Source organism: Streptomyces sp. NPDC002867, assembly GCF_053591895.1.
Genome location: NZ_JBSFUR010000032.1, coordinates 1 through 55,316 on the forward strand (window position 1 = coordinate 1; position 55,316 = coordinate 55,316).

A 55,316-nucleotide genomic window follows, 5' to 3' on the forward strand; every position below is an offset into this window, starting at 1 on the left:
GTGCGGCCGGTGACGTCCGGCCGCACCCCGGTGCCGCTCAGCGGATCGGCCGGTGCACGTTCTCCCGCCGGGAGGGGCCGGGAGTGGCGTCCGCGATCCAGGGGCCGTCGCCGCTCACGTCGATGACGCCCTCCTCCAGCCAGGTGTACGTGCCGGCCAGAACGCCCTTGACCACCGTGCGGTCCAGGTCGTCGGTGTTGTTCCAGAGCCGGCCGAAGAGCTCCTCGACACGGATGCGGGACTGCCGGCAGAAGGCGTCGGCAAGCTGGTACGCCTCGCGGCCGTGGTCGTCGGTGGTCCGCAGCAGCTCCGCCCGTACGCAGGAGGCACTCATCGCGAACAGTTCGGCGCCGATGTCGACGATGCGGCCGAGGAAGCCCTGCTTGGTCTCCATCCGGCCCTGCCACCGGGACATGGCGTAGAACGTGGACCGGGCGAGCTTGCGCGCGGCCCGTTCGACGTAGCGCAGATGGGCCGACAGGTCCGCGTGGCCGCGCGGGTGGAACTCGGCGTACGAGCGCGGGAGCTGGCCCGGGCCCGCGACCAGCTTGGGCAGCCAGCGGGCGTAGAAGGCGGTGGCCTGCGCCCCGGCCCTGGCCTTGTCGCCGAGGGACTTGTCGGGGTCGATGATGTCGCCGGCGACCGCGAGGTGGGCGTCGACCGCCTCGCGGGCGATCAGCAGGTGCATGATCTCCGTCGATCCCTCGAAGATGCGGTTGATCCGCAGGTCGCGCAGCAACTGCTCGGCGGGGACCGCCCGTTCGCCGCGGGCGGCGAGGGAGTCGGCGGTCTCGTAGCCGCGGCCGCCGCGGATCTGGACCAGTTCGTCCGCCATCAGCCAGGCCATCTCGGAGCCGTACAGCTTGGCGAGGGCGGCCTCGATGCGGATGTCATTGCGGTTCTCGTCCGCCATCTGGCTGGACAGGTCGAGGACGGCTTCGAGGGCGAAGGTGGTCGCGGCGATGAAGGAGATCTTGGCGCCGACGGCCTCGTGGCGGGCGACCGGCTTGCCCCACTGCTCGCGGACGGAGGTCCACTCGCGGGCGATCTTCAGGCACCACTTGCCCGCGCCGGCGCACATCGCGGGCAGGGAGAGCCGGCCGGTGTTGAGGGTGGTCAGGGCGATCTTGAGGCCGGAGCCCTCGGGGCCGATGCGGTTCGCCGCCGGGACGCGGACCTGGTGGAAGCGGGTGACGCCGTTCTCGAGGCCGCGCAGGCCCATGAAGGCGTTGCGGTTCTCGACGGTGATGCCGGGCGAGCTCGACTCGACGACGAACGCGGTGATGCCGCCCTTGTGTCCCTCGCTCCTCGGCACCCGTGCCATGACGACGAGGAGGTCGGCGACGACGCCGTTGGTCGTCCAGAGCTTGACCCCGTCGAGGATGTAGTCGTCCCCGTCGGGGACGGCGGTGGTGGCCAGGCGCGCCGGGTCGGAGCCGACGTCCGGCTCGGTGAGCAGGAACGCGGAGATGTCGGTGCGGGCCAGCCGCGGCAGGAAGGTGTCCTTCTGCTCCTGCGTGCCGAAAAGTTTCAGCGGCTGGGGTACGCCGATCGACTGATGGGCGGAGAGCAGCGCTCCGATCGCCGGGCTCGCGGAGCCGGCCAGGGCCAGGGCCTTGTTGTAGTACACCTGGGTGAGTCCGAGGCCGCCGTACTTGGTGTCGATCTTCATCCCGAGGGCGCCGAGCTCCTTGAGGCCGTCGATCACCGCGTCGGGGATCCTGGCGTCGCGCTCGATCTGCGCGCCGTCGACCTTCGTCTCGCAGAAGTCGCGGAGCTTGGCGAGGAACTCCTCGCCGCGCTGCGCGTCCTCCGTGGACGGCAGGGGGTGGGGATGGATGAGGTCCAGCCGGAAGCGGCCGAGGAACAGTTCCTTGGCGAAGCTGGGCTTCCGCCAGTCCTGCTCGCGCGCCGCCTCGGCGACCTGGCGGGCTTCACGCTCGGAGACTTTGGGCTTGGTCGGTGCGGACATGAAGGAAGTCACCTCGCCGCGGTGTGGTGGAGTCCTGGAATCACTCGAATCCGTGGGGAACTACCGGTCGGTGCTACTTGTGAGTCTCTACCCGATCCGGCCGACTCTCACCAGACTTCGCGCGCCCTGTGCGCCGCGCTCGGCGCTTATACAGCACCGCGGCCCGCTCAGCCCGGGCGGGAAGTGACCAGGCCGGGCGCGTGGGCGGGGACCACGGCCTGGATGACGCCGCTCAGGGGGCGGTCCGCCGGGTCCGCGCTGCCCCGATCAGCTCATGGACCGCGTCAACAACTGACTCCAGCCCTCCGGTCCGTCGGCTGCGCCCACCACCCCAGCCCTCAGTGGGGTCGGTTGGCCCGGGGGTGAGACTCCCCCGGTCCACCCGCCCCTTTCCACACGCTGATGGACGCGCCAGGCGCTCGTCAGCCATGTCGACGGCGTCCCGGAGGCTGCCGCCGCTGTGGAGGGAGAGCTCGTCCTCGACGCGGGGTGGGACGGTCCTCGATCCTGACGGGCCTCCCGCTCGGGAGACCTTGGGTGCAGCCTGCTGGTGCGGTTGCGGTTCAACGGTCCTGTGCACGCAGAGAGACGAAAACGGCCGGAGCCCCCGCACAGCGTGCTCCCTACAGGGCATCTGACCTGCAATTTCTCTCCCACCTGCACGAACGGCGGGTGGTTTCAGCCCGCATCTTCACCCGTCTGCCCTAATCTCCCCGCATCCTTGGCCCCTCGTGTTCCCATCTCCCGCCCGCCCGCCCGGCTGGCGCCTTCCCCTTCGCCGCGGCCGCATCCCTCAGCGGGCTGAACAGGATGCCGATGCGCTGCCCAGCGGTTTGAAGTCCGACAGGCGGGCAGACGGATTTATGCATGATTTATGCGTAGAGAAGGGGCGCGCCATGGGCATCATCGGCTGGATCCTGCTGGGGCTGTTCGCCGGCATCATCGCGAAGTTCCTGATGCCGGGCCGCGACCCCGGTGGCTGTATCGTCACGCCACTCATCGGCATCGCTGGGGGGCTTCTGGGCGGATGGCTCGGCAAGGTTATTTTCGGAGTCGAATCCATTGACGGCTTCTTCGAGCTCTCTACGTGGATCGCCGCCATTGTCGGCTCCCTCATCCTCCTGGGCGTCTACAGGCTTGTAGTCCGCGCCAAGGATTGAGTAAACGGAGGTCGTGGGCGGCCGGACTGCGGGGTGCGGCGCGGCGGTGGTCTTTAGTCTCGGGGTGGGAGCAGTGGGCCGAGCGGGCCGAGGTCGAGGTTGAGGTCTTCGAGTGAGTAGCCGTGTTCGGCGCAGAGGTCGGCACGTTTGTCGTGGAGGGCGAGCAACGTTGCACCGAGTTCCCCCTCTTCTTCGTCGGTGAGGCCGCCGGCGTCCACGCGGCGCAGGGCTTGCCCGCCGCCGCGTCCGACAGCCTGCGTGACCGCCCCGACCGCCACGCACGAGCCCCGATGGCAACAACACAAGCTCGAGGGCCGACGGAAGACCTTTCCGACTTCCGCCAGCCCTCGCGTACCCCTCGCGCAGACCCCGCATCGAGGGGTCACGGGTGGTCAATGCTTCAGCGTGTCCTTCGCCTTGTGAGCGGTCTGCTCGGCATCGCCTGCTGCCTGCTCGACCCGCCCCTTCGTCTCCAGGCTCTCGTCGCCGACGGCCTTGCCGGTGGTCTCCTTCGGTTTGCCTTGGTGGTCTTCGGGACGCTCTTGATCTTCTTGCCTGCGCCCATTCTTCTCACCTCCACGTTCCCTGAGGGGCGTTGGGCTCAGGGGTACCAATCCGACGCCTACCTGATATGACGGAGAACACGCCAGTACCGAAAAATCGGTGGCTCCGAGGTTTGGAATCGTGTGGGCGGCGCAGACGGATTTATGCGTGGGTGCGCGTCGACAAGAGGCGCTCCATGGGTTTCATCGACTGGATTCTTATGGGCCTGCCTGCCCGGCGGAATCATCATGAAGGTCCTGATACCGGGCCCGGACCCGGAGTACATGATCCTGGGTGGCTCGGCAAGGTCACTTCTTTTTGCTGTCTGTCGTCTGATGGCCGACAGGAGGCACGCGTGATGTTCGCCTCGAGGCGGCGCGGACGTAAGAGGCGCAGGCGTCGGGCCCTCGCTCGCTGGAAGCCTCGATCCGTCCGCCGCCGCATGCTCGTGCGATTCGCGGCGTGGGGGGTGCGACTGACGATGTGGGGCATGGGACTGGCGCTACGGCGTTTGCAACGCGCCGCGTTTCGTGCCTAGTGGCGCCCGAGGCTCTTGATGGTCCGAGGGACTGATCGCCCATGGTCGTCAGAGGGCGAAGCGACCAATACGGGCGAGGCCAGGCCGGCGAGACCCGTCAGGCATGGTCGCGCCGGCCGCTGGGCAACCTCGGTCCTCAGGGCTGGTGATCTCACGGTGGGTCCTGTTCGTGTCAGCCGCGACAGCAGACAGCCGCCGCACGGTCATCAGAACGTGCCCTTGCCCTTCTCCTTGGCCCGCCGCACTTCACCCCGGGCCTCCAGGGCGGCGCCCTTGGCTGCCAGGGTCTCCTTACCTATCGAATGGGCTGCCTTTTTCACAGCCTTGCCGGCAACTCGTTCGATCTCAGCCTTGGCTTTCTCTCCAGCACTCATGTCGGGTCCTTTCACGGTCCAGCCGTCTCTGCGTATGTCCCCGTAGCGGGCTCGCAAACGATGCGGAATCCGGGGGCGAGCGGGTTCGCGTCGGCGGCGATGACCTTGTGGCCGAGGCGGGTGAGGCCGCGGGTCAGCCCGAAGCCGGGGTGGGCGCCGACACCGGTAACGAGGATGCGGCGCGCCCTTGTCGGGTGGGCCCGCCCAGGTGCAGGGGCTGCGCGAGTTCGCGGCCCGTACCGGAGCGCTGGCCGGCTGAGCGGAAGCGCCTCCCGCGCGGCTACGGCCGCCTGCTGATCAACCTCGCCACACTGGGGCCGACGTCACCAGCGTCTGTGAAAAGCAACGGCCGGAGCCCCCGCACAGTGGGCTCCGGCCGTTGGTTCGGTGACGTACTAGAGGGCCAGGCCCGTGAGGACCAGCACTCGCTCGTACGTGTAGTCGTCCATCGCGAAGGCCACGCCCTCGCGGCCGACGCCGGACTGCTTCGCGCCGCCGTAGGGCATCTGGTCGGCGCGGTAGGACGGGACGTCGCCGACGATCACGCCGCCGACCTCCAGGGCGCGGTGGGCGCGGAAGGCGGTCTGCAGGTCGTGTGTGAACACGCCTGCCTGCAGGCCGTACTTGGAGTCGTTGACGGCGGCGAACGCCTCGTCCTCGCCGTCGACCTTCGTCACCGTCAGGACGGGGCCGAAGACCTCCTCGCAGGCGAGGGTGACGTCGGCGGGGACGTCGGTGAGGACGGTGGGCGCGTAGCTCGCGCCGTCGCGCTTGCCGCCCGTCAGCAGCTTCGCACCGCCCTGGACGGCCTCGTCGACCCAGGACTCCACGCGCTTGGCGGCGTCCTCGCTGACGAGCGGGCCGACGTCGGTCGCCGAGTCGGACGGGTCACCGGTGACCTGGGCCTCGACCGCCGCGACGATCTTCGGCAGCAGCCGGTCGTAGACGGACGCGTCGGCGATCACGCGCTGCACGGAGATGCAGGACTGGCCGCCCTGGTAGTTGGAGAAGGTGGCGATGCGGGTCGCCGCCCAGTCCAGGTCCTGCTCGCTCGCGAAGTCGGCGAGGACGACCGCCGCGCCGTTGCCGCCGAGCTCCAGCGTGCAGTGCTTGCGCGGGACCGAGTCCATGATCGCGTAGCCGACCTTGTCGGAGCCCGTGAAGGAGATGACCGGCAGGCGCTCGTCCTTCACGAGGGCGGGCATCTGCTCGTTCGGGACGGTCAGCACGGACCAGGAGCCGGCGGGCAGGTCGGTCTCGGCGAGCAGCTCACCGAGGATCAGCCCGGACAGCGGGGTGGCCGGGGCGGGCTTGAGGATGATCGGCGCGCCGACCGCGATCGCCGGAGCGATCTTGTGGGCGCACAGGTTCAGCGGGAAGTTGAACGGCGCGATGCCGAGGACGACGCCCTTGGGGAAGCGGCGGGTCAGCGCGAGGCGGCCCTGGCCGCCGGCGTCGGTGTCGAGCCGCTGGGCCTCGCCGCCGTTGAACCGGCGGGCCTCCTCGGCGGCGAAGCGGAAGACGGAGACGGCACGGCCGACCTCACCGCGCGCCCACTTGACCGGCTTGCCGTTCTCGGCGGAGATCAGCCGGGCGATCTCCTCGGTGCGCTCGACGAGGCGCTTCGAGACGTGGTCCAGGGCGGCGGCGCGTACGTGGGCCGGGGTCGCGGCGAACTCGTCGATCACGGCGTGCGCCGCGGCGACGGCCTCCTCGACCTGCGCCTCGGTGGGCACGGAGACCCGGCCGACGACCCGGCCGTCCCAGGGGGAGGTGACGTCGAAGGCTGCCTCGCCGGTGGCCTGGCGGCCGGCGAGCCAGAAGGCGTGGGTGGAAGTCATGTCCGGGTCCCGGCCCTTCCGAAGTAGATGGGGTTGGTCTGTGCCCACCGTAGGACCGCGAACCGGCGGATGTGTTTGTCCGGGGTGTACTGGTCGCCGGGCGGTCTGCGACGCTTTGGCGAGAGAGCGGGACGCTGTCGCCGGGACGTGGGCCGAAGGCCGGGTCAGCGGCGCCGTTCGGTGCTGACGATGAGGCACACACCGGCCACGACGACCGCACCGCCGACGGCGATCGGCCAGGACAGCCGCTCGTCCAGGACGAGCGCGCCCAGCAGGACGGCGACGACCGGGTTGACGTAGGCGTACGTCGCCACGAGGGACAGCGGAGCGGAGTGCAGCAGCCAGGCGTACGCGGTGAACGCCATCAGCGAACCGAAGACGATCAGGTAGGCGAGGGCGGTCCAGGACCGGGCGGACACGTCCTCCGGACGGAAGCCGTGCTGCTCGCCGCGGGAGAGGGCGACGGCGGCGCAGCCGAGGCCGCCCGCGACCATCTCGTACGCGCTGGCCGCGAACGGGTTGGCCGGCATCGGGATGCGCGACGAGGAGAACGAGCCGACCGCCCACAGGACGGTCGCGACGACCACCGTGAGCACGCCGCCGATCCGCACGTCGCCGCTGAGCCCGGGCAGGGTGAGGACGGCGAGTCCGGCGAGACCCAGCAGCACGCCGAGGTAGGCGCCGGGGCCAGGGCGTTCGCCGAAGGACCTGCGCAGGACGACGACCCACGCGGGGACGACGGCGATGAGCAGCGCGGTCAGCCCGGAGGGCACCGAGGTCTCGGCGAGGACGACCAGCCCGTTGCCGCCGAGGAGCAGCAGCAGGCCGACGAGAGCGGCGGAGCCGAGCTGGGCCCGCGTGACCTTCAGCGCCGAGGGACCGTAGCGCCAGGCGACGAGCGCGCCGAGGACGATGCCCGCGACGACGAACCGGGCGGCGGCCGACAGGAAGGGCGGCATGGTCTCGACCGCGACGCGGATGCCGAGGTAGGTGGACCCCCAGACGACGTACACGATGACGAGGGCGGCCCAGACGGCACCGCTGATCCGCCGCCCCTGGGGGACAGCGGGTTCGACGCCCTCGACGGTCACGTCCTTGCCGGTAACGCGTGGGGGCATCGGTGCTCCTCGTCTCCTCCGTACGCGGGCCTGCCGTCGGCCGGCGCGCGCGATCACAAGCCAGGAAGATAGGAAGTCACCGAGCGAACTGCAATGATTCTGCCCGGGATCGGGCAGCCAGGCGGCACATTCTTCGCTGCGATGAGGGTTTTCCGTCACCGGTGCAGTTTTCGCCTCTCCGGGCACCCCGACGGCACGGGCGCGGGCGGGGCGGCCCGACAGCCCACGCACGCCGTGGGGGCACGGCGGAGCGTGGTCACCCGGCCCGGAGCGCCGGCTGCGCAGCCGGTGCCGTCGGGGTGCCGAAGTCACGGGCGCCACGGGGCACCTGTGCGGCGACGTCAGTCGGACGCGGGTGCCGACGTCGTCTTCAGGGACAGCCACAGCTCCATCCGGACGTCCGGGTCGTCCAGGGAGCGGCCGAGGATCTCCTCGACGCGGCGCATCCGGTAGCGCAGCGTGTGGCGGTGCACGCCGAGGTCCGCCGCCGCCGCGTCCCACTGGCCGTGGCGGGACAGCCAGGCGCGCAGCGACGCGACGAGGTCGCCGCGGCCGGTGGCGTCGTGCTCGTGGAGGGCGCGCAGCATGCCGTCGGCGAAAGCGCGCACGGCGTCGTCCGCGAGCAGCGGCAGGATCGAACCGGCCGCGAGCTCCTCGTGCTCGACCAGCGCGCGGCCCCGCCGCCGGGCCACCGACAGCGCCTGCTCGGCCTGCTTGTACGCCCCGGCGGCCGCTATCGGCCCCGTCGGCGCGGAGAGCCCGACGACGGTCTCCGCGTCCTCGGCCTCCATGGCCGCGTACGCCGCCGTGCAGGACGCGACCACCGCGCCGCCGTCCGCGGCCAGCACCACCAGTCGGCCGTCGCCTTCCGGCACGACGAGCACCGCCTCGCCGGCCCGGGCCGCCGACGACTCCAGTGATTCGGCGAACGCGGCGAGCGGGTCACCGCCGGCGTCGGTGTCCGGCTCTCCCGAGAGCTCGGCGATCAGCAGCCGGAAGGGTGCGTCGAGCAGCCCGCCGTACAGGTCGCCCGCGACCGCGCGGGCGTGGTCCGGCTGACCGGCCAGCAGCATCCGCAGCACCGCGGCGCCGAGGCGCTGTTCCGCGGCCTGGAGCGAGCGGGACCGTTCCGTGGCGAGCGTGAGCAGGGCGACGGCCGAGTGGACCGCGTAGCGCTCGGCCGTGCCGAGGGGCGCCCCGGTGCCGACGGCGAGCGCGCCGCGCACACGGCGGCCGGAGCCGAGGGACTGCAGCTCGACCCGGTCGTCGCCCTGTGCACCGCCGACGACCGCGCTCGCGGGCGCGGACCGCTCCCGCAGCCGTTCCACGTCGCCCGTGAAGCGGGTGGCCCGGCGGGCCGCCCACTCGGGGGCGGCGGCCACGACCGCGCCGGAGGCGTCGTACAGGGCGGCCCAGCCGTCGACGTGCGCGGCGAGCCGGGCCACGACCGCGGCCGGCCCCTCGGCGAGCGCCGCACGGGTCATCTCGCGCTGTGCCTCGAAACCGGCGGTCACGGCCCGGTACTGGTCGGCGGCGATCGCGGCCGAGACCGCCTTGGAGATGGCGATGAACGGTGTGCGGCGCGGCACCGCGAGCAGCGGCAGCCGCTCCTCCTTCGCCGCCTCGACCAGCGCGTCGGGCACGTCCTCGTAGTTGACGCCGACCGCGAAGCCGAGGCCGACCACGCCCGCCGCGACCAGCCTGCGCACATAGCGCCGCATCGCCTCGGGGTCCTCGGCGTCCAGGGTCATGGCGGTGACGAGCAGCAGCTCGCCGCCCTCCAGGTACGGAACGGGGTCGGCGAGCTCGCTGACATGGGCCCAGCGCACGGGCGTCTCGAGGCGGTCCTCACCGGCGCGCACGGTGAGCTTGAGCGCCGAGTGCTGGACGAGCGAGGCGAGGGTGGGCGGCATGGACCGGGGGCCCTTCGAGCAGAGGTGTGGTTTTCGCCGTCCCGTACGAACGGCCTACCTCGATTCTGCCAGGGCGTAGCAGTCCGGGAATCCGCTCAGGTCCGCAGGTCGACCAGGAGCGGCGGTGCGTGCTCGCCCCGGACGCTGGTCAGCGACAGTACCGCGTGGCCGGCGGGCAGCCCGTGCGCCAGGTCGGACGCCGACCAGCGGGGGCGTTCGACCTCGCGCACGGTCACCGCCTCGGCCGTCGCGGCCTTGCCGGTGGCCAGGCGGCGGATCATGTGCAACGCCTTGGTGAGCGGTTCGTCGGAGACGATCTGCCGGTTGGTGATGTCCCGGGTCTGCACCCACTCGGTGCCCCAGGTCTCGGCGAAGTGCCCGCCGTCCCAGGGGGCGAGCCCGGCGAACGCCATGCGGCAGCCGACCGCGCCGAGCAGTGGTCCGCGCAGCGGCTCCGGCACGTCCTCCAGCGTCCGCAGCGCGAACACGACGCCCGCGTTGGCGCTGCGCAGCCGCTGGACGGCGCGCACCGAGTCACCGGTGACCGTGTACGAGGCGTCGTCGAGGACCAGGCAGGCGAACAGCGAGCGGTCGGTGCGGGTCAGCGCGGCCTCGGTGAACTGGGCCAGCACCAGCCGCGCGATGATCCGGGACGCCTCGGCGTGGCCGCGCTCGGGAAGGTCGATACGGACGCGCAGCGGGTGCTCGATCGAGCGCAGCGAGAACTGCCGGCCGTCGCCGTCGGTACGGAAGAAGTCCGCGAAGGCGGGCCGGTCCAGGAACGCGATCCGCTCGGCGAGCAGGACGCCGATGTCTTCGCCGCGCGCCGACTGCCGTTCGCGGGCGTCGAGTTCGCGCAGCTGCGAGGCCTCTCCCGCGGCCTCCAGCGCCGAGCGCAGGCCGTCCAGGGCCGCGGGCGCGCCGCCGAGGAGTTCTCGCAGCTCCGGGACCGCCGGGAAGCGGCCGTGGACGCACTGGTAGGGACCGATGAGCTGGGCGAGGGCGGTGGCGGCGCGGCGGCTGTCCCCGCCGGTCAGGCCGGCCGCGAGGTCGCCGACGAGCGCCTCGGCGAGCATGCGGGCGGCCTCGTCGGGGTCGTCGGCGCCGCCGTACAGATCGAGGTCGTGGGTGGATCCGGGCCGGCCCACGGAGACGACCAGGTCGAAGTCGCCGTCCGGGGCGACGGCGGAGCCGTGGGCGGTGACGGCGACGACGACGGCGCGGTTGGCGAGGGCGAGCAGGCACAGCGATTCGACGACGGGCCGGACGAGCCGCACGCTCTTGCCGGACCCCGAGGGGCCGACGGCGAGCAGCGAGGTCCCGAGCAGTGCGGGCTCCAGGGCCACGCCGGTGGTGCGCCGGGCGTAGGGATTGCGGGCGTCGTCGACGACGGTGCCGATCTTGACCTGGCCGGTGACCAGATCGTGGGTGGCGGTGCGTACGGGCAGGTCCCGCAGGCCCGAGGGGTGGGCGCAGGCGGCGGGCCCGTGCCTGCGGACGGTGTCCGCGAAGGCGGCGAGCCGTTCGGGCCGGGCGTGGACGCCCTGCCAGGCGCGCCGGATGCGGGCGTAGTCGACGTCGCCGAGCGCCCCGGAACGGGCGGCCTCCCCGAGGCGCGCGGCGGCGTCGGAGAGCCCGGCGCCGCGCAGCTCGGGCCAGTCGGCGAGGTCGGCCTCGGGCGTGGGCGGGGCGGGTCGGGCGGGTTTGCGGCGGCGGACGACGTAGCGCTGCCAGATCTCGGGCACGTGGCCGACGCGGGCGAAGAACACCAGCATTCCGCCGCCGACCACGGCGTAGTAGACGTAGCTGGCGTTGGCCCAGGTGGTGGCGTCGGCGCGCCAGGAGTCGGGGGTGAGCACGAGGAGGGGCCACAGCCAGTAGCGACCGAGGTAGCCGTTCCAGAGCAGGGACCACAGCAGCCAGCCGCTGAGCAGCGAGACGAGCGCGCCGGAGAACAGCCGCCTGGCCGGGACGAGTTCGGGCTCCTCCTGAGGGCGCGGGCGGTGCCCGAGCCGCCACACCCCTGGCTCGGCCTGGGGCCGCGGGGTGCGCAGCCACTCCAGCACGGCGGGGCGGGTCGTGGGGGCGTGCCCCGGCACGGCGGGCGTGCCCGGCGGCATGGGCGGTGCGGGCGGTGCGGGCGCCTCGGGCGGTGGTCCGGCCGGACGGGGCACGGGATTGGCGCGTGTGCCGCGTGCGTCGAATGTGCCTTCGGATTCCATTGAACCGCTGCCCCCTGACCAGCCAGGCCCGCTCTGTGCACCGTCAATCTAGTGCCCCCGCGCGGGTAGTTCAGCGACTCGCGCGGGTGCGGTCGTGCCCGTGGGCACCGTACGGGGCCGTGTCGCCCCCGCCGAGTGACGTGCCGCTCCGGCGCCGGGCCGCACGGCCGGCTGGGCGCCGTGGCCCCGTTCGCCGAGCGCAAACAGGAGACCGACGACCGCCACGGGCGGCATCCGCCCCCGCGGCCGGCCGGGCGCACCTCAGCACGGCACGTCCGTACGCCGATCGGCCCAGCGGGCCGCACGCGCCCGGCTGAGGGCAGCAGGCCATCCGGGGCGGCCCGGCCCGGCGGACGACGGCGCGCGTGGACACCAAGGCCGCGGGCGGCCGCCCCCGTGCCCGGTATCGAGCGGCACGCCCGGGCCGGGGGCCGCACCCGCGCCCCGTGCGTCCACGCGGGCCGGGAGTCGATCCGGCCGCCGGGGGGAGCCGCCGGGCCGCCCCGGCCCTCGCGCGCCCCCGCCTATGGCCGTCGAGGACAACGACACACCCCCAACACTCCCGAACGGCGCATGCCCGCATCCCCTCCCCGCCCCTAGCCTGCGGAGAAAGACAAGAAGCGTCCGGATACACCCCAGGAGCCCCTCATGACCGCAATCCCGCAGGAGCGCCGCGTCGTCACCGCCATCCCCGGCCCGAAGTCGCAGGAGCTTCAGGCCCGCCGTACGGCCACGGTCGCCGGCGGTGTGGGGTCCGTGCTGCCCGTCTTCACGGCCCGTGCGGGCGGCGGGATCATCGAGGACATCGACGGCAACCGCCTGATCGACTTCGGCTCCGGCATCGCCGTGACCTCGGTCGGCGCGTCCGCCGAGGCCGTCGTGCGCCGCGCCTCCGCGCAGCTCGCCGACTTCACCCACACCTGTTTCATGGTCACCCCGTACGAGGGCTACGTGGAGGTCTGCGAGGCGCTCGCCGAGCTGACCCCGGGCGACCACGCCAAGAAGTCCGCGCTGTTCAACTCGGGCGCCGAGGCCGTCGAGAACGCCGTCAAGATCGCCCGCGCATACACCAAGCGCCAGGCCGTCGTCGTCTTCGACCACGGCTACCACGGCCGCACCAACCTCACGATGGCGCTGACCGCCAAGAACATGCCGTACAAGCACGGCTTCGGCCCGTTCGCCCCCGAGGTCTACCGCGTCCCGGTCGCCTACGGCTACCGCTGGCCCACCGGCCCGGAGAACTGCGGCCCCGAGGCCGCCGCCCAGGCCATCGACCAGATCACCAAGCAGGTCGGCGCCGAGAACGTCGCCGCGATCATCATCGAGCCGGTCCTCGGCGAGGGCGGCTTCATCGAGCCGGCCAAGGGCTTCCTGCCAGCGATCGTGAAGTTCGCCAACGACAACGGCATCGTCTTCGTCGCCGACGAGATCCAGTCGGGCTTCTGCCGCACCGGCCAGTGGTTCGCCTGCGAGGACGAGGGCATCGTCCCGGACCTGATCACCACCGCCAAGGGCATCGCGGGCGGCCTGCCGCTCGCCGCCGTCACCGGCCGCGCCGAGATCATGGACGCCCCGCACGCGGGCGGCCTCGGCGGCACCTACGGCGGCAACCCCGTGGCCTGCGCCGGTGCGCTCGGCTCCATCGAGACGATGAAGGAGCTCGACCTCAACGGCAAGGCCAAGCGCATCGAGGAGGTCATGAAGGGCCGCCTCGCCGCGATGCAGGAGAAGTACGAGATCATCGGCGACATCCGCGGCCGCGGCGCCATGATCGCGATCGAGCTCGTGAAGGACCCGGCGACCAAGGAGCCGAACGCGGAGGCCGCCGGCGCGCTCGCCAAGGCCTGCCACGCCGAGGGCCTGATCGTCCTCACCTGCGGCACCTACGGCAACGTGCTGCGCTTCCTGCCCCCGCTCGTCATCGGCGAGGACCTCCTGAACGAGGGCCTGGACATCATCGAGCAGGCGTTCGCAGGCATCTGACCGGGGACGACGCAGCCGCTCTGTGAAGAGAGTGTGGGGGGCCGATGGCGGGATGGGAATCCGTCTGTCGGTCCCCCGGCCTCTGCCGTACGGTTTCTGCAGATGAGAGAAACACCCAGCTCGCAGGGAACCGCGGGCGACCCCGGGCCGGAGCCCCCCCAGCCCCGACCCGGTCGTGCCACAGCGCACACCACTGGAGCCTCACGCTCCGGAACTCCTCACCGATCGGATGGCCGCCCGCCCCAAACCCCCCGGGGCGCGCGGCGAACCGGTCCGGCCGGCCGCATCGGAACCACCCCCCCTGTTCCGATGCGGCCGGCCTCTCGGCGTCTGCGGGCCGCCGCGCTCGCGGTGTGCTGCACGCTCTTCGCACTGATCACCTGGCAGGTCGCCGCGCACGGTCCGCTGCGGAGGGCGGACGAACGCCTCGGGCGCGCCGTCTTCCGCGACGTGCCCGACGCGCTGACCGAACCGCTCGCCGACCTCGGCAGCATGCCCGTCGCCCTGCCCGTGCTCACCGCCGCCCTCGTGTGGACGCTGTGGCGCGGAGGACGGTGGCGGCCCGTGTCGGCCACCGTGCTCGCCGTGGCGGCGGTGCCCGCGCTGGTGATCCCGCTCAAGGTGTGGATCGCCCGCCCGGGTCCACTGGAGCCGGGCACGGGCTGGTACCCCTCGGGGCACACCGCGACCGCGATGGTCGCCTACTGCGGCGCCGCACTGCTCCTCGCCCCGCACACGCGCCGCCGGTGGCCGATGCCCGTCGCCGCGGTGCTCACGGTGGCGACGGGCGTCGGGCTCGTGCTGCGCGGCTACCACTGGCCGCTGGACGTGGCGGGCAGCTGGTGCCTGTTCGGCGCGGTGCTGCTGGTGCTCGGCTCCAGCCGGTCGGACCGGCCTCGGAGCCGCCGTCGCGGGTGAGTTCGACGTCGGCGGCCGTCGCGCGCTCTCAGAGCGAGCGCGAAGGGGCCCCTCTCATACGCGACTTCGGGCACGTGTCACCCCGAGAGGCCGCGGCGGCTCAGCTGTCGAACCCGAGACCGAGCCGGTCCAGCGTCCGCAGCCACACATTGCGCCGCCCGCCGTTGGCGTCCGCCCTGGCCAGCGACCACTTGGTGAGCCCGATGCCGGCCCAGGCGACGGGCTCGGGCGGGAACGGCAGCGGCTTGTTGCGCACCATCGTCAACGCGGTGCGTTCGGTGCGCTCGCCGCCCAGGAGGTCGAGCATCACATCGGCGCCGAACCGGGTCGCGCCGACGCCGAGGCCGGTGAACCCGGCGGCGTAGGCGACCCTGCCGCGGTGCGCGGTGCCGAAGAACGCGGCGAACCGTGAGCACGTGTCGATGGCCCCGCCCCAGGCATGGCTGAACCGGAGCCCCTCCAGCTGCGGGAAGCAGCGGAAGAAGTGCCCGGCGAGCCTCAGGTACGTCTCGGGCCGGTGGTCCAGCTCGGCGCTGAGCCGGCCGCCGAACGGATAGACCGCGTCGTAACCGCCCCACAGGATGCGGTGGTCGGCGGTGATGCGGAAGTAGTGGAACTGGTTGGCGCTGTCGCCGAGTCCCTGCCTGCGCTTCCAGCCCACGGAGGCGAGCTGTTCGCTGCTGAGCGGTTCGGTCATCAGGGCGTAGTCGTAGACCGGGACGGTGTACGGGCGCACCCGCTTGACCAGCGACGGAAAGACGTTGGTGCCGAGCGCGACCCGCCGGGCCAGGACACGGCCGTACGGGGTGCGTACGGCCATGCCCGGTCCGCAGGCCGCGAGTTCGAGCCCGCGGGTGTTCTCGTAGACGCGGACACCGAGGCCGAGGCACGCCTGCTTGAGTCCCCAGGCGAGCTTGGCCGGGTGCAGCATGGCGACGCCGTCGCGGTCCCACAGACCTCCGAGGAAGGTCGGCGAGTCGACCTCGGCGCGCACGGCGTCCCGGTCGAGCATCTCCAGTCCGCCGAAGCCGAGCCGGGTCGCCTCCTCGTGCAGCTCGTGGAGTTCGGCGAGCTGGTGGGGCTCGGTGGCCACGTCGATCTCGCCGGTGCGCTCGAAGTCGCAGTCGATCCCGTAGCGGGCGACGGTGTCCTCGATCGCGTCCAGGTTGCGCGCCCCGAGCTCCTCCAGCTTCGTGAGCTCGTCCGGCCAGCGGGCGAGACCGTTGCCGAGGCCGTGGGTGAGGGAGGCGGCACAGAACCCGCCGTTGCGCCCGGAGGCGGCCCAGCCCGCCTCCCGGCCCTCGATCAGGACGACGTCCCGCCCGGGGTCGCGCTCCTTGGCGAGGAGCGCGGTCCACAGGCCGCTGTAGCCGCCGCCGACGACGAGGAGGTCGCAGCGTTCGGTGCCGGTGAGAGCGGGCAGCGCACCTGGCCTGCCGGGGTCGTCCAGCCAGAAGGGGACGGGCTGGGCGTCGGCGAGGGACGAGGCGAAGGTCATGGCGGCGGGGGCCATGGTTTCCACTCCTTAGGGGCCCGGAGGGCCTACTGGGGCAGCCCGGCTTTGTTGCGCCGGTTGCTGACGACCTGGCCCGCGACCACGATCAGCACGGCGACGGCGAACATGGCCGTGCCGATGACGTTGATCTGCACGGGGGTACCGCGCTGGGCCGAACCCCACACGAACATGGGGAAGGTGACGGTGTTTCCGGAGTTGAAGTTGGTGATGATGAAGTCGTCGAAGGACAGCGCGAAGGCGAGCATCGCACCGGCCGCGATTCCAGGGGCGGCGATCGGCAGGGTGACCCGCAGGAACGTCTGCACGGGTCCCGCGTACAGGTCGCGGGCGGCCTCCTCCAGACGCGGGTCCATCGACATCACGCGTGCCTTGACGGCGACCACCACGAAGCTGAGGCAGAACATGGTATGGGCGATGAGGATGGTCCAGAAGCCCAGCTGCACGCCCAGGTTGAGGAAGAGCGTGAGCAGCGAGGCGGCCATGACCACCTCGGGCATCGCCATCGGCAGGAAGATCAGCGAGTTGATCGTGCCGCGTGCGCGGAAGCGGTACCGCACGAGCGCGAACGCGATCATCGTGCCGAGGAGGGTCGCGCCGATGGTCGCCCACAGCGCAATCTGCAGGGACAGCGCGAGCGAGCCGCACAGGTCGGCGACACCGCACGGGTCCTTCCAGGCGTCGGTGGAGAACTCCTGCCAGGAGTAGTTGAACCGCCCTGCCGGCTTGTTGAACGAGAACACCGTCACGATGATGTTCGGCACGATCAGATAGGCGAGCGTGAGCAGGCCCGCGACCACCACGAGGTTGCGCCTTATCCAACGCATCAGACCAGGTCCTCCGTTCCGGCCCGGCGGATGTAGACGGTGACCATGATCAGCACGATCGCCATCAGGATGAACGACAGCGCGGCGGCCGTCGGGTAGTCGAGCACCCGCAGGAACTGCGACTGGATGACGTTGCCGATCATGCGCGTGTCGGTGGAGCCCAGCAGTTCGGCGTTGACGTAGTCGCCGCTCGCGGGGATGAACGTGAGCAGCGTTCCGGAGACGACGCCCGGCATGGACAGCGGGAACGTCACCTTGCGGAAGACCGTGGCGGGCGTCGCGTACAGGTCGCCGGCCGCTTCGTGCAGGCGCGGATCGATCCGTTCCAGCGACGTGTACAGCGGCAGGATCATGAACGGCAGGAAGTTGTACGTCAGACCGGTGACGACGGCGAGCGGGGTGGCGAGGACGCGGTCGCCCTCGGTCATCCCGAGCCAGCTGGTGACGTCGAGGAATCCAACGGTGTTCAGGACCTCCACCACCGGTCCGCCGTCCGCGAGGATCGTCTTCCAGGCGAGCGTACGGATCAGGAAGCTGGTGAAGAACGGCGCGATGACCAGCACCAGCAGGAGATTGCGCCAGCGGCCCGCCCGGAAGGCGATCAGGTAGGCGAGCGGGTAGCCGAGCAGCAGACACAGGACCGTGGCGGTGCCCGCGTACAGCAGCGACCGCAGGAAGTGCGGGTAGTACTCGGTCAGCGCGTCCCAGTAGGTCGCGAAGTGCCAGGTGACCTCGAAGCCCTGCTCCAGGGAGCCGGTCTGCACGGAGGTCGACGCCTGGTAGACGAGCGGGAGCGCGAAGAACACGAGCAGCCACAGGATGCCCGGCAGCAGCAGCCAGTACGGGACGAGCCGGCGGCGCACGGACGTCTTGTGGGCCGGTGGTCCGGCGGGGGCCGGGGCGGCGGGCGGCGCCTCGGTGACGGTCATGGCGTCTCCTCCACCGTCTCCACACCCGCGACATCCACTGTCCCCGCAAGCATGGACTGGGCGGCGTCGAGACCGAAGGTGTGCTCGGGGTTCCAGTGCAGGAGGACCTCGGCGCCCGGTACGAGCCCCGCCCGGTGCTCCACGTTCTGTGCGTAGACCTCGAGCGCCCTGCCCGCGGGGCTCTCCACGACGTACTGCGTGGAGACGCCGATGAAGGAGGAGTCCACGATCCGGCCGGTGACGGCGTTCCGGCCGGCGGCGACGGAGTCGGCCGCGTCGGCGGCGGTGAGGGAGATCTTCTCGGGGCGGACGCCCACCAGCAGCCTGCCGCCGGTGCGCACCGCGTCGGGACAGCGGTCCGCGGGCAGGCGCAGCTTGCCGCCGCCCGCCGTGACGACGACCTCGTCGCCGCTGCTGTCCACGACGTCCGCCTCGATGAGGTTGGAGGTGCCGAGGAAGTTGGCGACGAAGGTGGTGCGGGGGTTCTCGTAGAGCTCGGCGGGTGCGCCGAGCTGCTCGACCCGGCCGCCGTTCATGACCGCGACCGTGTCGGCCATGGTCATGGCCTCCTCCTGGTCGTGGGTGACATGGACGAAGGTGATGCCGACCTCGGTCTGGATGCGCTTGAGCTCCAGCTGCATCTGGCGGCGCAGCTTCAGGTCGAGCGCGCCGAGCGGCTCGTCGAGCAGGAGGACCTGAGGGTGGTTGATCAGCGCGCGGGCGACGGCGACGCGCTGCTGCTGGCCGCCGGAGAGCTGGTGCGGCTTGCGGTGGGCGAAGTCGCCGAGCTGGACGAGGTCGAGCATGTCGCCGACCTGTTTCGTCACGGATTTCACGCCGCGGCGGCGCAGTCCGAAGGCGACGTTCTCGTAGATGCTCAGGTGCGGGAAGAGCGCGTAGCTCTGGAAGACGGTGTTCACCGGGCGCTTGTGCGGCGGCAGGGCCGTGACGTCGCGCGCGCCGAGCGAGACGGTTCCGGTGGAGGGGTCCTCCAGGCCGGCGATCATGCGCAGGGTGGTGGTCTTGCCGCAGCCGGACGCGCCGAGCAGGGCGAAGAACGACCCCTGCGGGACGGTCAGGTCGAGCGGGTGGACGGCGGTGAAGGAGCCGTAGGTCTTGCTGATCCCGGAGAGGCGGACGTCGCCGCCCTCTGTCTTCTCGGTCATGGGTCGCGGTCCCAGGGTGTCGGGTCGTCAGGACAGGGGCGGTCAGGCGCCGATGAGCTTGGCGAACTTCTCTTCGTACGCCGTCTCTTCCTCGCTGCTGAGCGAACGGAAGGAGTGGGACTTGGCCGCCATGGCCTCGTCCGGGATGATCAGCGGGTTCTCGGCCAGCGCGGGGTCGATCTTCGCCAGTTCCGGGCCGACTCCGGCGACCGGGGTGACGTAGTTGATGTACGCGGCGAGCTTCGCGGCCACCGGCAGCTCGTAGTAGTAGTCGATCAGCCGGGTGGCGTTCTTCCGGTGCCGCGCCTGGGCCGGGACCAGCAGGTTGTCGGTGGCCGTCATGTAGCCGGCGGCGGGGATCGCGTAGCGGATGTCGGGGTTGTCGACCTGGAGCTGGATCAGGTCGCCGGCCCACGCGATGCAGGCGGCGATGTCGCCCTTGTCGAGGTCCGAGGTGTAGTCGTTGCCGGTGAAGCGGCGGATCTGCTTCTTGTCGACGGCCTTCTGGAGCCTGCCGAGCGCGGCGTCGTAGTCGGCGTCGGTGACCTTGACCGGGTCCTTGCCCATGTCGAGGAGGGTCATGCCGACCGTGTCGCGCATCTCGGTGAGGAAGCTGACCCGGCCCTTGAGCCTCGGGTCGTCCAGCAGCTGGGTGACGGAGTCCACCTTGCGGCCGCCGGTGGCCTTGATGTTGTAGGCGATGACGGTGGGGATGCCCGTCCAGGGGTAGCTGTAGGCGCGGCCCGGGTCCCAGTCGGGGCTGCGGAACTGCTGGGAGAGGTTGGCGTAGGCGTTCGGCAGCAGTGAGGGGTCGAGCTTCTGCGCCCAGCCGAGGCGGATGATCCGCGCGGCCAGCCAGTCGGTGACGTTGATCAGGTCGCGGCCGGTGTCCTGCCCGGCCGCGAGCTGCGGCTGGATCTTGCCGAAGAACTCGACGTTGTCGTTGATGTCCTCGGTGTACTTGACCGTGATCCCGGTGCGCCGGGTGAACTCCTGCAGCGTCGGACGGCTCTTCTCGTCCTCGCTGATGTCCATGTACTCGGTCCAGTTGGAGAAGGTCAGCCGCTTCTCCTTGTCCGAGAAGTCGTCGGAGCCCTCGGCCCCGGCCTCGCGCTTGGCCGGCGGGATGCCGCAGGCGCTCAGCAGGCCGGCGCCGCCGGCCGTGAGTGCGCCGATGCCGGACGCGCGCAGCAGTGAACGGCGGGAGAGGGCACCCCGCCCGTTGGTCAGGCTGCGCCGCATCGCGGCGATCTGCGCCGCCGAGAGGCGCTCGGACTCGTACTGCTCCATGACGCTCTGCCCTTTCGGGTGGGTTCGGCCGCTTGTCACGCGGCCTGACACCACGCGGCGGTAGCCGCATGTCGTTACGGACGGTCCCCGAAGATCGTGCGGTGCCAGTCCTTCCTGGCGCTCGCGGTGTTGTCGTACATGACGTGCTTGACCTGCGTGTACTCCTCGAAGGAGTACACCGACATGTCCTTGCCGAAGCCGGATGCCTTGTATCCGCCGTGCGGCATCTCGCTGATGATCGGAATGTGGTCGTTGACCCAGACGCAGCCCGCCTTGATCTCCCGGGTGGCCCGACCGGCCCGGTAGACGTCGCGGCTCCAGGCGGAGGCGGCGAGTCCGTAGGGAGTGTCGTTGGCGAGGGCGATGCCCTCGTCGTCGGTGTCGAAGGGGAGCACGACCAGGACGGGGCCGAAGATCTCGGACTGGACGATCTCGCTGTCCTGGGCGGCCCCTGTGATCAGCGTAGGCCGGTAGTACGCACCACGCTTGAGTTCGCCCTGGGGCGCTTCGCCGCCGGTGACGACGGTGGCGTAGGCGCGCGCCCGGTCGACGAAACCGGCGACGCGGTCGCGCTGGAGGTGCGACACGAGCGGGCCGAGGTCGGTCGCGGGATCGAGGGGGTCCCCGAGCCGGACCGTGGCCATCAGATCGGCGACGGCGGCGACGAAGGCGTCGTACAGCGGCCGCTGCACATAGGCGCGGGTGGCCGCCGTGCAGTCCTGGCCCGAGTTGATGAGGGAGCCCGCGACCGCGCCGTGGGCGGCGGCCTCGACGTCGGCGTCGTCGAAGACCACGAAGGGGGCCTTGCCGCCGAGTTCGAGGTGCAGCCGCTTGACGCTCGCGGTGGCGATCTCCGCGACGCGCTTGCCGACGGCGGTGGAGCCGGTGAACGAGGTCATGGCGATGTCCGGGTGGCCGACCAGGTGCTCGCCCGCGTCCCTGCCCGCCCCGTTGACGATGTTGACGACGCCGTCGGGGATGCCCGCCTCCGCGGCGGCCTCGGCGAACATCAGCGAGGTGAGCGGGGTGATCTCGGCCGGCTTGAGGACGATGGTGTTCCCCGCCGCGATCGCCGGGAGGATCTTCCAGGCCGCCATCTGGAGCGGGTAGTTCCAGGGAGCGATCGAGCCGACCGTCCCGATGGGCTCCCGCCGTACGTACGAGGTGTGGTCGCCGCTGTACTCACCGGCCGACTGGCCCTGGAGGTGGCGGGCGGCCCCGGCGAAGAAGGCGGTGTTGTCCACGGTTCCGGGGACGTCGAACTCGGTGGTGAGCTTGATCGGCTTGCCGCACTGGACGGACTCCGAGTGCGCCAGGTCCTCTGCCCGGTCGGCGAGCACGCCCGCGAACCGGTGCAGCGCGTCCGAGCGTTCGCCCGGGGTGGCGCCCGCCCAGCCGGGCAGCGCCTCACGCGCGGCGGCGACGGCGGCGTCGACGTCCGCGGCCGACGCGAGCTCGTAGGTGTGGACGGTCTCGCCCGTCGCCGGGTTCACCACGTCCTGCGTACGGCCCGAGGTGCCGGATCGAAGCCGTCCGCCGATGTACTGCGTGCCGGCCGCGAAGCGGTCCCGCATCCGGTGGCCGTTGCCCATGATGCTCTCCGTTGTTCCAGCTCGAAGTGAGTGCTGATCCTGGCAGAGGGTGACCCACGCAACAAGGGATTCCGTTGTTGCCTTTTGATTACGCGACGGAATCGGTCGACCATGTGTCGCGTCAGCGAGGCCGTCCCCCGACGGACTGTCGGGGGCGGCTGACAGACTCGCGTGCATGGGGAGAGACGAACTGATCAAGCTGGCCGCCGAGGGACAGCGAATCAAGTACCTGCACTTCTGGGGGCATGCGCCGCGCCGCGACGGCCGGATCGGAGCGAGCTGCCTGAGTCAGTGGTGGCCCTCGCCGTTCGCGGTCGACGGCGTGCAGTACGCGACCGCGGAGCACTGGATGATGGCGGCCAAGGCCCGGCTCTTCGGGGACGCGGAGGCGGAACACCGGGCACTGGAGGCGAAGAGCCCCGCCGAGGCGAAGAAGGCGGGGCGTCTGGTGCGCGGCTTCGACGAGGCGATATGGCGGCGCGAGCGGTTCGCGATCGTGCGCGCCGGCAGCGTCCACAAGTTCGGCCGGGACGCCGCGCTGCGGGACTTCCTGCTGGGGACCGGCGACCGGGTGCTCGTGGAGGCCAGCCCGGTCGACCGCATCTGGGGCATCGGGCTGGCCGCGGACGACGAGCGGGCGCAGGACCCGGCGCGCTGGCGCGGGCTCAACCTGCTCGGGTTCGCGCTGATGGAGGCGCGTGAGGAGCTGCGGGTCCAGGAGCAGGCCCCGGTGCGGCGGGCCCTCGCGGGCGAGGGCCCGCCGACGTCACGGGCGGGCGACGTCAGCGAGTGACGTCGACGACCAGGTGGTTCGAGTAGCTGTCGTAGTCGTAGTCGTCCTGCCTCTTCTTCTCCTCGTTGATCGCCGTGGTGATGCCCCAGGCGACGAGGGCGATGAAGATGAGGCCGAGAGCGATGCCGATGGAACCGAGGATGATGCCGGACAGCGCCATGCCGCCGTTGGTGGCCTCGCCCCGCTGGGCCCGCTTGCGCCCGAGGATGCCGAAGATCAGCGCGAGCACGCCGAGGATGATGCCGACGATCCCGTACAGGCAGAACAGGCACACGGACAGGATGCCGAGCACCATCGCGGTGATGCCCATGCCGTTCGCCGGGCTCGGCGTCCAGCCCGGGTTCGGTCCGGCGTACGGCGCGTAGCCCGGGTAGGCGGCGCCGTACGGGTCGGAGGGTGCGCCGAAGCCCTCCGTGGGTGCACCGAAGCCGCCCGCGGCGCCGGAGGCGGGGGGCTGGGGCAGGCTCGCGGCGGCCGGGTAGCCGTAGCCGGGCGCGGGCCCGCCCGGCGCGACCGGGGGCGGCGGCACGGAGCCGGTGTCGCCGGGCATCCCGATGACCGTCGGCTGGTCGTGCACGCTCGGCGGCGTGGGTGCGGACTGCGGCTTGTCCAGCGGCACCCTGTCCTGCGGAGCCCCGCCGGCCGGCGGGGCCCACGGGTCGTTCGGCTGGGGCGCGCCCGCCGGCCCGCCCTGGTTGCCGTGGTTGTCAGACATGGATCTCCCCCATAGGTGGTCCGGTCATGCTACGACCTCGGTCCCGGCCCCGACCGGCCGCCTACGATGATCCCCTCACCAGGCGCGGCGCATCGCACACGGAGGTACCCGATGACCGATCTGCACCCCTTCATCGCAGGGCTGCCCAAGGCCGAACTGCATGTGCACCACGTCGGATCGGCCTCCCCCCGCATCGTCGCCGCACTGGCCGCGAACCACCCCGACTCCAAGGTGCCGACCGACCCCGAGGCCCTGGCCGACTACTTCACCTTCACCGACTTCGCACACTTCGTCGAGGTCTACCTCTCGGTCGTGGACCTGGTCCGCACCCCGGACGACGTACGGCTCCTCACCTTCGAGGTGGCCCGCGACATGGCCCGGCAGAACATCCGCTACGCGGAGCTGACGATCACTCCGTTCTCCTCCACCCGCCGCGGCATCGAGGAGAAGGCGTTCATGGCGGCGATCGAGGACGCCCGCAAGGCGGCCGAGAGCGAGCTCGGGGTCGTGCTGCGCTGGTGCTTCGACATCCCGGGCGAGGCGGGCCTGGAGGCGGCCGAGGAGACGGCGCGGCTCGCGGTGGACCTGCGCCCGGAGGGACTCGTGTCGTTCGGGCTCGGCGGTCCCGAGATCGGCGTGCCGCGCCCGCAGTTCAAGCCGTACTTCGACCGCGCGATCGCCGCGGGCCTCCACTCCGTTCCGCACGCGGGCGAGACGACGGGACCGCAGACGGTCTGGGACGCGCTGAACGACCTGCGCGCCGAGCGCATCGGCCACGGCACCAGCTCCCCGCAGGACGCGAGGCTGCTGGCGCACCTCGCCGAGCGGCGTATCCCGCTGGAGGTCTGCCCCACCTCCAACATCGCCACCCGGGCGGTCGTCGACCTCGACGAGCACCCGATCAAGGAGATGGTCGCGGCGGGTGTGCTGGTGACGATCAACAGCGACGACCCTCCGATGTTCGGCACCGACCTCAACAACGAGTACGCCGTCGCCGCTCGCCTGCTCGGCCTCGACGAGCGCGGTCTGGCCGACCTCGCGAAGAACGCGGTCGAGGCGTCGTTCCTGGACGCGGCGGGCAAGTCCCGTATCGCCGCCGAGATCGACGAGTACACCGCCGCATGGCTCGCCCGCTGAGCGGACTGACCCGGGCCGTGGCTCAGCAGGCCAGGGCGCGTTGGGGGTTTCCGTCCGGTGGTGGGTTTGCCCGGGGCCGGCCACAAGGGCGGGACGGGGACCTTCCCGGGGACCCGCGTCCGGTCACCGTCGTCGCCCACCGCGGCGACCCCTACCGGGCGCGGGAGAACACCCTGCCGTCGCTGCGGTCGGCGATCGAGCACGGGGCGGACGCGGTCGAGATCGACGTACGGCTGACCCGGGACGGCGTGCCCGTGCTGCTGCACGACGAGTCGCTGAAGCGGCTGTGGGGGCGCGACGTGCCGCTCGCGCGGCTGACGCACGCCGAGATCGAGTCCCTGACCGGCGGCGGTGTGCCGACGCTGCGGCAGGCGCTGGCCGAGGCGGGCGAGCACCGTCTGATGATCGATCTGCCCGGCGCCACGGCGGAGTCGGTGCGCACCGTGGTGGGCGCCGTCCGCGCATGCGGCGCCGGTGAGCGGGTGTACTACTGCGCGGGACCGGCGACCATGCTCGCCGTCCGGTCCGCCGACCCGTCGGCCGAGCTCGCGATGACCTGGACGACACTCGCCCCGCCGCGCCCGGTGCTGCTGGACGCGGTGCGGCCTCGCTGGCTGAACTACCGGTTCGGTCTGATCGGGCGGGAGTTGACCGACCGGGTGCACCGGCAGGGCATGCTGGTGTCGGCTTGGACCGCGGACACCCGGCGCACGATGCGCCGGCTGGTCGCCTGCGGTGTGGACTCGATCACCACCAACCGCGTGGACGCGCTCGGCGCCGTACTGCGCGAGGCGCGGCTCTCTCAGGGACTCGGCGGGTGACCGAACGGCTTGGTACCGGCACACGCCGCCGGACGCCACGCCGTCCGGCAGTCCTCTCGTGCCGACGCGTCCGACGGCGGAGCCGGGCGGCGAGGGAAGTGACGGACCGCCCGAGCCGTCGGCGCCCCGGGTGTCCGGACCGGCGGCGCGTCAGGCGCCCGCCGGGGCCGGTACGGTGGCCGGCCCCACGGCGCCCAGTGCCTCGAGTCGCTTGATCCTGCGGCGCACGGCGTACAGCGGGATCACGCCGAAGACCCCGAAGGACATGTCGATGACGGACCACCAGAAGGGGATCCCGCGGACCGGACCGCAGATCAGCGCGAGCGGGATGATCCCGGCGCACGCGATCATGCCGAACTCGACCACCCAGATGTTGCGCACCGGATCGCGGTAGGGCCCGTAGAAGGCGACCGCGATCACCAGGTGCGCGAAGGCCAGCCAGTCGGTGCCGTACAGCACGAAGGGATAGGCCTCTTCGGTGGCGTCGAGCCCCTCGCGCACCCGGCCGATCCACTCCGCGAGGCCGGGCAGGTGCTCCGGGACGGGTGATGCGGCGGAGTTCAGCAGCCCCTCCAGCCAGCGGAGTTCGGTGACGAGCGGAAAGGCGGTCGCGCCGCTGAGCACCAGGCACACGACGAAGAAGACCAGCCACACGCGTATCCCCCGCAGGAGGGCCTGTCGCTCACTCATGGCGTCACACTACGCGAGAAGTGAACGTGTTCAAAAGCGGGTCACGCGGTGACTCTCCTGGCGATCAGGTGCGCGACGGCGGTGGCGCCCGCGGCCAGGGCGAGACCGAGCGCCGCGTCCCGCGCCCGAGCGGGCCGCAGCACCCCGGCGCGCCGCAGCCGGCCCCGCGCCCAGAGGGTGAACGGCACCACGATCAACGGTGAGGTCACCGACCCCGGGGTATAGCCGCGGACGGCGGCCGCCTGGGCGAGATGAACCAGCCCGTGCAGCCCGAAGCCGTCCAACGCGCCTTGGTAGAAGCCGGACCGTCCGCCCGAGCGGTGACCGGCGACGGCGGCGGAGCCGACGATCGCGGCCATCACGCCCACGGCGGCCGCGAACTCGCGCTCGTCGACCGCCTCCATCGCGCGCCACACGCGCTCCGGCACCTGCGGGAACCGCTTGCGCAGCACGGGCACGTTCTCGCGCAGCCAGCGCGGTCCGGTGGCCAGCTCCTCGGCGTCGTGGAGGGCCCAGGCGGCCAACAAGCCATAGGTGACAAGGGGGTTCAGGCGGTCATCGCTCATGATCGCCAGTCTGCCCCACCCGGGCGCCTCGGGTACGGGAAAGGGGCGGAGCGGGGAAACCTCCCCGCTCCGCCCCTCGCGACCGGGCGCGATCAGCCGTCCAGCGACGTCATCACGTGCTTGATCCGCGTGTAGTCGTCGAACCCGTACGCCGACAGGTCCTTGCCGTAGCCCGACTTCTTGAAGCCGCCGTGCGGCATCTCCGCCACCAGCGGGATGTGCGTGTTGATCCAGACGCAGCCGAAGTCCAGCGCCTTCGACATGCGCATCGCGCGCGCGTGGTCCTTGGTCCACACCGACGACGCCAGCGCGTACTCCACGCCGTTCGCCCACTCCAGCGCCTGCGCCTCGTCCGAGAAGGACTGGACGGTGATCACCGGGCCGAAGACCTCGTTCTGGATGATCTCGTCGTCCTGCTTGAGGCCGGAGACGACGGTCGGGGCGTAGAAGTAGCCCTTGTCGCCCACGCGGTGGCCGCCCGCCTCGACCTTGGCGTGCGCCGGCAGGCGGTCGATGAAGCCGGTGACCTGCGCCAGCTGGTTGGCGTTGTTGAGCGGGCCGAAGAGCACGTCGTCGTCGTCCGGCGCACCCGTCTTCGTCTCCGACGCGGCCTTCGCCAGCGCCGCCACGAACTCGTCGTGGATCGACTCCTGCACGAGCACGCGCGTGGCCGCCGTACAGTCCTGGCCGGCGTTGAAGAAGCCCGCTACCGAGATGTCCTCGACGGCCTTGGCGATGTCGGTGTCCTCGAAGACCACGACCGGCGCCTTGCCGCCGAGCTCCAGGTGGACGCGCTTGACGTCCTTGGCGGCGGACCCGGCGACCTGGATGCCGGCGCGGACGGAGCCGGTGATGGAGGCCATCGCCGGCGTCGGGTGCTCGACCATCGCGCGGCCGGTCTCGCGGTCGCCGCAGATGACGTTGAAGACGCCCTTGGGCACCACGGAGCCGATGATCTCGGCGATCAGCACGGTCGACGCCGGGGTGGTGTCGGACGGCTTGAGCACCACGGTGTTGCCCGCGGCGAGCGCCGGGGCGAACTTCCAGACGGCCATCATCATCGGGTAGTTCCACGGCGCGACCTGGGCGCAGACGCCGACCGGCTCGCGGCGGACGATGGAGGTCATGCCCTCCATGTACTCGCCCGCGGAGCGGCCTTCCAGCATGCGCGCGGCGCCCGCGAAGAAGCGGATCTGGTCCACCATCGGCGGGACCTCTTCGGTACGGGTCAGCCCGAGCGGCTTGCCCGTGTTCTCCGACTCGGCCGCGATCAGGTCCTCGGCCCGCTCCTCGAAGGCGTCCGCGATCTTCAGGAGCACCTTCTGGCGCTCGGCGGGCGTGGTGTCACGCCAGGCGGGGAACGCGGCGGCGGCGGCCTCCATGGCGGCGTCGACGTCGGCCTGTCCGGAGAGCGGCGACGTGGCGTACACCTCGCCGGTGACGGGGTTGACGACGTCGATGGTCCGGCCGTCGGCGGCGTCCCTGAACTCCCCGTTGATGTAGTTGCGCAGACGACGCAGCTCGGTGGTCACTGTTGCCACCCCTCCTGTCAGATGTCCGATGGGTGAGACACCCCACCCTAATCGCTTCTGCGACGTTTTCAACAGGCCTGACCGCCCCCAACTTCGGATTCAGTGAGATTCGATCGCCTTAACAACGAATTTCATCACTCAGGGCTTGCCAGATCGACGGGTACCGGTGCACAGTGAGCTCGTGGCCAGTCGTAGCGCAGACTCCAGGAACCAGGTCGGCAGCGGTTCGTCGTCCCCGACGATCGACGCTGTCTCCCTCGCGATCATCGAACAGCTCCAAGAGGACGGGCGCCGTCCGTACGCGGCGATCGGCAAGGCCGTGGGCCTTTCCGAGGCGGCCGTGCGACAGCGGGTCCAGAAGCTGCTCGATCAAGGCGTGATGCAGATCGTCGCCGTCACGGACCCGCTCACCGTGGGCCTGCGACGCCAGGCGATGGTCGGCATCAAGGTCGAGGGAGACCTCGACCCCGTGGCGGATGCGCTCACGGCCATGGCCGAGTGCGAGTACGTGGTGATGACCGCGGGCTCCTTCGACCTGATGGTGGAGATCGTCTGCGAGGACGACGACCACCTGCTCGAAGTGATCAACAAGCGGATCCGTGCGCTCCCCGGCGTGCGCTCCACCGAGAGCTTCGTCTACCTCAAGCTCAAGAAGCAGACCTATATGTGGGGAACCCGATAGCCGTGAGCAAGGACCTCTCCAAGACCGCCTACGACCACCTGTGGATGCACTTCACCCGCATGTCGTCGTACGAGAACGCACCCGTGCCCACCATCGTTCGTGGTGAGGGCACCTACATCTTCGACGACAAGGGCAAGCGCTACCTGGACGGCCTCGCCGGCCTCTTCGTGGTCCAGGCGGGCCACGGCCGCAAGGAGCTCGCCGAGGTCGCCGCCAAGCAGGCACAGGAGCTGGCGTTCTTCCCGGTGTGGTCCTACGCCCACCCGAAGGCCGTCGAGCTGGCCGAGCGCCTCGCGCACCACGCCCCGGGCGACCTCAACAAGGTCTTCTTCACCACCGGCGGCGGCGAGGCCGTCGAGACCGCCTGGAAGCTCGCCAAGCAGTACTTCAAGCTCCAGGGCAAGCCGACCAAGTACAAGGTCATCTCCCGTGCGGTCGCCTACCACGGCACTCCGCAGGGCGCCCTGTCCATCACCGGCCTGCCCAGCCTGAAGGCACCCTTCGAGCCGCTGGTCCCCGGTGCGCACAAGGTGCCGAACACCAACATCTACCGCGCCCCGATCTACGGCGACGACCCCGAGGCCTTCGGCCGCTGGGCCGCCGACCAGATCGAGCAGCAGATCCTCTTCGAGGGCCCCGAGACCGTCGCCGCGGTCTTCCTGGAGCCCGTGCAGAACGCGGGCGGCTGCTTCCCGCCCCCGCCCGGGTACTTCCGGCGCGTCCGCGAGATCTGCGACCAGTACGACGTGCTGCTGGTCTCCGACGAGGTCATCTGCGCCTTCGGCCGCCTCGGCACGACGTTCGCCTGTGACAAGTTCGGCTACGTGCCGGACATGATCACCTGCGCCAAGGGCATGACCTCGGGCTACTCCCCGATCGGCGCCTGCATCGTCTCGGACCGCCTCGCGGAGCCGTTCTACAAGGGCGACAACACCTTCCTGCACGGCTACACCTTCGGCGGCCACCCGGTCTCCGCGGCCGTGGGTCTCGCCAACCTCGACCTCTTCGAGAACGAGAAGCTCAACCAGCACGTGCTCGACAACGAGGGCAACTTCCTGTCGACGCTGGAGAAGCTGCACGACCTGCCGATCGTCGGCGACGTCCGCGGCAACGGCTTCTTCTACGGCATCGAGCTGGTGAAGGACAAGGTCACCAAGGAGTCCTTCAGCGACGAGGAGACCGAGCGCGTCCTGTACGGCTTCCTCTCCAAGGCGCTGTTCGACGCCGGTCTGTACTGCCGGGCCGACGACCGCGGTGACCCGGTCATCCAGCTGGCGCCGCCGCTGATCTCCGACCAGTCGACCTTCGACGAGATCGAGCAGATCCTGCGCTCGGTCCTCACCGAGGCCTGGACGAAGCTCTAGCCTCCCCGGCTCCGCACGAACGGCCCGGGTGCCCCCATCCGAGTGAGATGGGCGGTGCCCGGGCCGCGTGCTTCCCCGGACCCCGGCAGTGACTCCCTAGCGTGCCCAGTGACCGATCGGCCCTGTCTTCGTTCCCCCGTAAGGGGGGCCGGAAATCTGATCAGAACCGAGGTGTACGCGATGGTGGTCCCGCCGGACAACGACGTGATCTGGGCTCGTTCCCTGCACCACTCCCACCGCGGCTCCCCGGCGCTCGTCGGGGTGTCGCTCGGAGTACGCGAGGGCGAGATCCTCGCCGTGCACGGAGCGCGTGGCAGCGGAAAGACCACGCTCCTGCGGTGCCTGTCCGGCCAGCTCGTGCCGCAGGAGGGCGAGGTGTGGTTCAACAGCACCCCCGTCCACACGATGCCCCCGCTCCGGCGCGAGCGGCTGCGGCGCGACCGCTTCGGCTGGATCGACCCCGAACCGACACTCGTTCCCGAGCTGCGCGCATGGGAGAACGTCGCCCTGCCGCTGCTGCTGTGCGGCGCCTCCCACCGCTCGGCCAGGAGGACCGCTCTGGAGTGGATGGACCGCCTGGACGTCGGGGCCGCCGCGGACAAGCGGCCGCACGTCCTCGTCCGGGCCGAGCAGCAGCGCGTCGCCGTCGCCCGCGCACTCGTCACCACGCCGTCCGTGCTCTTCGCCGACGAGCCGACCGCGACGCTGCACAGCGCCGACCGCGCCCATGTGCTGCGTACGGTGGCGGCCGCCGCCAGGTCCCACCGCATGACCATGGTCCTCGCCACGCACGATGCCGACGTGGCCGCCCTCGCGGACCGCGTGATCGTGCTCGCCGACGGCCGCCGGGCCGGCTCCCCGCAGGCGGCCGAGGCGGAAGGCCGGGCCGCGTGCTCGCTCTCCGTCTGACCCGCGGCGCCCACGCCCTCGTCCAACTGCGGCGGCTCCTGGTCGCCGCGGCGTCGGCGGGCGTCGGCTTCCTGATGCTCTGGACTCTGACGTACGCGCTGTCCCATCCCGCCGACTCCCGCACCGCGATCCAGCAACTGCTGTGGTGTGCGATCCCGCTCGCGGCGACCGTGTACTTCGCCGTCGCCGTCGCCCGCACCGACCCGGGCACCCGGCCGCGGTCCGGCCTGTCGGCCGTCGGTCTCGGACCGGCCGGGCTCACGGTGGTCGCCGCGGCGACGACGGCCGTCGCGGCGACGCTGGGGAGCGTGGTCGCGCTGCTGTTCTTCCTGCATCTGCGGGGCGATCTGAGCGGGCTGCCGTTCGACGGAGCGGCCGCCGACCTGCTCGCGGCCGATCACCCGCTGCCGCCCGGCGCCGTGCTGACGCTGCTGTCGCTCGTCCCGGTGACCGCGACGGCGGCCGCCGCGATCGCGCTGCGCCCCCGGCCCGCCGCCGAGGACGAGGCACCCGCCTCGGCGCCCGCCGGGCTGCCGTGGGGGGTCGCCATGATCGCCGGCGGCCTCGCCGTCGAGACGTACGCGAGCGGACGGCCCTCCGGGCATGCGCTCGCCCTGCCCGGCCCGATCGGCGGTCACCCGGCCGGGGTCCTCGCCGGCTGGGTGCTGGCCGCGGCCGGCCTGTGGCTCGCGGGACCGGCCCTGACGCATGTGTGCGGCCGTCTCCTGCAGGCCCTACGGCCCGGTGCGACCCGTCTGCTCGCGGGCCGCATCCTCATGGCGGAGGCCCGCTGTGTCGGCCGCCCGCTCGGCGTGGTGTGCGCGGTGGCCTCCGGAGCGCTCGCGGTGACCGCGCTCCACGGTGACGCGTCCCGCCCCTGGGGCCCGATGACCGCACTGGGCGCGACGCTCGTCGTCGCCTGCACGACGGCCACACTGCTCACCGCGGCGCTGGAGGTCCGGCAGTCGCGCACCGACACGACCGAGGCCCTGCTGCGTCTGGGCGCGCATCCGGCGGCGCTGCGCCGGGCCGCGTGGCTGCGCGCGGGGGCCCTGCTGCTGCTGTTCGCGCCGCTGACCCTGACGTTCGCCACAGTGGCGGCCGCGCCGTTGAAGGGCTGACGGCCCCTTCGTTCCGCACTCTCGGTGCCTTGGCGGGCCCCGCCCTTCCCCGCGGCGTGGTACGCATCCCGCGCGGCCTATCGTGGGCCCATGACGCACCCCGAGCCGCAGGCGGAGCACCGCGAGATCGAGTCACTCGAGGAATTCGACCGGGTGGTCTCCCGCGGCTCGCTCGCCGGATTCCGCGTCCAGTCCGTCGACCTCACCCATCGCACGTCCGTGCTGTTGTCCGCGGACACCGACCGGGCCGTGTTCCTCGGCTGCCCGATGGAGCCCGCGGCCGCGGCGAAGGTCCGTGCCGACGGGGCGCTCGTCTTCCCACCCGTGCCGGACCTGCCGTTCGACCCGTACCGCGGCCGTCTCTACACCGCGGATGAGCTCTTCGCCGGGCTCGACGGCGGATACGCGGCCACTGCGGATGCCCTCGCCTACGACTGGTTCCAGCGCACCAGGGCCGACGGCGACGTCTTCGCCTCGATGCTCCGCTCGATCCACGACGACGCCCTCTCGGACGCCCTCGACGAACTCCTCGCCGACGCCCGCGTGGTGGGGGTGATGGGCGGCCACGCGATGGGCCGGGGCACCGAGGCGTACGCCGGCGCGGCACGGCTCGGCCGCGCTCTCACCCGCGCGGGGTTCACGGTGGCGACCGGGGGCGGACCGGGTGCGATGGAGGCCGCCAACCTCGGTGCGTACGCCGCTCCGCACTCCGACGAGATGCTGGAGGACGCCCTCCAGTTGCTGGCGAAGGCGCCCTCCTTCATGCCCTCGGTGACCGACTGGGCGCAGGCTGCCTTCGAGGTGCGTGCCCGCTGGCCGCAGGGCGCCGGCTCGGTCGGCATCCCCACCTGGTTCTACGGGCACGAGCCGCCGAACGCGTTCGCGGAGCACATCGCCAAGTACTTCGCCAACGCCACACGCGAGGACGGCCTGCTGGCCCGCTGCGACGCGGGGGTGGTCTTCCTGCCGGGCGCGGCGGGAACGGTGCAGGAGATCTTCGACAACGCGACCCCGAACTACTACGGGTCGCGCGGCGAGCCGACCCCCATGGTGCTCGTCGACCGCGCCCACTGGACCGGCCATCTGCCCACGTGGCCACTGCTGCGCTCGCTCGCCCGGGGGCGGGCCATGGAATCGCGGATCGCTCTCGTGGACTCGGTGGAGGACGTGCCCCAGGCGCTGCTGCGGCTGGGGGCCGGCGGGTAGGCAACGGCGCCGGGGCCCGTGGATCAGTCGCCGGGCTCCAGGACCACCACGTCGTCCGCGGCGAACACGACGCCCACTCGCGCCCCTTCGCCCGGCGCGTCCCGCAGGGAGCACTCGGCCTCCAGCACGGGCCCTTCGGCGGGCCGCAGGCGCAGGGCGACGTGGCTGCCGCGGAAGGTCCGCGCGACGACCGTGGCCGCCGTGCCCTCGCCCGGCTCCACGACGTGCACGCCGGACGGCCGTACGAGCAGCGTGCGTTCGCCCTGCGGCGAGCAGTCGGGGACGGGGATCTTGCCCCAGGGGGTGTCGGCGGCCGCGCCGCCGACCGTGGCCGGCACGACGTTGTCGAAGCCGAGGAAGCGTGCGACGAACTCCGACGCCGGGCTCTGCCACACCTCCAGCGGCGTACCCGTCTGGGCGATGCGCCCCTCCTGCATGACCACGACACGGTCGGCGAGCGCGAAGGCCTCCCCCTGGTCGTGGGTGACGGCGAGGACCGTGGTCCCCAACCGGCCGAACAGCCCGCGCAGTTCGACGACGAGCCGCTCGCGCAGCCCGCGGTCCAGCTGGCCGAGCGGCTCGTCGAGCATCAGCAGCTTGGGCTCCGGCGCCAGCGCCCGGGCGAGCGCGACCCGCTGCTGCTCACCGCCGGAGAGCGCGGCCACGGACCGCCGCTGCGCTCCCGGCAGCCCGACGAGCTCCAGCAACTCGTCCACCCGGCGGCCCTGTTCACCCCGGCCGACGCGAGGCGTCTCCCCGGCCCCGGAAGGACGCATGCGCAGCCCGAAGGCGACGTTGCCCGCCACCTCGCGGTGCGGGAAGAGCTGATGGTCCTGGAACATCAGCCCCACGCCCCGACGGTGGACCGGCACCCCTGCCTGGTCGGCGCCCGCGAGCAGCACCCGGCCGGCGTCGGCGCGCTGGAGTCCGGCGACCACCCTGAGCAGCGTGGACTTGCCGCTGCCGCTCGGTCCCAGCACGCAGACGATCTCGTGCTCGGCGACCTTCAGGTCCACCGCGTCGAGGGCGGTCCGCGAACCGAACCGTACGGTGACGCTCTCGAGTTCCAGCAGCGCCATCAGAACTCCTCGGAGGTGGTGTCGGTACGGATGCGTTCGAGGAGGAGCAGTGCGGCGGCGCACACCACCATCAGGATCGTGCCGAGGGCCATCGCCTGCCCGTAGTTGAGCTCGCCGGGCCTGCCCAGCAGCCGGGCGACGGCGACGGGCAGCGTCGGCTGGTCGGGCCGGGCGATGAAGACGGTCGCCCCGAACTCGCCGAGCGAGACGGCGAACGCGAAACCCGCCGCCACCAGCAGCGCCCGGCTCACCAGCGGCAGGTCGACCTCGCGCCAGGCGCGCAGCGGCGACGCGCCGAGCACGGCCGCCGCCTCGCGCAGCCGGACGTCGACGGCGCGCAGGACGGGCAGCATGGTCCGTACGACGAAGGGCACCCCGACCAGCGCCTGCGCGAGCGGCACCAGCATCCACGAGCCGCGCAGATCGAGCGGCGGCTCGTCGAGCGTGATCAGGAACCCGAAGCCGACGGTCACGGCGGAGACTCCGAGGGGCAGCATCAGCAGGGCGTCGAATCCGCGGACCAGACGGCCGGCCCGCCGGGTGAGGGCGGCCGCCGCGAGCCCCCCGACCAGCACCGAGACGGCGGTCGCGACGAGCGCGTACTCCAGCGAGTTGGCCACGGCGTCGATCGGCGGGACGAGGAAGGCGCCGCCCGTCTCGTCGAGCACGGTGAGCGCGCGGTAGTAGTCGAGTCCGTAGCCGCGGGGCGTGTCGAAGGACCGCTCGACCAGCACGCCGAGCGGCGTGATCAGGAGCAGGGCGACGGTGACGAGCACCCCGCACAGCACGGTCCACTGGGCGGCTCCGCGCGGACGGCGGGCGGTACGGGCCGGGTCCACGAGCCTCAGCGCGCCCTCGCGGCGCCGCACGGCCCGGGCGTGGACGGCGAGGACGACGCCGACGGCCGCGAACTGCAGCATGGTGAGCACGGCCGCCGTCGGCAGGTCGAGCATCTCGGCCGTCTGCCGGTAGATCTCCACCTCGAGGGTGGAGAAGGCGGGACCGCCGAGGATCTGCACGACGCCGAAGGAGCTGAAGGTGAACAGGAAGACCATCAGTGCCGCCGCGCCGACGGACGGCGCGAGCGCGGGGAGCGTCACCCGCCGCCAGGCCGTCAGCCGGCCCGCGCCAAGTACCCGCGCGGCCTCCTCCTGACGCGGGTCGAGCTGCGACCACAGGCCGCCGACGGTGCGGACGACCACGGCGTAGTTGAAGAAGACGTGCGCGAGCAGGATGGCCCAGACCGTGGTGTCCAGGCGCACACCCCACAGCTCGTCGAGCAGTCCCCCGCGTCCCAGCAGGGCGAGGAAGGCCGTGCCGACGACGACCGTCGGAAGCACGAACGGCACCGTGACCACGGCGCGCAGGAGGCGCTTGCCGGGGAAGTCGAGCCGGGCGAACACGTAGGCGCCGGGCAGGGCGACGAGCAGGGTGAGTGCGGTGGAGGCGAGCGCCTGCCAGGTGGTGAACCACAGGACGTGCAGGATGTCCGGACGTCCGAGGACCTCGCCGAACCGCCCGAACTGCCAGGCGCCCTCGACGCGCAGGCCGCGGCCGACGATCGCGGTCACCGGGTAGGCGAAGAAGACGGCGAAGAACGCGACGGGGCCGGCCATCAGGGCGAGCCGCGCCGCGTTCCCCCGCAGGGACTGCCTTACTTCAGGACGAGCGAGGACCACGACCGGACCCACTGCTCACGGTTCTCGGCGATCGTGCCGGGAGCGACGGTCTCGGGCTTGTCGACGACCACACCGTGCTCGGTGAACAGCTCGGGCAGCTTCGCGCCCTCGACCACGGGGTTGACGAACATGGTGAGCGGCATGTCCTCCTGGAACGTCTTGGTGATCAGGAAGTCCAGCAGCGCCTTGCCTCCCGCCTCGTTCTTCGCGCCCTTGAGCAGACCGGCGAACTCGATCTGGCGGAAGCAGGTGCCGGTCGCGACACCCGTGGGCGCCTCGGCGGGCTGCGGGTCGGCGTAGAGGACCTCGACCGGCGGGCTCGAGGCGTACGAGACGACGAGGGGACGGTCGGCGCCCGCCTTCTTGCCGCCGGCGGAGCCGGAGAACTCCTCGTTGTACGCCTGCTCCCAGCCGTCGACGACCTTGACGCCGTTGGCCTTGAGCTTCTTCCAGTAGTCCTGCCAGCCGGACTCGCCGAACGCGCCGACGCTGCCGAGCAGGAAGCCGAGGCCGGGCGAGGACGTCGCCGGGTTCTCGACGACGAGCAGGTTCTTGTACTCGGGCTTCGCGAGGTCGGCGAAGGTCTTCGGGGGTGCGAGCTTCTTGCCGGCGAAGAACTTCTTGTCGTAGTTCACGCAGATGTCGCCGGTGTCGACGGGCGTGACCCGGTGCTTGTCCGCGTCGAGCCGCGCCTCGTCCGCCACCTGGTCGAGCCCCTTGGCCTCGTACGGCGTGAACAGGTCGTTGTCGAGGGCGCGGGAGAGCAGGGTGTTGTCGACGCCGAAGAAGACGTCGCCCTGCGGGGAGCCCTTGGTGAGGATCTCCTTGTTGAGCGCGGCGCCCGCGTCCCCGCTCTTGAGGACCTTGACGGTGTACCCGGTCTGCCGGGTGAACTCCTTGAGGACGGCGTCGGACGCCGCGAAGGAGTCGTGGCTGACGAGGGTGACGGTCTTTGACCCGCCGCCGGTGCCGGACCCGGAGTCCTCGGACTGCCCGCCGCAGGCCGCGAGGGCGGTGACGCCGAGGGCGGCGGCGAGCGCCGTGCCGGTGGCACGCCGAAGCTGGCTGTTCATGATGGTGCTGACTCCCTACGCCGGTATGACCCGGATCAGGTCCGAGGGTCTGCGGCCCCGGGGCGTCCTACGCCCTGCCGCACTCTCAGCGCTGCTGCGCTCCCCTGTCGGAATGTTTCGTTGTTCATTTGTGCGAACGCACAGGGCACAGTATCAGCCACCCGGCCGACGGCCCCTGGTCACCGCTCCTGCGCCGCCAGCTGCCCGCACGCGCCGTCGATCTCCTGCCCTCGGGTGTCCCGGACGGTGACCGGCACACCATGGGCCGCGATGGCCTCGACGAACGCCTTCTCGTCCTCCGGCCGCGACGCCGTCCACTTGGAGCCGGGCGTCGGGTTCAGCGGGATCAGGTTGACATGGACCCGCTTACCCTTGAGGAGACGGCCGAGCAGATCGCCGCGCCACGCCTGGTCGTTGATGTCGCGGATCAGCGCGTACTCGATGGAGATCCGGCGGCCGGACTTCTCCGCGTACTCCCATGCGGCGTCGAGGACCTCGCGGACCTTCCAGCGGGTGTTGACCGGGACGAGGGTGTCGCGCAGCTCGTCGTCCGGCGCGTGCAGGGAGACGGCGAGGCGGCACTTGAAGCCCTCGTCGGCGAAGCGCAGCATCGCGGGGACGAGGCCCACCGTGGAGACGGTGATGCCGCGCTGCGAGAGGCCGAGGCCGTCCGGCTCGGGGTCGGTCAGCCGGCGGACGGCGCCGACGACCCGCTTGTAGTTGGCGAGCGGCTCGCCCATGCCCATGAACACGATGTTGGACAGCCGGGCGGGGCCTCCGGGCACCTCTCCGTCCCGCAGGGCCCGCATGCCGTCGACGATCTGGTGCACGATCTCGGCGGTGGACAGATTGCGGTCGAGACCGGCCTGCCCGGTCGCGCAGAACGGGCAGTTCATCCCGCAGCCCGCCTGCGAGGAGATGCACATCGTGACGCGGTCCGGATAGCGCATGAGGACGGACTCGACGAGCGTGCCGTCGTGGAGGCGCCACAGCGTCTTGCGGGTGGTGTCGTTGTCGCAGGAGATGTGCCGCACGACCGACATCAGGTCGGGCAGCAGCTCCGTGGCGAGCTTCTCCCGCGCGGAGGCGGGGATGTCGGTCCACTGCGCCGGGTCGTGCGCGTACCGCGCGAAGTAGTGCTGGGACAGCTGCTTGGCGCGGAACGGCTTCTCGCCGATCGCGGCGACGGCGTCCTTGCGCTCGGCGGGTGAGAGGTCGGCAAGGTGCCGCGGGGGCTTCTTGGCTCCGCGGGGCGCGACGAAAGTGAGTTCTCCGGGCTTGGGCATGGTGCTACCAGTGTCGCAGACCCCGCGAGGTGGCCTGCGGCCGCTGACTCGGGCGGTGGTCGTCCGGAGCCGCCGGTCCGGGCGGGACGCCGCTCTGGCAGCGCCGCGCCAGAAGTCGGGCACGTGGAGGCCGTCGTCGGCGAATCAGCAGCGTGCAGCGCCGAGCCGTCCGGAGACCGGGCTCCGGGGCACCGGCTCGCCCGGATACGACGGAGGGCTCGCCGTCCAGGGGTATCCCCATGCCCCGAGGCGGCCGTGGGAGAGGACGGCGAGCCCTCACGCGGAGAACCGCAGGTCAGCCGGAGCCGACGAACAGCACCAGCAACAGCCACACCACCGGGGCCGTCGGCAGCAGCGAGTCCAGGCGGTCCATGATGCCGCCGTGGCCGGGGAGCAGGGTGCCCATGTCCTTGATGCCGAGATCCCGCTTGATCATCGACTCCCCGAGGTCGCCCAGCGTCGCGCTGGCCGCGACCGCGAGGCCGAGCAGCAGACCCTGCCACCAGGTGCCGTCGTCGACGAGGAACTGCATGCACAGCGCACCCGCCGCCATCGCGAAGGTCACCGCTCCGAGCAGTCCTTCGCGGGTCTTTCCGGGGCTGATGCGCGGCGCGAGCTTGTGCTTCCCGAAGCGCCAGCCGACCGCGTACGCACCGGTGTCGCTGACGACCGTGAGCACCAGGAAGGTGATCACCCGTTCCGGCCCGTCGTCCGCGCTGAGCATCAGCGCGACGAACGTGGCGAGGAACGGTACGTAGAAGGCGGCGAAGACACCCGCCGTGACGTCCCTGAGGTAGCCCTCGGGCGGCTCGGTCATACGCCAGACGAGCACCGCGAGCGCGGTCAGCGCCATGGCCACCCAGGCGCCCTCGGACCCGCGCACGTAGCCGGCCACGACCATGGCGGCGCCGCCGACCGCGAGCGGTACCAGCGGCGCCTTGATCTGCTTGCGCTCCTGGAGGCGGGTGGTCAGCTCCCACAGGCCGACGACGACGGCGACCGCCACCACGCCGACGAACACGGCCTTGACGATGAAGAGCGACGCGACGATCACCGCGCCGAGCCCCACACCGACCCCTATGGCCGCCCGCAGATCGCGGCCGGCCCGCTTCTTCTGCGGCGGCTGCGGCTGCTGAGGCGCTGCCGGCGGCGGGCTGGGCATGGGCTCCTGCGTGTTCTCGTCGCGGAACAGGGGGCCACCGAGCCGTGCGGCCCCCCGGTCGCGGTCCTCGCGGCCGGCCCGGCCGCTGGGCCCCTCGGGGGATTCGGCGTCTCTACCTGCGTCGGGAAAGTCCGGCACGATGGGCATGGGCTGCGTCTCTGATGTATACCGTGCGTCGTGCCCATCGTGGGCGGGACCCGCCGGGAGGGGCCCCTGGTCGGGCGGTGGCCATGCACCGGCGTATCCGGCGCCGTGCGAGGCCCCCCAGGAAGAGTCGTTCATCAGACCTCGAGCAGCTCGGCTTCCTTGTGCTTGAGCAGCTCGTCCACCTGCGCGACGTACTTCGCGGTGGTGTCGTCGAGCTCCTTCTCCGCACGCCGGCCCTCGTCCTCGCCGACCTCGCCGTCCTTGATGAACTTGTCGATGGTCTCCTTCGCCTTGCGGCGGACGGAGCGGATCGAGATCTTGGAGTCCTCGGCCTTCGACTTGGCGACCTTGATGAACTCCTTGCGGCGGTCCTGCGTGAGCTCCGGGAAGACCACGCGGATGATGTTGCCGTCGTTGCTCGGGTTGACACCGAGGTCCGAGTCGCGGATCGCCTGCTCGATGTTGCGCAGAGCGGTCTTGTCGAACGGCGTCACAACGGCCATCCGCGGCTCCGGGACCGAGAACGACGCCAGCTGGTTGATCGGGGTCAGGGCACCGTAGTAGTCCGCCACGATCTTGTTGAACATCGCCGGGTGCGCACGTCCGGTGCGGATCGCGGCGAAGTCATCCTTGGCGACCAGGACGGCCTTCTCCATCTTCTCCTCGGCCTCGAGGAGGGTCTCTTCGATCACCACTTGCTCCTGCGTGTCTTGAGTTGGGCCCGGCATCGGACTGGGCCGGCGGAACCTGCGTCGCGTGTTCCCTGCACGGTGTACGACCGGCAGGGCTTTGTCCATCCCCCGAGGGCGCCCCCCGAGGCCCTCGGGTCAGGCCCGGGTGTCCCGGTCGCTCACGAGCGTGCCGATCTTCTCACCCCGGACCGCCCGAGCGATATTGCCCTCGGTGAGGAGTTCGAAGACGAGGATCGGGAGCGCGTTGTCGCGGCAGAGGGTGATGGCGGTGGCGTCGGCGACCTTGAGGTTGCGGGACAGCACCTCGCCGTACTCCAGCGCGTCGAACTTCACCGCGTCCGGATTGGCCTTGGGGTCGGAGTCGTAGACGCCGTCGACACCGTTCTTGCCCATCAGCAGTGCTTCGGCGTCGATCTCCAGGGCGCGCTGGGCGGCGGTGGTGTCGGTGGAGAAGTAGGGCATGCCCATACCGGCGCCGAAGATGACGACGCGGCCCTTCTCCAGGTGCCGTACGGCGCGCAGCGGGATGTACGGCTCCGCGACCTGTCCCATCGTGATGGCGGTCTGCACACGTGAGTCGATGCCCTCCTTCTCCAGGAAGTCCTGGAGAGCGAGGCAGTTCATGACGGTGCCGAGCATGCCCATGTAGTCGGAGCGTGCCCGGTCCATGCCGCGCTGCTGGAGTTCGGCTCCGCGGAAGAAGTTTCCGCCGCCGATCACGACGGCGATCTCTGCGCCGTCGCGGACGACCGCTGCGATCTCCCGTGCGATGGCGTGTACGACGTCGGGGTCGACGCCGAGACCGGTGCCGCCGGAGAAAGCCTCTCCCGACAGCTTCAGCATGAAGCGGCCGGCCTTTTTGCCGTGGTTGTCGTCGCCTTGTGCGGCGCCCTGGTTCATGGAGATCTCCTCGTGCACATACGAAGAAGGCCATTGCCGTTGGGGTCGTGCTGTCCCTGCCGGCAATGGCCTCCTCGTCAGATCTGCGGTCGTCCGGCGCGAACGCGGACGACTGCTTCAGACCCTACCGGGGTCCGGGGTCCGTCGCGTACGGACTCAGATGCCGACCTTGATGCGGCTGAAGCGCTTCAGGGTGACACCGGCCTCGTCCAGGATCTGCTGGACCGACTTCTTGTTGTCGAGCGCGTACGGCTGGCCCAGGAGGGTGGCCTCCTTGAAGAAGCCGTTGACACGACCCTCGACGATCTTCGGGAGAGCGGCCTCGGGCTTGCCCTCGGCGCGCGTGGTCTCCTCGGCGACGCGGCGCTCGGCCTCGACGACCTCGGCCGGGACGTCCTCGCGGGAGAGGTACTTCGGGGCGAAGGCGGCGATGTGCTGCGCGACACCCTTGGCGATCTCGGCGTTCTCCTTGTCGAGCTCGACGAGGACACCGATCTGCGGGGGCAGGTCGGGCATGGTGCGGTGCATGTACGCCGTGACGTAGCCACCGGAGAACTGCGCGAAGCGGTCGAGGACGATCTTCTCGCCGAGGTTGGCGTTGGCCTCGTCGACGTACGCCTGCACGGTCTTGCCGGGCTCGATCTCGGAGGCGAGCAGCGCCTCGATGTCCGCCGGGGAGGTGGCGGCGACGTGCGCGGCGAGCGCGTTCGCCACGGCCTGGAACTTGTCGCCCTTGGCGACGAAGTCCGTCTCGCACTTCAGCTCGACGAGGACACCGGAGGTGTTGTCGTCGGCGATCAGGGAGACGACGGCACCGTTCTCGGCGGAGCGGCCCTCGCGCTTGGCGACGCCCTTCTGGCCCTTGATACGCAGGGCCTCGACGGCCTTGTCGACGTTGCCGTCCGACTCGTCCAGCGCCTTCTTGCAGTCCATCATGCCGGCGCCGGTGAGCTCGCGGAGCTTCTTGACGTCAGCGGCGGTGTAGTTCGCCATGAGTCTGAGTTTCTCTCTCGAAGTCTGAAAGATCTACGAAGATCTGGAAGATCTACGGGTGGACGGCGGGGGCTGCACGCCCCCGCCGTCGTCAACCGAACCTGTGAAGGTCAGGCCGTAGGTCAGGCCTGCTCGGCCTCGGCGGCCGGAGCCTCAGCGGCCGGAGCCTCGGCAGCCGGGGCCTCAGCAGCCGGGGCCTCGGCAGCCGGGGCCTCAGCAGCGGCCTCGGCCGGCTTGGCCTCGGCGTCGTCGGCCTTCTTCTCGCCCTCGAGCAGGTCGCGCTCCCACTCGGCCAGCGGCTCACCGGCGGCCTTGTCGCCCGGCTTCTGGTCGCCGGTCGCGGCGCCGGAGCGGGCGATGAGGCCCTCGGCGACGGCGTCGGCGATCACGCGGGTGAGCAGGGTGACGGAGCGGATCGCGTCGTCGTTGCCCGGGATCTTGTAGTCGACCTCGTCGGGGTCGCAGTTGGTGTCGAGGATCGCGACGACCGGGATGTGGAGCTTGCGCGCCTCACCGACGGCGATGTGCTCCTTCTTGGTGTCGACGATCCAGACGGCGCTCGGCACCTTCTGCATCTCGCGGATACCACCGAGGGTCTTCTCCAGCTTGGCCTTCTCGCGGGAGAGGACCAGGAGCTCCTTCTTGGTGAGGCCGGAGGCGGCCACGTCCTCGAAGTCGATCTGCTCGAGCTCCTTGAGGCGCTGCAGACGCTTGTAGACGGTGGAGAAGTTGGTGAGCATGCCGCCCAGCCAGCGCTGGTTGACGTAGGGCATGCCGACGCGCGTCGCCTGCTCGGCGATGGCCTCCTGGGCCTGCTTCTTCGTACCGACGAACATGATGGAGCCGCCGTGCGCGACGGTCTCCTTGACGAACTCGTAGGCGCGGTCGATGTACGACAGCGACTGGAGCAGGTCGATGATGTAGATGCCGTTGCGCTCGGTGAAGATGAAGCGCTTCATCTTCGGGTTCCAACGACGGGTCTGGTGACCGAAGTGGACGCCGCTCTCCAGCAGCTCCCGCATCGTGACGACGGCCATGGCCGTATCTCCTTGGGTTCTCGGTTGTGTCCTGACGCCCCGACGCGCCGTGCCGCAAGGGACCGAGGAGCGCGGCCACCGACCGCTGAGGGGTGGGTGGCGGGGCGTGCGAAGTCGACCCGGTGACCCGGATCGCCAGAAGAAGTGTACGGGACCCATGACCTCCCGGGTGACGGCGCTGTCCACAACCACCCGGTTGTCCACAGATCAGGGCCGAGATCACCGCGGGTGGGGCGGCCTGCGGGACGGTGTCCCCCATGAACTGCGCACTTCCCGCGAGGCACCCGCGCCGCGCCCTGCCTGCCCTGCTCCTGCTGGCGCTGCTCGCGTCGTCGTCCCCACGGGGGCCGGGGGCGCTGGCGGGGACGGGGGCTCCGGCGGCGGAGGTGCGCCCGGGGGCGGGTGCGACAGGGGCGGCCCTGCGACGCCCCGTGGCGACGCCTCGGGAACCGGCTCTCGGAGTCCGGGCGCCGGCGAGTCCGCTGTCGGAGGAAGCCGGCGGGAACGGCGGGGCCCGGAGCTGGCCCGTCGGGGCGCCCCGGCCCGTCGTCGTGCGGGGCTGGGCGCCGCCCGCTTCGCCCTACGGCGCCGGGCATCGCGGCGTCGACCTCGCTGCCCGGCCCGGCGCCCCCGTCCGCGCCGCGGCGGCCGGCCGGGTCGCCTTCGCGGGCCGGGTCGCGAACCGCGGCGTGCTGGTCATCAGCCTCACCGATACGGGTGACCCGCCGCTGAGGACCACGTACGAACCGGTCCGCCCCCTGGTGGACAAGGACGAAGAGGTCGCCGCGGGGCAGGTCGTGGCGACGATCGAAGCGGGGCCGGCGCACTGCGCCGCGGGGTGCCTGCACTGGGGCCTGCTGCGGGGTACGGAGTACCTGAATCCGCTGAGCCTGCTGCCGTCGTCGATACTGCGCCGCCCGCCGTCCAGGCTGCTCCCGGTCTTCGGCGTACCGCTCCCGTAGCCCGCCGGCTCCCGAGCCCGCGGTCCCGCCTCAGCCCCGGACGCCGCGCAGCGCCATCGCGACCGCCGCCTCGGCGACGGTGGCCGGGTCCTCGGCCGCGCCGAGCTCGATACGGCGGACCGCCGCGTCCACGACGCCCTGCAGCAGCATCGCCCCGAGCCGGGGCTGCTCCTGGCCCAGCTCCCCCAGCGCCTCGACGATCATCGCGATCAGTCCGCCGTGGGCGGCGCGGATCTTCTCGCGCGCTCCGGCGTCCAGCTCGCTCGCGGAGATCGCGACCACCGCCCGGTGGCGCCGGTCGCCGACCAGGTCGAGCTGCCGGCGCACATACGCCTCGACCTTGCCCTCGGGCGTGTCCGCGCGGTCCATCGCGGCCTCGACCTCCGCCGCCCACACGGGGAAGTCCACGGCGCACAGCTCTTCGACGACCGCGGCGCGCGAGCGGAAGTACTCGTAGACGGAGGACCTCGCGAGACCCGTGCGCTCGGCGAGTGCGGGGAAGGTCAGCGCCTCCGTACCGCCTTCGGACAGGAGGGAGCGCGCGGCGTCCAGCAGGGCGCCTCGCTGCATCGTCCGGTGCTCGGCCACGGAGGCCGCTCGAATCCTGGGCACGCCTCCACTGTACGGATGCGGCCCGGACGACTCGGCGTCAACGTCCGACGTCGGCCAGCTTCGCCCGCAGTTGCAGGACCGACTTCGTGTGGATCTGGCTGACGCGGCTCTCGGTGACCCCGAGGACATGGCCGATCTCGGCCAGGGTGAGTCCTTCGTAGTAATAGAGCGTGACGACGGTCTTCTCCCGCTCGGGCAGTGTGTTGATGGCCCGGGCGAGCAGCCGGCGCAGCTCCCGGTCCTCGGCGACCTCGACCGGATTGTCCGCCGCCGTGTCCTCCAGCGTGTCCATGAGGCTGAGCCGGTCGCCCCCCTCGCCTCCCGCGTGCAGCAACTCTTCCAGCGCCACGACGTTGGCCAGGGACAACTGGCTGAAAACCGCGTGCAGTTCCTCGACCGGGACGCCCATCTCGGCGGCGACCTCGGCCTCCGAAGGCGTGCGCCGCAGCTGGGCCTCCAGCGTGGCGTAGGCGCGTTCGACGGCACGGGCCTTCTGCCGCACCGAGCGCGGGATCCAGTCCAGCGCCCGCAGTTCGTCGATCATCGCGCCCCGGATACGGGTGATCGCGTACGTCTCGAACTTGATCGACCGGTCGAGGTCGAACTTCTCGATGGCGTCGATGAGCCCGAAGACGCCGGAGGAGACGAAGTCGGCCTGCTCGACGTTGGACGGCAGCCCCACGCTGACGCGACCCGCCACGTACTTGACCAGCGGCGAGTAGTGCAGGATCAACTGCTCCCGCAACCGCTCGTCACCCGTGGCCTTGTACGACCGCCACAGCTCCTCGACCGACGAGGGAGCCGAGGGCCGCACGGTGCCACGGGCAGCGGGTGGCACTGCCGCGCGGTCAGACCCGGACGTGTGCTGGGGCATGCGTTGTCTTGAGCCGTTCTGCTGTGAGGGGGCGGGAGGGGGCGGCCGAGGCCGGAACCTGGTGAGCGTAGCGTGACTACGCCGTCGCGGTGGGCGAGGTAAGCGGAAGGAACCTGCCCGGGTATTCGCCCTCGCCCACACCTTCGATTCGGGGCCGATGCCCTGCGCACCGGCCCCTCAGGCGTCACGCACGGGACTCCGAAGGTCATCGCCTTCACCTTTTCACCCGAATGCTCCAGGTCAAGCATCGCCTCGCCGCGCGTTCGAACCGCGAATGGCGCGAGACGTCAACCTCCACCCTTCCGTGCACCGCTCGACGAAGCCGAGCGAGTGCAGTTCGTACAGCCTGCCGAGCGCCTCGTCGTCCGTCGTACCGGCGCGCCGAGCGGCCTCACCACAGGAGACCGCACGCCGCGTGGGCAGCGCCTCGAGGACCCGTCTGCTGCGGGGATCCAGCAGATCCCTGGGCAGGACGGGACCGGTGCGCTCGGGCGCGAGCTCGCCCATGTCACCCACGAGCTCGACCACTTCGGCGGCGTCGGTGACGAGCACGGCGCCGCCGCGCAGCAGTTCGTGCACCCCGGCCGAAAGACCGCTGGTCACGGGCCCGGGAACGCCTATCGTGAAGCGTCCGAGCTGCTGCGCCCTGCGGGCGGTGACCAGGGAGCCGCTGCGGTACTCGGCCTCGACGACGACGGTGCCCCGGGTGAGCGCGGCGATCACCCGGTTCCGGAGGACGAACCGGCTCGGGGTGGGATGGTCCCCGGGCGGCAACTCGCCGACGACGAGACCCTGTTGCACGATGCGCTTGATCAGTTCCGTGTGACCGGGTGGATAGACGACGTCGACCCCGCAGGCCAGGACGGCGACGGTGGCGCCACCGGCGGCGAGCGCGCCCCGGTGCGCCGCGCCGTCGACGCCGAAGGCCGCCCCGGACACCACCACCCAGCCCCGCTCGGCGAGCCCGGTGGCGAGCACGGCCGACATGTGCGCCCCGTACGGCGTGCAGGCCCGGGCTCCGACCACGGCCACCGACCGCAGTGCCCAGGTGCGCAGGTCGGGCCGGCCCCGCACCCACAGGCCGAGGGGGCGGGCGTCACCGAGGTCGTCGAGCTGGGTCGGCCACTCCGTGTCCCCCGGCATGACGAACCTGCCCCCGAGCCTGCGGATCGCCGCCAGCCGCTGCCCCGGCACGACGGCGGCGGCACGGGCACGCAGCCCGGTCACCCGGCGCTCGGTCGCCCCCGGCAAGGTCCCGCACGCGTCCGGCATCAGCAGCGCCAGCAGCCCCTGCGCGCCGAACTCCCTCAGCCAGCGGCCGCCCTTCTCGTCGCCCGGCTCCAGGATCTGCGTCAGCGCCGAACGCGCCACCCGCTCCGCTTCGTCCTCCGGCCCCGGCCCGCTCGGCGGGGCGTCCTGGCCCGGGACGCCCGCGGTGCCGTCTCGTCGCACCGCCCCCGTCACAGCGCCGCCCCCGCGACGGCCGAGACGCCCCTGGTGATGCCGGTGCGCAGTTCGAGGGCGAGGGCGACGTCCTGCGCCTCCGGCCGGTCGTGTCCCGCGAGGTCGGCGATCGTCCACGCGACGCGCAGCACCCGGTCGAGGCCGCGCGCCGTGAGCAGTCCGCGCTCCACGTCCCGCTCGGCCGCGCCCAGGGCCCCGGGCGCGACGGTCCAGCGGGTGCGCAGCTCATGGCCGGGCACCTCGCTGTTGACCGTCCACGGCGTGCCCTCGAGGCGGGCGGCGGCCCGGTGTCTGGCCTCCTGTACGCGGTCGGCGACCATCGCCGTGGACTCGCCGCGCCCGCCCTGGCCGAGGAGGTCGGAGCGGCTCACCGGCTCGACCTGGATCCGCAGGTCGACCCGGTCGAGCAGCGGCCCCGACAGCCGCGCCTGGTACCGCCTGATCACGGACGAGGGGCATTCGCAGCCCGCGCCGTGCAGGGTGTGCCTCCCGCACGGGCAGGGATTGGCGGCGAGCACCATGAGGAACCGGGCGGGCAGCCGCACCACTCCCCCGCTCCTGGCGACCACGACATGGCCCGACTCCAGCGGCTGGCGCAGAGCGTCCAGGGCCTTTCCCGAGAACTCGGGCGCTTCGTCGAGAAAGAGCACCCCTCGGTGCGCCAGCGAGACCGCGCCCGGCTTCGGCAGCCCGTTGCCCCCGCCGACCAGGGCCTGCATGGTGGCCGAGTGGTGCGGCGCGCAGTACGGCGGGGTGCTCACGAGCGGCTCGCCCGGCGGCAGGATGCCGGCCACCGAGTGGACCGCCGTCACCTCCAGGGACTCCCGCCGGGTCAGCGGCGGCAGGACGGCGGGCAGCCGCTCTGCCAGCATCGTCTTGCCCGCGCCGGGCGGTCCCGAGAGCAGGAGATGGTGCCCGCCGGCCGCCGCGACCTCCAGCCCGGTGCGCGCCGCGTGCTGGCCCGCCACGTCGGCCAGGTCGGGCCCGTCGCTGTACGGCCGGTCGACCGCCAGTCCGGTGCCGACGCCCGCGCCGGGGACCAGGAGGCCCGCGAGCATGGCGTCGGGGCGGCCCGGCTCGACGGGCTCCTCGTCCGGGACCGGCTCGTCGGCCAGGACGGCGATGAGCTGACGCAGGCTGCGCACCCCGAGGACCGAGATCCCCGGCACGAGCGCGGCCTCCCCGGCCGTCTGTTCGGGGACGACCACGTGCTCGTACCCCGCCTCGGCCGCGGCGAGCACCGCCGGGAGCACCCCGCGCACGGGCCGTACCCGACCGTCGAGCCCGAGCTCCCCGATCAGGACGAGATCGGCGATCTGCCGCGGGTCGATGCGCTCGGCGGCGCCCAGGACGGCACACGCTACCGCCAGGTCGAATCCGCTTCCGCCCTTGGGCACGGAGGCCGGGCTCAGCCCCACCGTGAGCTTCTTCTGCGGCCATTCGCCGCCCGAGTTGACCACGGCGGCGCGCACCCGGTCCCGGCTCTCCACCAGGCTCTTGTCCGGCAGACCGACCAGGGTGAACGCGGCGACCCCCGGCTCCAGGTCCGCCTGGACCTCGACGACCACACCCTCGACGCCCACGAGCGCCACGGAACACGCACGGGCGAACCCCATCTAGGCCACCCCCCGGGCGTGCTCGACGACGGCAGCCCCGCGCCGGGGCAGCGTCACGCCCACGAGATCGATGCGCACTCCGCCTGGCGGCGGGCCTCCGTACCGCTCCAGCCAGCAGTCGGCGAGACGCCGAAGCCGTCTCGCCTTGGCCGGGGTGACGGCGGCCATCGGATGCTCGTAGCAGCCGGCTCTGCGGGTCTTGACCTCGCAGACGACCACGGTGTCGCCGTCGCGGGCGACGATGTCGATCTCGCCGGCGCGTCCACAGCGCCAGTTCCTCGCCAGCAGGCGCATTCCGGATCCGACCAGCAGCCGTGCCGCCAGGTCCTCGCCGTACCGTCCCAGTGCCCCCGTCGCGTTCATTTCGGCACCACCTCCGGCACCGACTCTGATACGCCCGCCCCGGATTTGTGGATCTCGGGAGAAAACCGTGGACAACTGCCGGATTGTGGAAAACTCCGTCACCCGGACGGGGACAGCGGTCAGCTGCCGGGCAGCTCCAGGTCGCTCTTGTTGAGCTCCTCGATGTTCACGTCCTTGAAGGTGAGCACCCGGACCTGCTTGACGAAGCGGGCCGGGCGGTACATGTCCCAGACCCAGGCGTCGGCCATCGAGACCTCGAAGAAGACCTCACCCTGTACCGAGTGCACCTGCATCTCGTAGTCGTTGGTGAGGTAGAAGCGGCGCTCCGTCTCGATCACGTATTTGAACAGCCCGACGACATCTCGGTACTCCCGGTAGAGCTTCAGCTCCATCTCGGTCTCGTACTTCTCGAGGTCCTCGGCGCTCATGGCATGTTCCCCTTCAGCCTTGCGTCCCCCTATTGTGCGCCAGCGTCCTGGGCCCTAGACGATTTCCGGGGCCAGTACCACCGGCACACGCGGAGGTCCTTCGTCGAGCAGCGTACGCAGCAGCTCGGCGAGCCTGGTCGGGTACACCGTCTCACGGGCCGCCGACAGTTCGGCGGAGGTCCACCACCTCAGGCCCCTGACGCTGCGGCGCTCCAGGTCCGTGAGCGCCTGCGGGGCGGCATCGGTGCAGGTGGTACGCGCCAGGAAGTACCACTCGTCCTGGTCCCAGCGCCGCCCGGCGAACGGGAACGAGCAGTGCCGCTGCCACAGGACGGGCCCCAGTTCCACCTCGGTGATCCCGGTCTCCTCGGCCAGCTCGCGCAGCGCCGCCTCCTCGCGGCTCTCGTCCCCCTCGAGACCGCCTCCGGGAGTGAACCACCAGTCGTCCGCCGGATCGTCCGGCTCGAAGCCGTGCATCAACAGGATCCGGTCCTCCGGGTCGAGCAGCACGACCCGGGCGACCTTCCGCGATCCGGCCGCGGCCGGCACCTCATGCGGCACCCGCAGTCACCGCCTGCCCGCGCCGTCTCCCGCCGATCCGTGCGGCCACCGGCCCGTACGCCGCGCCGCCCACGATGAGGACTGCTCCGGCCACGACGGCCGCGACCATGAGCCCCACCGGCCCCGGCTGGGACACCCCGCCGGGCAGTGCGGCGAATCCTTCGGGGCGGTCCACCACCCCGCCGCTCAGCGGCCAGGCCACGGCGTCCACACGCGCCTCCACGGCCGAGCGGAGGACCGATCCCTGGCCCGCCTCCTGGAGGTGGGACCGGGAGTCCAGGGAGCCCTTGCGTTCGTCACCGAGCAGGAACAGCTGTCCCTCGGGCACCTCCGCGGTGAACTTCTCCGCGGCCGGCCCCGAGCTGTGCAGATACGGCTCGTCGACGGCCTTGCCGTTGACCGTCAGGCGCCCCTCGTCGCAGCAGGTGATCTCGTCGCCGCCGATCCCGACCACGCGCTTGACCATGGGCATGTCGCCCCAGGTCCTGTCGCGGAAGACGACGACGTCACCGCGCCGCACCTCGTCACCGGATATGCGCTCGGCGAGGACCCGGTCGCCCGCCTGCACGGTCGGCGACATCGAGTCCGTGGGGACCGTGTACGGCTGGTAGACCAGGGCGCCCCAGGCGAATCCCCCCAGGAAGAGCACGCAGCCCACGGCCACGGCTATGCCCGACAAGGCCGCCCCGAGCCGGCCCTGACCGTCGCCCTCACGTCGTGCACCGCTCATTCCAGCGCTCCCGCCTCGGAGATCCCGTCCCCGGATGCCGGTACCGGGTCTACTGTCCGGGACCGCACACTACCCGGCGGTACGCACGCGTGGTGTGCCGTCCTGCCGCCTCCTGCGCCACAGCACGATCGGCACGGCACCGGCCAGGCCGAGGGCCGCGGGCGCCGACGAGAACGCGGCGGCCACTCCCGGCTGCTCGAAGGTGTCCGGCACCGGGAGCGTGGACCAGCGGTTCAGCGGCCAGGCCACGACGACCGCACGGCCGACGACCTTGTCGACGGGAACGAAGCCGCCGTTGACGTCCTCCATGTGGTACCGGGAGTCCTGGGAGTTCTGGCGGTTGTCGCCCATCACCCAGATACGGTCCTTCGGCACGGTCAGCGGCCCGAAGGAGGACTGCTCGTCGCACGGAGTGCTGCCCGGGTAGATGTACGGCTCGTCCAGCGGCTTGCCGTTGACCTTGAGCGGACCGTCCTTCTTGCACTCCACGGTGTCGCCGGCGACCGCGATCGTCCGCTTGATGAGGTCCTTCTCCTCGGAGGACGGCATCAGCCCGATGAAGCTGAGGACCTCCTGGAGCGCGTTCGGCTCCGGCGTGGGCTCGCCGTCCAGCCAGCCGCCCGGGTCGTGGAAGACGACGACCTCGCCGCGCTCGGGCTCGGAGCCGAACCACGGCGAGAGCTTGTCGACGAGCACCCGGTCGCCGCGCTGCAGCGTGTTCATCATCGAGTCCGACGGGATGGAGAACGCCTGCACCAGGAAGGTCTTGATCAGAAGCGCGAGCAACAGCGCGATACCGATCAGGAGCGGCAGTTCCTTCCAGAAGGATCGCTGCTTCCTCTGTCCCGTACCGCTGCCCTCCGGCGCCTCGTCGTCCCCGGTCGTCGGCACCGCCCCGTCCGTCATGTCCGAGGACTGCTCGGGGGGTCGCCCCTGCCGGTCCTCGGGATCATCGTGTCCGGACCGTGCGCCGACCGCCACGTCCCCCACATCCACTCCTCACGCTGCGCCAACCGCCTGCCCCGTACAAGGAACAGGCCCACCACTCCCATAACGAGCGGGAGTTCCGCAGGGCTCGGGAGCAGGACCATTCCGTTCAGATCCTGAGAGGACACACTATTCGACCTCGGTGCCGCCGCGGTCTCTCCGGCGCGCGCGTTCGGGACGGATGCGTAGGTCTCCGGTTCCTCCAGTCTGCGCCAGTGGTCCAGCGGCCAGGCGATGACGACGGCGCGTCCGACGACCTGGTCCTCGGCCACGGTGCCCTCGCCCTCCTCGTCGAGGTGGAAGCGGGAGTCGGCGGAGTTGGAGCGGTGGTCGCCCATCACGAACAGCCGCCCGGCGGGCACTTGCACGTCGAACTTCACGGACGACGGAACGTTTCCGGGGTGCAGATAGGGCTCGTTCAGCGGCACGCCGTTGACGGTGACGAGGCCGTTCGCGTCGCAGCACTTGACGGTGTCGCCGCCGACCGCCACGACCCGCTTGATCAGGTCGCGCTCGTCGTCGGACGGCAGCAGCCCGATGAACGTCAGCCCCTGTTTGACCTGCTTGACCACGATCGGATCGTCGGCCTTCGGCTTCTCGTCCTGCGGCAGCCAGCCGCCGGGGTCCTTGAAGACGACGACGTCACCGCGCTGCGGCTTCGAGCCGAACCACGGCGTGAGCTTGTCGACCAGGACCCGGTCCTGGATGCGGATCGTCTGCTCCATCGAGCCGGACGGGATGACGAAGGCCTGCACCAGGAACGTCTTCAGCACCAGGGCTATCATCAGCGCCACGGTGATCAGGAGGGGTATCTCCTTGACGGCCGAGCGGCGGCGTTTGCGCCGGACCTTCTGCGCGAGCCTGCGCCGCTCCGCCCGGCCCGGAAGCGGCCGCCCGCCGTCCGTGGGCCGCGTCCCGGTGGGCAGCCGGGTGTCGGCCCGGTGGCTGGCACGGCGTCCGCGGTTACCCATGGGCACCGCCGGACAGCGGGCCGGGGTCCGGGACGCCGGCGAAGGCGTCGGTGGGCTCCAGGCCGGACCAGCGCCCCGCGGGCCAGCCGATCCAGTCGGCCCGGCCGATCACCCTGTCCACGGGCACCATGCCGCCGCCCGGCTCACCGAGGTGGTCCCGGGAGTCGCGTGACGCGCTGCGGTGGTCGCCCATGACCCACAGTTTCCCCTCGGGGACGACGATGTCGAAGGCCACCTCCGAGGGCACGCCGTCGGCGTGGAGGTATCTCTCCTCGACCGGTGCACCGTTCACCTCGATCCTGCCCTCCGTGTCGCAGCAGACCACCCGGTCCCCGCCCGTGCCCACCACGCGTTTGACGAAATCCGTCTCGGCAGGCTCCGCGAGCCCGAGCATGGCGAGCCCCTCTCGTACTACGGAACTGACGGGGTTTTCCGTCAGTTCCTCGGGTACGAAGGAACCTCTGCCGTCGAAGACGACGACGTCTCCGCGTGCCGGTCCGGAGCCGGACCGGTAGGCCAGCTTGTTCACCAGCACCCGGTCGCCGACCTGCAGGGCGGGTTCCATGGAGCTGCTCGGGATCTGGAAGGGCTGCACCACGAAGTGGCCGAACAGCAGGACGAAGACGGTGCAGGCGACACCGGTCAGCGCCGCGGTGCGCAGGGACATCCAGGAGAGGCCGGAACGACGCGCGGAGCGCGACCCCTCTCCCCGCGCCCCGTCGTCGGGTGCGGAAGAGCGGTCGCGCTCCGTGTGCTGTGCTTCGGTGTCCATCGGTGGCAGAGCCTATCCGGCCGCCCTGTGACACCGGGCGCGCGTATGAGCCGGAGCTCAGTTGTCGCGCTTCTCCTTGATCTTGGCGGCCTTGCCGCGCAGGTCGCGCAGGTAGTACAGCTTGGCGCGACGGACGTCACCGCGGGTGACGAGCTCGATCTTCTCGAAGATCGGGCTGTGCACCGGGAAGGTGCGCTCGACGCCGACGGAGAAGGAGACCTTGCGGACCGTGAAGGTCTCGCTCACGCCCGCGCCCTGGCGGCGGATGACGACGCCCTTGAACTGCTGGATACGGGAGCGGTTGCCCTCGATGACGCGAACGTGGACGTTCACGGTGTCACCGGGACGGAAGGCCGGGACGTCGGTGCGCAGGGAAGCCGCGTTGACGCTGTCGAGCAGGTGAGCCATGGTGGTCTGCTTCCTCGCCGATGCCACAGGTCATCGACGGAATGTCGTGATGAGAAGGGGTGCCTCCGCCGGGCGGGCGTCGTTCCCCCTGTGGCAGGGGCGCCGGCCGGACGTACAGCAGCGGCTCATTCTTCCATGGCCTCGGGCCTGCGCCAAAATCGGCCGCCGGGCTCCGGGGCCCAGCCGAGCAGGGAGAGGATCTCCCTGTCCTTCTTGTCGAAGGCCGCGGGGTCGCAACGCTCGATGAGATCGGGCCTGTTGAGGGCGGTACGGCGGAACGCCTCGTCCCGCCGCCAGCGCGCGATCTTCCCGTGATGGCCGCTGATCAGCACGTCCGGGATCGCGCGTCCGCGCCAGACGGGGGGCTTGGTGTAGACGGGCCCCTCCAGCAGATTGGCCATGGCGCCGGGCGCGAAGGAGTCGTCCCGGTGCGACTCGGCGTTGCCGAGGACGCCGGGGAGCAGCCGGGCCACGGCCTCCGTGATGACCAGGACGGCCGCCTCGCCGCCCGCCAGCACGTAGTCGCCGATGGAGACCTCGTAGACCGGCATGCGCGTCGCGTACTCGTCGACGACCCTGCGGTCGATGCCCTCGTAGCGGGCGGGCGTGAAGATGAGCCAGGGCCGCTCGGAGAGCTCGACGGCGAGCTCCTGGGTGAAGGGGCGGCCGCTGGGCGTCGGGACGACCAGGACGGGGCCGCGGGCGCCCGACTCGTATCCGCTCGCGAGGACCTCGTCCAGGGCGTCGCCCCACGGATCGGTCTTCATGACCATGCCGGGGCCGCCGCCGTACGGGGTGTCGTCGACCGTGTTGTGGCGGTCGTACGCAAAGTCGCGCAGGTCGTGCACGTGGACGCCGAGCTGTCCGCGGGCGCGCGCCTTGCCGACAAGGGAGACGTTCAGCGGCTCCAGGTACTCGGGGAAGATCGTGACGACGTCGAGCCGCATCAGGACTCTTCCTCGCGGTTGGACACGATCTCGGCCTGGCTGTCGTCGATGAGGCCGGGCGGCGGGTCGATGACGGCCTTCTGCTCGGCCAGGTCGATCTCGGTGACGATCTCCTCGACGAACGGGATCATCACCTCG

At 71.4% G+C, this 55,316-nt stretch carries 52 protein-coding genes, 1 pseudogene and 1 riboswitch (1 of these 54 running past the window's edge); of the genes and pseudogenes, 12 read left to right on the plus strand and 41 right to left on the minus strand.

The window, feature by feature from the left end; genetic code table 11:
* Positions 1 to 37 precede the first annotated feature (37 nt).
* Entirely contained in the window at positions 38 to 1,972 is a 1,935-nt protein-coding gene (locus ACWD0A_RS25165) for an acyl-CoA dehydrogenase family protein (protein ID WP_451301611.1), read from the minus strand.
* Positions 1,973 to 2,868: 896 nt separating this feature from the next.
* On the opposite strand from ACWD0A_RS25165, the gene ACWD0A_RS25170 reads away from it, so the two are divergent.
* Entirely contained in the window at positions 2,869 to 3,132 is a 264-nt protein-coding gene (locus ACWD0A_RS25170; RefSeq protein ID WP_177151358.1) for a GlsB/YeaQ/YmgE family stress response membrane protein, read from the plus strand.
* Between the two features lie 53 nt (positions 3,133 to 3,185).
* On the opposite strand, the pseudogene gvpK reads toward ACWD0A_RS25170, so the two are convergent.
* The 7 genes and pseudogenes from gvpK to ACWD0A_RS25205 form a co-directional block, all read right to left on the minus strand.
* Positions 3,186 to 3,365 (minus strand): annotated as a pseudogene (gene gvpK / locus ACWD0A_RS25175) (gas vesicle protein GvpK); the annotation flags it as partial.
* 159 nt (positions 3,366 to 3,524) lie between these two features.
* Positions 3,525 to 3,746 carry a CsbD family protein gene (locus ACWD0A_RS25180; RefSeq protein WP_451301613.1) on the minus strand — a complete coding sequence of 74 codons (222 nt, stop codon included), beginning with the start codon at positions 3,744 to 3,746 and terminating at the stop codon, positions 3,525 to 3,527.
* 673 nt (positions 3,747 to 4,419) lie between these two features.
* Complete coding sequence (locus ACWD0A_RS25185; protein WP_451301615.1) at positions 4,420 to 4,587, minus strand: hypothetical protein; 168 nt, start codon at positions 4,585 to 4,587, stop codon at positions 4,420 to 4,422.
* 395 nt (positions 4,588 to 4,982) lie between these two features.
* Positions 4,983 to 6,428, minus strand: coding sequence for an aldehyde dehydrogenase family protein (locus ACWD0A_RS25190; RefSeq protein WP_451301617.1), 1,446 nt, complete (start codon positions 6,426 to 6,428; stop codon positions 4,983 to 4,985).
* Between the two features lie 164 nt (positions 6,429 to 6,592).
* The gene (locus ACWD0A_RS25195; RefSeq protein ID WP_307713182.1) at positions 6,593 to 7,546 is read right to left on the minus strand and encodes an EamA family transporter; all 954 of its coding nucleotides are present in this window, start codon (positions 7,544 to 7,546) and stop codon (positions 6,593 to 6,595) included.
* 341 nt (positions 7,547 to 7,887) lie between these two features.
* Complete coding sequence (locus tag ACWD0A_RS25200) at positions 7,888 to 9,459, minus strand: PucR family transcriptional regulator (protein ID WP_451301619.1); 1,572 nt, start codon at positions 9,457 to 9,459, stop codon at positions 7,888 to 7,890.
* 95 nt (positions 9,460 to 9,554) lie between these two features.
* Entirely contained in the window at positions 9,555 to 11,681 is a 2,127-nt protein-coding gene (locus ACWD0A_RS25205) for an ATP-binding protein (RefSeq protein WP_451301621.1), read from the minus strand.
* A 648-nt stretch (positions 11,682 to 12,329) separates the two neighbouring features.
* On the opposite strand from ACWD0A_RS25205, the gene gabT reads away from it, so the two are divergent.
* Both gabT and ACWD0A_RS25215 read left to right on the plus strand, forming a co-directional pair.
* Complete coding sequence (gene gabT, locus ACWD0A_RS25210; RefSeq protein ID WP_307713185.1) at positions 12,330 to 13,664, plus strand: 4-aminobutyrate--2-oxoglutarate transaminase; 1,335 nt, start codon at positions 12,330 to 12,332, stop codon at positions 13,662 to 13,664.
* 309 nt (positions 13,665 to 13,973) lie between these two features.
* Positions 13,974 to 14,582 carry a phosphatase PAP2 family protein gene (locus ACWD0A_RS25215; protein ID WP_451301623.1) on the plus strand — a complete coding sequence of 203 codons (609 nt, stop codon included), beginning with the start codon at positions 13,974 to 13,976 and terminating at the stop codon, positions 14,580 to 14,582.
* A 100-nt stretch (positions 14,583 to 14,682) separates the two neighbouring features.
* Here the strand turns inward: ACWD0A_RS25215 and ACWD0A_RS25220 are convergent, their stop codons facing one another.
* The 6 genes from ACWD0A_RS25220 to ACWD0A_RS25245 all read right to left on the minus strand — a co-directional run bounded on the left by ACWD0A_RS25220 (position 14,683) and on the right by ACWD0A_RS25245 (position 21,899).
* Positions 14,683 to 16,095 (minus strand): NAD(P)/FAD-dependent oxidoreductase, encoded by a 1,413-nt coding sequence (locus ACWD0A_RS25220; RefSeq protein WP_451301625.1) that lies wholly within the window; start codon positions 16,093 to 16,095, stop codon positions 14,683 to 14,685.
* Between the two features lie 29 nt (positions 16,096 to 16,124).
* The gene (locus ACWD0A_RS25225; protein ID WP_451301627.1) at positions 16,125 to 16,922 is read right to left on the minus strand and encodes an ABC transporter permease; all 798 of its coding nucleotides are present in this window, start codon (positions 16,920 to 16,922) and stop codon (positions 16,125 to 16,127) included.
* Positions 16,922 to 17,851, minus strand: a complete 930-nt coding sequence (locus tag ACWD0A_RS25230) for an ABC transporter permease (protein ID WP_307713189.1) — start codon at positions 17,849 to 17,851, stop codon at positions 16,922 to 16,924. Before ACWD0A_RS25230 ends, ACWD0A_RS25225 begins: the two co-directional genes overlap by 1 nt.
* On the minus strand, positions 17,848 to 19,017 hold the full coding sequence (locus tag ACWD0A_RS25235; protein ID WP_451301629.1) for an ABC transporter ATP-binding protein: 1,170 nt from the start codon (positions 19,015 to 19,017) through the stop codon (positions 17,848 to 17,850). Before ACWD0A_RS25235 ends, ACWD0A_RS25230 begins: the two co-directional genes overlap by 4 nt.
* Positions 19,018 to 19,059: 42 nt before the next feature.
* The gene (locus ACWD0A_RS25240) at positions 19,060 to 20,307 is read right to left on the minus strand and encodes an ABC transporter substrate-binding protein (RefSeq protein WP_307713191.1); all 1,248 of its coding nucleotides are present in this window, start codon (positions 20,305 to 20,307) and stop codon (positions 19,060 to 19,062) included.
* Positions 20,308 to 20,381: 74 nt separating this feature from the next.
* Positions 20,382 to 21,899: a gamma-aminobutyraldehyde dehydrogenase gene (locus ACWD0A_RS25245; RefSeq protein ID WP_451301631.1), complete on the minus strand. Its 1,518-nt coding sequence runs from the start codon at positions 21,897 to 21,899 to the stop codon at positions 20,382 to 20,384.
* 175 nt (positions 21,900 to 22,074) lie between these two features.
* Here ACWD0A_RS25245 and ACWD0A_RS25250 point away from each other — a divergent pair, with 175 nt between their 5' ends.
* Entirely contained in the window at positions 22,075 to 22,692 is a 618-nt protein-coding gene (locus tag ACWD0A_RS25250) for an NADAR family protein (protein WP_451301633.1), read from the plus strand.
* Here the strand turns inward: ACWD0A_RS25250 and ACWD0A_RS25255 are convergent.
* Positions 22,682 to 23,407: a DUF4190 domain-containing protein gene (locus ACWD0A_RS25255; RefSeq protein ID WP_451301635.1), complete on the minus strand. Its 726-nt coding sequence runs from the start codon at positions 23,405 to 23,407 to the stop codon at positions 22,682 to 22,684. The two genes, ACWD0A_RS25250 and ACWD0A_RS25255, sit on opposite strands and share 11 nt — an antisense overlap.
* Before the next feature lie 66 nt (positions 23,408 to 23,473).
* Here ACWD0A_RS25255 and ACWD0A_RS25260 point away from each other — a divergent pair, with 66 nt between their 5' ends.
* Positions 23,474 to 24,544, plus strand: a complete 1,071-nt coding sequence (locus tag ACWD0A_RS25260; RefSeq protein WP_451301637.1) for an adenosine deaminase — start codon at positions 23,474 to 23,476, stop codon at positions 24,542 to 24,544.
* On the plus strand, positions 24,529 to 25,365 hold the full coding sequence (locus tag ACWD0A_RS25265) for a glycerophosphodiester phosphodiesterase (protein ID WP_451301639.1): 837 nt from the start codon (positions 24,529 to 24,531) through the stop codon (positions 25,363 to 25,365). The genes ACWD0A_RS25260 and ACWD0A_RS25265 overlap by 16 nt, the downstream gene beginning before the upstream one ends.
* A 150-nt stretch (positions 25,366 to 25,515) precedes the next feature.
* On the opposite strand, the gene ACWD0A_RS25270 is transcribed toward ACWD0A_RS25265, so the two are convergent.
* From ACWD0A_RS25270 to ACWD0A_RS25280, 3 genes are all read right to left on the minus strand, one after another.
* Positions 25,516 to 26,055 (minus strand): hypothetical protein, encoded by a 540-nt coding sequence (locus ACWD0A_RS25270; RefSeq protein WP_451301641.1) that lies wholly within the window; start codon positions 26,053 to 26,055, stop codon positions 25,516 to 25,518.
* Positions 26,056 to 26,096: 41 nt separating this feature from the next.
* A complete protein-coding gene (locus ACWD0A_RS25275; protein ID WP_451301643.1) occupies positions 26,097 to 26,621 on the minus strand; it encodes an HXXEE domain-containing protein in 525 nt (174 codons plus the stop codon).
* Positions 26,622 to 26,713: 92 nt separating this feature from the next.
* Positions 26,714 to 28,153 (minus strand): gamma-aminobutyraldehyde dehydrogenase, encoded by a 1,440-nt coding sequence (locus ACWD0A_RS25280; protein WP_451301701.1) that lies wholly within the window; start codon positions 28,151 to 28,153, stop codon positions 26,714 to 26,716.
* Positions 28,154 to 28,319: 166 nt separating this feature from the next.
* Here ACWD0A_RS25280 and ACWD0A_RS25285 point away from each other — a divergent pair, with 166 nt between their 5' ends.
* The 5 genes from ACWD0A_RS25285 to ACWD0A_RS25305 all read left to right on the plus strand — a co-directional run bounded on the left by ACWD0A_RS25285 (position 28,320) and on the right by ACWD0A_RS25305 (position 33,435).
* Positions 28,320 to 28,835, plus strand: coding sequence for an Lrp/AsnC family transcriptional regulator (locus ACWD0A_RS25285; RefSeq protein ID WP_451301645.1), 516 nt, complete (start codon positions 28,320 to 28,322; stop codon positions 28,833 to 28,835).
* Positions 28,820 to 30,199 (plus strand): aspartate aminotransferase family protein, encoded by a 1,380-nt coding sequence (locus ACWD0A_RS25290; protein ID WP_451301647.1) that lies wholly within the window; start codon positions 28,820 to 28,822, stop codon positions 30,197 to 30,199. The genes ACWD0A_RS25285 and ACWD0A_RS25290 overlap by 16 nt, the downstream gene beginning before the upstream one ends.
* A gap of 180 nt (positions 30,200 to 30,379) precedes the next feature.
* A complete protein-coding gene (locus ACWD0A_RS25295) occupies positions 30,380 to 31,108 on the plus strand; it encodes an ABC transporter ATP-binding protein (RefSeq protein WP_451301649.1) in 729 nt (242 codons plus the stop codon).
* Complete coding sequence (locus ACWD0A_RS25300) at positions 31,090 to 32,229, plus strand: hypothetical protein (RefSeq protein WP_451301651.1); 1,140 nt, start codon at positions 31,090 to 31,092, stop codon at positions 32,227 to 32,229. The genes ACWD0A_RS25295 and ACWD0A_RS25300 overlap by 19 nt, the downstream gene beginning before the upstream one ends.
* A gap of 90 nt (positions 32,230 to 32,319) precedes the next feature.
* On the plus strand, positions 32,320 to 33,435 hold the full coding sequence (locus ACWD0A_RS25305; RefSeq protein WP_451301653.1) for an LOG family protein: 1,116 nt from the start codon (positions 32,320 to 32,322) through the stop codon (positions 33,433 to 33,435).
* Between the two features lie 23 nt (positions 33,436 to 33,458).
* Here the strand turns inward: ACWD0A_RS25305 and ACWD0A_RS25310 are convergent, their stop codons facing one another.
* From ACWD0A_RS25310 to rpsB, 9 genes are all read right to left on the minus strand, one after another.
* Positions 33,459 to 34,514 (minus strand): ABC transporter ATP-binding protein, encoded by a 1,056-nt coding sequence (locus tag ACWD0A_RS25310; RefSeq protein WP_451301655.1) that lies wholly within the window; start codon positions 34,512 to 34,514, stop codon positions 33,459 to 33,461.
* Entirely contained in the window at positions 34,514 to 36,130 is a 1,617-nt protein-coding gene (locus tag ACWD0A_RS25315; protein ID WP_451301657.1) for an ABC transporter permease, read from the minus strand. The genes ACWD0A_RS25310 and ACWD0A_RS25315 overlap by 1 nt, the downstream gene beginning before the upstream one ends.
* 38 nt (positions 36,131 to 36,168) lie before the next feature.
* Positions 36,169 to 37,266 carry a thiamine ABC transporter substrate-binding protein gene (locus ACWD0A_RS25320; protein WP_451301659.1) on the minus strand — a complete coding sequence of 366 codons (1,098 nt, stop codon included), beginning with the start codon at positions 37,264 to 37,266 and terminating at the stop codon, positions 36,169 to 36,171.
* A riboswitch (TPP riboswitch) is annotated at positions 37,262 to 37,382 on the minus strand. It overlaps the preceding gene by 5 nt.
* 63 nt (positions 37,383 to 37,445) lie before the next feature.
* Positions 37,446 to 38,552 (minus strand): 23S rRNA (adenine(2503)-C(2))-methyltransferase RlmN, encoded by a 1,107-nt coding sequence (rlmN, locus tag ACWD0A_RS25325; protein ID WP_215186957.1) that lies wholly within the window; start codon positions 38,550 to 38,552, stop codon positions 37,446 to 37,448.
* A gap of 295 nt (positions 38,553 to 38,847) precedes the next feature.
* A complete protein-coding gene (locus tag ACWD0A_RS25330; protein WP_451301661.1) occupies positions 38,848 to 39,996 on the minus strand; it encodes a phosphatidate cytidylyltransferase in 1,149 nt (382 codons plus the stop codon).
* A complete protein-coding gene (gene frr / locus ACWD0A_RS25335; RefSeq protein WP_177151386.1) occupies positions 39,996 to 40,553 on the minus strand; it encodes a ribosome recycling factor in 558 nt (185 codons plus the stop codon). Before frr ends, ACWD0A_RS25330 begins: the two co-directional genes overlap by 1 nt.
* 135 nt (positions 40,554 to 40,688) lie before the next feature.
* Positions 40,689 to 41,453, minus strand: a complete 765-nt coding sequence (pyrH, locus tag ACWD0A_RS25340) for a UMP kinase (RefSeq protein WP_451301663.1) — start codon at positions 41,451 to 41,453, stop codon at positions 40,689 to 40,691.
* A 156-nt stretch (positions 41,454 to 41,609) separates the two neighbouring features.
* Complete coding sequence (tsf, locus tag ACWD0A_RS25345) at positions 41,610 to 42,446, minus strand: translation elongation factor Ts (protein WP_177151388.1); 837 nt, start codon at positions 42,444 to 42,446, stop codon at positions 41,610 to 41,612.
* 122 nt (positions 42,447 to 42,568) lie between these two features.
* Positions 42,569 to 43,483 carry a 30S ribosomal protein S2 gene (gene rpsB / locus ACWD0A_RS25350; protein ID WP_451301665.1) on the minus strand — a complete coding sequence of 305 codons (915 nt, stop codon included), beginning with the start codon at positions 43,481 to 43,483 and terminating at the stop codon, positions 42,569 to 42,571.
* 257 nt (positions 43,484 to 43,740) lie between these two features.
* Between rpsB and ACWD0A_RS25355 the strand changes: the two genes are divergently transcribed.
* Positions 43,741 to 44,445 (plus strand): peptidoglycan DD-metalloendopeptidase family protein, encoded by a 705-nt coding sequence (locus ACWD0A_RS25355; RefSeq protein ID WP_451301667.1) that lies wholly within the window; start codon positions 43,741 to 43,743, stop codon positions 44,443 to 44,445.
* A 30-nt stretch (positions 44,446 to 44,475) separates the two neighbouring features.
* On the opposite strand, the gene ACWD0A_RS25360 is transcribed toward ACWD0A_RS25355, so the two are convergent.
* The 14 genes from ACWD0A_RS25360 to rimM form a co-directional block, all read right to left on the minus strand.
* Complete coding sequence (locus ACWD0A_RS25360; RefSeq protein WP_451301703.1) at positions 44,476 to 45,033, minus strand: TetR/AcrR family transcriptional regulator; 558 nt, start codon at positions 45,031 to 45,033, stop codon at positions 44,476 to 44,478.
* Positions 45,034 to 45,094: 61 nt separating this feature from the next.
* Positions 45,095 to 45,931 carry an RNA polymerase sigma factor WhiG gene (whiG, locus tag ACWD0A_RS25365; RefSeq protein ID WP_177151391.1) on the minus strand — a complete coding sequence of 279 codons (837 nt, stop codon included), beginning with the start codon at positions 45,929 to 45,931 and terminating at the stop codon, positions 45,095 to 45,097.
* Positions 45,932 to 46,171: 240 nt separating this feature from the next.
* Positions 46,172 to 47,383 carry a DNA-processing protein DprA gene (dprA, locus tag ACWD0A_RS25370; protein WP_451301669.1) on the minus strand — a complete coding sequence of 404 codons (1,212 nt, stop codon included), beginning with the start codon at positions 47,381 to 47,383 and terminating at the stop codon, positions 46,172 to 46,174.
* A gap of 8 nt (positions 47,384 to 47,391) precedes the next feature.
* On the minus strand, positions 47,392 to 49,011 hold the full coding sequence (locus ACWD0A_RS25375) for a YifB family Mg chelatase-like AAA ATPase (RefSeq protein ID WP_451301671.1): 1,620 nt from the start codon (positions 49,009 to 49,011) through the stop codon (positions 47,392 to 47,394).
* On the minus strand, positions 49,012 to 49,374 hold the full coding sequence (locus ACWD0A_RS25380; protein ID WP_177151393.1) for a YraN family protein: 363 nt from the start codon (positions 49,372 to 49,374) through the stop codon (positions 49,012 to 49,014).
* 119 nt (positions 49,375 to 49,493) lie between these two features.
* On the minus strand, positions 49,494 to 49,802 hold the full coding sequence (locus tag ACWD0A_RS25385) for a DUF2469 domain-containing protein (RefSeq protein ID WP_005311352.1): 309 nt from the start codon (positions 49,800 to 49,802) through the stop codon (positions 49,494 to 49,496).
* A 54-nt stretch (positions 49,803 to 49,856) separates the two neighbouring features.
* Positions 49,857 to 50,363, minus strand: a complete 507-nt coding sequence (locus ACWD0A_RS25390) for an NUDIX hydrolase (protein ID WP_451301673.1) — start codon at positions 50,361 to 50,363, stop codon at positions 49,857 to 49,859.
* Positions 50,353 to 51,093, minus strand: coding sequence for a signal peptidase I (lepB, locus tag ACWD0A_RS25395; RefSeq protein ID WP_451301675.1), 741 nt, complete (start codon positions 51,091 to 51,093; stop codon positions 50,353 to 50,355). The genes ACWD0A_RS25390 and lepB (ACWD0A_RS25395) overlap by 11 nt, the downstream gene beginning before the upstream one ends.
* Before the next feature lie 69 nt (positions 51,094 to 51,162).
* Positions 51,163 to 52,074: a signal peptidase I gene (lepB, locus tag ACWD0A_RS25400; RefSeq protein ID WP_451301677.1), complete on the minus strand. Its 912-nt coding sequence runs from the start codon at positions 52,072 to 52,074 to the stop codon at positions 51,163 to 51,165.
* Complete coding sequence (gene lepB / locus ACWD0A_RS25405; protein WP_451301679.1) at positions 51,996 to 53,051, minus strand: signal peptidase I; 1,056 nt, start codon at positions 53,049 to 53,051, stop codon at positions 51,996 to 51,998. The genes lepB (ACWD0A_RS25400) and lepB (ACWD0A_RS25405) overlap by 79 nt, the downstream gene beginning before the upstream one ends.
* On the minus strand, positions 53,044 to 53,823 hold the full coding sequence (gene lepB, locus ACWD0A_RS25410) for a signal peptidase I (RefSeq protein ID WP_451301681.1): 780 nt from the start codon (positions 53,821 to 53,823) through the stop codon (positions 53,044 to 53,046). Before lepB (ACWD0A_RS25410) ends, lepB (ACWD0A_RS25405) begins: the two co-directional genes overlap by 8 nt.
* A 57-nt stretch (positions 53,824 to 53,880) precedes the next feature.
* On the minus strand, positions 53,881 to 54,231 hold the full coding sequence (gene rplS / locus ACWD0A_RS25415; RefSeq protein WP_307713218.1) for a 50S ribosomal protein L19: 351 nt from the start codon (positions 54,229 to 54,231) through the stop codon (positions 53,881 to 53,883).
* Positions 54,232 to 54,356: 125 nt separating this feature from the next.
* Positions 54,357 to 55,178 (minus strand): tRNA (guanosine(37)-N1)-methyltransferase TrmD, encoded by an 822-nt coding sequence (trmD, locus tag ACWD0A_RS25420; RefSeq protein WP_451301683.1) that lies wholly within the window; start codon positions 55,176 to 55,178, stop codon positions 54,357 to 54,359.
* On the minus strand, positions 55,178 to 55,316 hold the 3' end of the coding sequence (rimM, locus tag ACWD0A_RS25425; protein WP_451301685.1) for a ribosome maturation factor RimM. 410 nt of this gene lie beyond the right edge of the window; the window shows 139 of its 549 coding nt (coding positions 411–549); the start codon falls outside the window, past its right edge; its stop codon occupies positions 55,178 to 55,180. The genes trmD and rimM overlap by 1 nt, the downstream gene beginning before the upstream one ends.

What these genes read in the sequence shown, in the direction of transcription:
- ACWD0A_RS25165 (WP_451301611.1), bottom strand. Translation starts at nt 1,972, where the DNA reads ATGTCCGCACCGACCAAGCCCAAAGTCTCCGAGCGTGAAGCCCGCCAG.
- ACWD0A_RS25170 (WP_177151358.1), top strand. Translation starts at nt 2,869, where the DNA reads ATGGGCATCATCGGCTGGATCCTGCTGGGGCTGTTCGCCGGCATCATC.
- ACWD0A_RS25185 (WP_451301615.1), bottom strand. Translation starts at nt 4,587, where the DNA reads ATGAGTGCTGGAGAGAAAGCCAAGGCTGAGATCGAACGAGTTGCCGGC.
- ACWD0A_RS25190 (WP_451301617.1), bottom strand. Translation starts at nt 6,428, where the DNA reads ATGACTTCCACCCACGCCTTCTGGCTCGCCGGCCGCCAGGCCACCGGC.
- ACWD0A_RS25195 (WP_307713182.1), bottom strand. Translation starts at nt 7,546, where the DNA reads ATGCCCCCACGCGTTACCGGCAAGGACGTGACCGTCGAGGGCGTCGAA.
- ACWD0A_RS25200 (WP_451301619.1), bottom strand. Translation starts at nt 9,459, where the DNA reads ATGCCGCCCACCCTCGCCTCGCTCGTCCAGCACTCGGCGCTCAAGCTC.
- ACWD0A_RS25205 (WP_451301621.1), bottom strand. Translation starts at nt 11,681, where the DNA reads ATGGAATCCGAAGGCACATTCGACGCACGCGGCACACGCGCCAATCCC.
- gabT (WP_307713185.1), top strand. Translation starts at nt 12,330, where the DNA reads ATGACCGCAATCCCGCAGGAGCGCCGCGTCGTCACCGCCATCCCCGGC.
- ACWD0A_RS25215 (WP_451301623.1), top strand. Translation starts at nt 13,974, where the DNA reads ATGCGGCCGGCCTCTCGGCGTCTGCGGGCCGCCGCGCTCGCGGTGTGC.
- ACWD0A_RS25220 (WP_451301625.1), bottom strand. Translation starts at nt 16,095, where the DNA reads ATGGCCCCCGCCGCCATGACCTTCGCCTCGTCCCTCGCCGACGCCCAG.
- ACWD0A_RS25225 (WP_451301627.1), bottom strand. Translation starts at nt 16,922, where the DNA reads ATGCGTTGGATAAGGCGCAACCTCGTGGTGGTCGCGGGCCTGCTCACG.
- ACWD0A_RS25230 (WP_307713189.1), bottom strand. Translation starts at nt 17,851, where the DNA reads ATGACCGTCACCGAGGCGCCGCCCGCCGCCCCGGCCCCCGCCGGACCA.
- ACWD0A_RS25235 (WP_451301629.1), bottom strand. Translation starts at nt 19,017, where the DNA reads ATGACCGAGAAGACAGAGGGCGGCGACGTCCGCCTCTCCGGGATCAGC.
- ACWD0A_RS25240 (WP_307713191.1), bottom strand. Translation starts at nt 20,307, where the DNA reads ATGGAGCAGTACGAGTCCGAGCGCCTCTCGGCGGCGCAGATCGCCGCG.
- ACWD0A_RS25245 (WP_451301631.1), bottom strand. Translation starts at nt 21,899, where the DNA reads ATGGGCAACGGCCACCGGATGCGGGACCGCTTCGCGGCCGGCACGCAG.
- ACWD0A_RS25250 (WP_451301633.1), top strand. Translation starts at nt 22,075, where the DNA reads ATGGGGAGAGACGAACTGATCAAGCTGGCCGCCGAGGGACAGCGAATC.
- ACWD0A_RS25255 (WP_451301635.1), bottom strand. Translation starts at nt 23,407, where the DNA reads ATGTCTGACAACCACGGCAACCAGGGCGGGCCGGCGGGCGCGCCCCAG.
- ACWD0A_RS25260 (WP_451301637.1), top strand. Translation starts at nt 23,474, where the DNA reads ATGATCCCCTCACCAGGCGCGGCGCATCGCACACGGAGGTACCCGATG.
- ACWD0A_RS25265 (WP_451301639.1), top strand. Translation starts at nt 24,529, where the DNA reads ATGGCTCGCCCGCTGAGCGGACTGACCCGGGCCGTGGCTCAGCAGGCC.
- ACWD0A_RS25270 (WP_451301641.1), bottom strand. Translation starts at nt 26,055, where the DNA reads ATGAGTGAGCGACAGGCCCTCCTGCGGGGGATACGCGTGTGGCTGGTC.
- ACWD0A_RS25275 (WP_451301643.1), bottom strand. Translation starts at nt 26,621, where the DNA reads ATGAGCGATGACCGCCTGAACCCCCTTGTCACCTATGGCTTGTTGGCC.
- ACWD0A_RS25295 (WP_451301649.1), top strand. Translation starts at nt 30,380, where the DNA reads ATGGTGGTCCCGCCGGACAACGACGTGATCTGGGCTCGTTCCCTGCAC.
- ACWD0A_RS25305 (WP_451301653.1), top strand. Translation starts at nt 32,320, where the DNA reads ATGACGCACCCCGAGCCGCAGGCGGAGCACCGCGAGATCGAGTCACTC.
- ACWD0A_RS25310 (WP_451301655.1), bottom strand. Translation starts at nt 34,514, where the DNA reads ATGGCGCTGCTGGAACTCGAGAGCGTCACCGTACGGTTCGGTTCGCGG.
- ACWD0A_RS25315 (WP_451301657.1), bottom strand. Translation starts at nt 36,130, where the DNA reads ATGGCCGGCCCCGTCGCGTTCTTCGCCGTCTTCTTCGCCTACCCGGTG.
- ACWD0A_RS25320 (WP_451301659.1), bottom strand. Translation starts at nt 37,266, where the DNA reads ATGAACAGCCAGCTTCGGCGTGCCACCGGCACGGCGCTCGCCGCCGCC.
- rlmN (WP_215186957.1), bottom strand. Translation starts at nt 38,552, where the DNA reads ATGCCCAAGCCCGGAGAACTCACTTTCGTCGCGCCCCGCGGAGCCAAG.
- ACWD0A_RS25330 (WP_451301661.1), bottom strand. Translation starts at nt 39,996, where the DNA reads ATGAACGACTCTTCCTGGGGGGCCTCGCACGGCGCCGGATACGCCGGT.
- pyrH (WP_451301663.1), bottom strand. Translation starts at nt 41,453, where the DNA reads ATGAACCAGGGCGCCGCACAAGGCGACGACAACCACGGCAAAAAGGCC.
- tsf (WP_177151388.1), bottom strand. Translation starts at nt 42,446, where the DNA reads ATGGCGAACTACACCGCCGCTGACGTCAAGAAGCTCCGCGAGCTCACC.
- rpsB (WP_451301665.1), bottom strand. Translation starts at nt 43,483, where the DNA reads ATGGCCGTCGTCACGATGCGGGAGCTGCTGGAGAGCGGCGTCCACTTC.
- ACWD0A_RS25355 (WP_451301667.1), top strand. Translation starts at nt 43,741, where the DNA reads ATGAACTGCGCACTTCCCGCGAGGCACCCGCGCCGCGCCCTGCCTGCC.
- whiG (WP_177151391.1), bottom strand. Translation starts at nt 45,931, where the DNA reads ATGCCCCAGCACACGTCCGGGTCTGACCGCGCGGCAGTGCCACCCGCT.
- ACWD0A_RS25375 (WP_451301671.1), bottom strand. Translation starts at nt 49,011, where the DNA reads ATGGGGTTCGCCCGTGCGTGTTCCGTGGCGCTCGTGGGCGTCGAGGGT.
- ACWD0A_RS25380 (WP_177151393.1), bottom strand. Translation starts at nt 49,374, where the DNA reads ATGAACGCGACGGGGGCACTGGGACGGTACGGCGAGGACCTGGCGGCA.
- ACWD0A_RS25385 (WP_005311352.1), bottom strand. Translation starts at nt 49,802, where the DNA reads ATGAGCGCCGAGGACCTCGAGAAGTACGAGACCGAGATGGAGCTGAAG.
- lepB (WP_451301675.1), bottom strand. Translation starts at nt 51,093, where the DNA reads ATGAGCGGTGCACGACGTGAGGGCGACGGTCAGGGCCGGCTCGGGGCG.
- lepB (WP_451301679.1), bottom strand. Translation starts at nt 53,051, where the DNA reads ATGGGTAACCGCGGACGCCGTGCCAGCCACCGGGCCGACACCCGGCTG.
- lepB (WP_451301681.1), bottom strand. Translation starts at nt 53,823, where the DNA reads ATGGACACCGAAGCACAGCACACGGAGCGCGACCGCTCTTCCGCACCC.
- rplS (WP_307713218.1), bottom strand. Translation starts at nt 54,231, where the DNA reads ATGGCTCACCTGCTCGACAGCGTCAACGCGGCTTCCCTGCGCACCGAC.
- trmD (WP_451301683.1), bottom strand. Translation starts at nt 55,178, where the DNA reads ATGCGGCTCGACGTCGTCACGATCTTCCCCGAGTACCTGGAGCCGCTG.